52 protein-coding genes (2 of these 52 running past the window's edge) are annotated in these 57,201 nt (G+C 61.3%); 23 read left to right on the top strand and 29 right to left on the bottom strand.

The features are described 5' to 3' along the window. Both AB4Y31_RS21280 and gmd read left to right on the top strand, forming a co-directional pair. Positions 1–401 carry the 3' portion of an acyltransferase family protein gene (locus AB4Y31_RS21280; RefSeq protein ID WP_368675658.1) on the top strand. It extends 673 nt beyond the left edge of the window, so the window shows 401 of its 1,074 coding nt (coding positions 674–1,074); the start codon falls outside the window, past its left edge; its stop codon occupies positions 399–401. 43 nt (positions 402–444) lie between these two features. Continuing rightward, a complete protein-coding gene (gene gmd, locus AB4Y31_RS21275) occupies positions 445–1,485 on the top strand; it encodes a GDP-mannose 4,6-dehydratase (RefSeq protein ID WP_368675657.1) in 1,041 nt (346 codons plus the stop codon). A 102-nt stretch (positions 1,486–1,587) separates the two neighbouring features. Here gmd and AB4Y31_RS21270 read toward each other — a convergent pair whose 3' ends face one another. The 3 genes from AB4Y31_RS21270 to AB4Y31_RS21260 all read right to left on the bottom strand — a co-directional run bounded on the left by AB4Y31_RS21270 (position 1,588) and on the right by AB4Y31_RS21260 (position 3,245). Next, a complete protein-coding gene (locus AB4Y31_RS21270) occupies positions 1,588–2,553 on the bottom strand; it encodes a nucleoside hydrolase (RefSeq protein ID WP_368675656.1) in 966 nt (321 codons plus the stop codon). 57 nt (positions 2,554–2,610) lie between these two features. Beyond that, a complete protein-coding gene (locus AB4Y31_RS21265; RefSeq protein ID WP_368675655.1) occupies positions 2,611–2,901 on the bottom strand; it encodes an H-NS family nucleoid-associated regulatory protein in 291 nt (96 codons plus the stop codon). 68 nt (positions 2,902–2,969) lie between these two features. Then, positions 2,970–3,245 carry a hypothetical protein gene (locus AB4Y31_RS21260; protein ID WP_368675654.1) on the bottom strand — a complete coding sequence of 92 codons (276 nt, stop codon included), beginning with the start codon at positions 3,243–3,245 and terminating at the stop codon, positions 2,970–2,972. A 508-nt stretch (positions 3,246–3,753) separates the two neighbouring features. Here AB4Y31_RS21260 and AB4Y31_RS21255 point away from each other — a divergent pair. After that, positions 3,754–4,323: a TetR/AcrR family transcriptional regulator gene (locus tag AB4Y31_RS21255; protein WP_018444325.1), complete on the top strand. Its 570-nt coding sequence runs from the start codon at positions 3,754–3,756 to the stop codon at positions 4,321–4,323. 314 nt (positions 4,324–4,637) lie between these two features. Further along, positions 4,638–4,883 (top strand): hypothetical protein, encoded by a 246-nt coding sequence (locus tag AB4Y31_RS21250; RefSeq protein WP_026230355.1) that lies wholly within the window; start codon positions 4,638–4,640, stop codon positions 4,881–4,883. Positions 4,884–4,989: 106 nt separating this feature from the next. Here the strand turns inward: AB4Y31_RS21250 and AB4Y31_RS21245 are convergent, their stop codons facing one another. From AB4Y31_RS21245 to AB4Y31_RS21220, 6 genes are all read right to left on the bottom strand, one after another. After that, positions 4,990–6,489: an OprD family outer membrane porin gene (locus AB4Y31_RS21245; RefSeq protein WP_368675653.1), complete on the bottom strand. Its 1,500-nt coding sequence runs from the start codon at positions 6,487–6,489 to the stop codon at positions 4,990–4,992. Positions 6,490–6,667: 178 nt separating this feature from the next. Then, entirely contained in the window at positions 6,668–7,675 is a 1,008-nt protein-coding gene (locus AB4Y31_RS21240; protein WP_368675652.1) for an ABC transporter ATP-binding protein, read from the bottom strand. After that, positions 7,672–8,664 carry an ABC transporter ATP-binding protein gene (locus AB4Y31_RS21235; protein WP_368675651.1) on the bottom strand — a complete coding sequence of 331 codons (993 nt, stop codon included), beginning with the start codon at positions 8,662–8,664 and terminating at the stop codon, positions 7,672–7,674. Before AB4Y31_RS21235 ends, AB4Y31_RS21240 begins: the two co-directional genes overlap by 4 nt. A 1-nt stretch (position 8,665) precedes the next feature. Further along, entirely contained in the window at positions 8,666–9,571 is a 906-nt protein-coding gene (locus tag AB4Y31_RS21230; RefSeq protein WP_368675650.1) for an ABC transporter permease, read from the bottom strand. A gap of 9 nt (positions 9,572–9,580) precedes the next feature. Next, the gene (locus AB4Y31_RS21225) at positions 9,581–10,522 is read right to left on the bottom strand and encodes an ABC transporter permease subunit (protein WP_368675649.1); all 942 of its coding nucleotides are present in this window, start codon (positions 10,520–10,522) and stop codon (positions 9,581–9,583) included. A 13-nt stretch (positions 10,523–10,535) separates the two neighbouring features. Further along, positions 10,536–12,167, bottom strand: a complete 1,632-nt coding sequence (locus AB4Y31_RS21220; protein WP_368675648.1) for a peptide ABC transporter substrate-binding protein — start codon at positions 12,165–12,167, stop codon at positions 10,536–10,538. A 508-nt stretch (positions 12,168–12,675) separates the two neighbouring features. Here AB4Y31_RS21220 and AB4Y31_RS21215 point away from each other — a divergent pair. Beyond that, positions 12,676–13,803: a glycosyltransferase family 4 protein gene (locus AB4Y31_RS21215; protein WP_368675647.1), complete on the top strand. Its 1,128-nt coding sequence runs from the start codon at positions 12,676–12,678 to the stop codon at positions 13,801–13,803. 20 nt (positions 13,804–13,823) lie between these two features. Here the strand turns inward: AB4Y31_RS21215 and AB4Y31_RS21210 are convergent, their stop codons facing one another. Further along, positions 13,824–14,822, bottom strand: coding sequence for a hypothetical protein (locus AB4Y31_RS21210; RefSeq protein WP_368675646.1), 999 nt, complete (start codon positions 14,820–14,822; stop codon positions 13,824–13,826). A gap of 975 nt (positions 14,823–15,797) precedes the next feature. On the opposite strand from AB4Y31_RS21210, the gene AB4Y31_RS21205 reads away from it, so the two are divergent. The 9 genes from AB4Y31_RS21205 to AB4Y31_RS21165 all read left to right on the top strand — a co-directional run bounded on the left by AB4Y31_RS21205 (position 15,798) and on the right by AB4Y31_RS21165 (position 27,510). Beyond that, positions 15,798–16,493: a phosphatase PAP2 family protein gene (locus AB4Y31_RS21205; protein ID WP_368675645.1), complete on the top strand. Its 696-nt coding sequence runs from the start codon at positions 15,798–15,800 to the stop codon at positions 16,491–16,493. An 86-nt stretch (positions 16,494–16,579) separates the two neighbouring features. Next, positions 16,580–17,782, top strand: a complete 1,203-nt coding sequence (locus AB4Y31_RS21200) for a glycosyltransferase (protein ID WP_368675644.1) — start codon at positions 16,580–16,582, stop codon at positions 17,780–17,782. Between the two features lie 184 nt (positions 17,783–17,966). Next, on the top strand, positions 17,967–19,220 hold the full coding sequence (locus tag AB4Y31_RS21195) for a flippase (RefSeq protein ID WP_368675643.1): 1,254 nt from the start codon (positions 17,967–17,969) through the stop codon (positions 19,218–19,220). 30 nt (positions 19,221–19,250) lie between these two features. After that, complete coding sequence (locus tag AB4Y31_RS21190) at positions 19,251–20,384, top strand: hypothetical protein (protein ID WP_368675642.1); 1,134 nt, start codon at positions 19,251–19,253, stop codon at positions 20,382–20,384. A 613-nt stretch (positions 20,385–20,997) separates the two neighbouring features. Further along, on the top strand, positions 20,998–22,224 hold the full coding sequence (locus AB4Y31_RS21185) for a glycosyltransferase family 4 protein (RefSeq protein WP_020566608.1): 1,227 nt from the start codon (positions 20,998–21,000) through the stop codon (positions 22,222–22,224). 78 nt (positions 22,225–22,302) lie between these two features. Continuing rightward, positions 22,303–24,630, top strand: a complete 2,328-nt coding sequence (locus tag AB4Y31_RS21180; RefSeq protein ID WP_368675641.1) for a polysaccharide biosynthesis tyrosine autokinase — start codon at positions 22,303–22,305, stop codon at positions 24,628–24,630. Between the two features lie 59 nt (positions 24,631–24,689). Continuing rightward, positions 24,690–26,129: a hypothetical protein gene (locus tag AB4Y31_RS21175; RefSeq protein WP_368675640.1), complete on the top strand. Its 1,440-nt coding sequence runs from the start codon at positions 24,690–24,692 to the stop codon at positions 26,127–26,129. Between the two features lie 8 nt (positions 26,130–26,137). Then, complete coding sequence (locus AB4Y31_RS21170) at positions 26,138–26,293, top strand: hypothetical protein (RefSeq protein WP_368675639.1); 156 nt, start codon at positions 26,138–26,140, stop codon at positions 26,291–26,293. Beyond that, entirely contained in the window at positions 26,275–27,510 is a 1,236-nt protein-coding gene (locus tag AB4Y31_RS21165) for an O-antigen ligase family protein (RefSeq protein WP_368675638.1), read from the top strand. Before AB4Y31_RS21170 ends, AB4Y31_RS21165 begins: the two co-directional genes overlap by 19 nt. A 151-nt stretch (positions 27,511–27,661) precedes the next feature. On the opposite strand, the gene AB4Y31_RS21160 is transcribed toward AB4Y31_RS21165, so the two are convergent. From AB4Y31_RS21160 to AB4Y31_RS21135, 6 genes are all read right to left on the bottom strand, one after another. Next, on the bottom strand, positions 27,662–29,464 hold the full coding sequence (locus tag AB4Y31_RS21160; protein ID WP_368675637.1) for a PQQ-binding-like beta-propeller repeat protein: 1,803 nt from the start codon (positions 29,462–29,464) through the stop codon (positions 27,662–27,664). A 457-nt stretch (positions 29,465–29,921) separates the two neighbouring features. Next, complete coding sequence (locus AB4Y31_RS21155) at positions 29,922–30,893, bottom strand: glycosyltransferase family 2 protein (RefSeq protein ID WP_018444346.1); 972 nt, start codon at positions 30,891–30,893, stop codon at positions 29,922–29,924. Beyond that, on the bottom strand, positions 30,890–31,981 hold the full coding sequence (gene glf, locus AB4Y31_RS21150) for a UDP-galactopyranose mutase (protein ID WP_368675636.1): 1,092 nt from the start codon (positions 31,979–31,981) through the stop codon (positions 30,890–30,892). Before glf ends, AB4Y31_RS21155 begins: the two co-directional genes overlap by 4 nt. 280 nt (positions 31,982–32,261) lie before the next feature. Continuing rightward, positions 32,262–33,614 carry an ATP-binding protein gene (locus AB4Y31_RS21145; RefSeq protein ID WP_368675635.1) on the bottom strand — a complete coding sequence of 451 codons (1,353 nt, stop codon included), beginning with the start codon at positions 33,612–33,614 and terminating at the stop codon, positions 32,262–32,264. Between the two features lie 53 nt (positions 33,615–33,667). Beyond that, positions 33,668–34,342: a response regulator transcription factor gene (locus tag AB4Y31_RS21140; protein ID WP_368675634.1), complete on the bottom strand. Its 675-nt coding sequence runs from the start codon at positions 34,340–34,342 to the stop codon at positions 33,668–33,670. A gap of 10 nt (positions 34,343–34,352) precedes the next feature. Then, positions 34,353–35,177, bottom strand: coding sequence for a MipA/OmpV family protein (locus AB4Y31_RS21135; RefSeq protein ID WP_368675633.1), 825 nt, complete (start codon positions 35,175–35,177; stop codon positions 34,353–34,355). A gap of 210 nt (positions 35,178–35,387) precedes the next feature. Here AB4Y31_RS21135 and AB4Y31_RS21130 point away from each other — a divergent pair, with 210 nt between their 5' ends. Then, positions 35,388–36,239, top strand: a complete 852-nt coding sequence (locus tag AB4Y31_RS21130) for a DUF72 domain-containing protein (protein WP_368675632.1) — start codon at positions 35,388–35,390, stop codon at positions 36,237–36,239. A 30-nt stretch (positions 36,240–36,269) separates the two neighbouring features. Here the strand turns inward: AB4Y31_RS21130 and AB4Y31_RS21125 are convergent, their stop codons facing one another. Then, positions 36,270–37,169, bottom strand: a complete 900-nt coding sequence (locus tag AB4Y31_RS21125) for a LysR family transcriptional regulator ArgP (protein ID WP_368675631.1) — start codon at positions 37,167–37,169, stop codon at positions 36,270–36,272. Between the two features lie 111 nt (positions 37,170–37,280). Here AB4Y31_RS21125 and AB4Y31_RS21120 point away from each other — a divergent pair, with 111 nt between their 5' ends. Beyond that, a complete protein-coding gene (locus AB4Y31_RS21120; RefSeq protein ID WP_368675630.1) occupies positions 37,281–37,916 on the top strand; it encodes a LysE/ArgO family amino acid transporter in 636 nt (211 codons plus the stop codon). A 180-nt stretch (positions 37,917–38,096) separates the two neighbouring features. Here the strand turns inward: AB4Y31_RS21120 and AB4Y31_RS21115 are convergent, their stop codons facing one another. The 3 genes from AB4Y31_RS21115 to AB4Y31_RS21105 form a co-directional block, all read right to left on the bottom strand. Further along, positions 38,097–38,303: a hypothetical protein gene (locus AB4Y31_RS21115; protein WP_368675963.1), complete on the bottom strand. Its 207-nt coding sequence runs from the start codon at positions 38,301–38,303 to the stop codon at positions 38,097–38,099. Continuing rightward, entirely contained in the window at positions 38,300–38,941 is a 642-nt protein-coding gene (locus AB4Y31_RS21110; RefSeq protein ID WP_368675629.1) for a glycine zipper 2TM domain-containing protein, read from the bottom strand. Before AB4Y31_RS21110 ends, AB4Y31_RS21115 begins: the two co-directional genes overlap by 4 nt. A gap of 295 nt (positions 38,942–39,236) precedes the next feature. Beyond that, the gene (locus tag AB4Y31_RS21105; protein ID WP_368675628.1) at positions 39,237–40,100 is read right to left on the bottom strand and encodes a glycosyltransferase family 2 protein; all 864 of its coding nucleotides are present in this window, start codon (positions 40,098–40,100) and stop codon (positions 39,237–39,239) included. Between the two features lie 270 nt (positions 40,101–40,370). Between AB4Y31_RS21105 and AB4Y31_RS21100 the strand changes: the two genes are divergently transcribed. After that, entirely contained in the window at positions 40,371–40,697 is a 327-nt protein-coding gene (locus AB4Y31_RS21100; RefSeq protein ID WP_107149001.1) for a DNA-binding protein, read from the top strand. Between the two features lie 26 nt (positions 40,698–40,723). Here the strand turns inward: AB4Y31_RS21100 and AB4Y31_RS21095 are convergent, their stop codons facing one another. Further along, positions 40,724–41,665 carry an SMP-30/gluconolactonase/LRE family protein gene (locus AB4Y31_RS21095; RefSeq protein WP_368675627.1) on the bottom strand — a complete coding sequence of 314 codons (942 nt, stop codon included), beginning with the start codon at positions 41,663–41,665 and terminating at the stop codon, positions 40,724–40,726. A gap of 129 nt (positions 41,666–41,794) precedes the next feature. Here AB4Y31_RS21095 and AB4Y31_RS21090 point away from each other — a divergent pair, with 129 nt between their 5' ends. From AB4Y31_RS21090 to gcvA, 3 genes are all read left to right on the top strand, one after another. Then, a complete protein-coding gene (locus AB4Y31_RS21090; protein ID WP_368675626.1) occupies positions 41,795–43,534 on the top strand; it encodes an IlvD/Edd family dehydratase in 1,740 nt (579 codons plus the stop codon). A gap of 89 nt (positions 43,535–43,623) precedes the next feature. Beyond that, the gene (locus AB4Y31_RS21085) at positions 43,624–44,307 is read left to right on the top strand and encodes a GntR family transcriptional regulator (RefSeq protein WP_368675625.1); all 684 of its coding nucleotides are present in this window, start codon (positions 43,624–43,626) and stop codon (positions 44,305–44,307) included. Positions 44,308–44,384: 77 nt separating this feature from the next. After that, positions 44,385–45,329 carry a transcriptional regulator GcvA gene (gene gcvA / locus AB4Y31_RS21080; RefSeq protein WP_368675624.1) on the top strand — a complete coding sequence of 315 codons (945 nt, stop codon included), beginning with the start codon at positions 44,385–44,387 and terminating at the stop codon, positions 45,327–45,329. Here the strand turns inward: gcvA and AB4Y31_RS21075 are convergent. The 3 genes from AB4Y31_RS21075 to AB4Y31_RS21065 form a co-directional block, all read right to left on the bottom strand. After that, positions 45,286–46,173 carry a DMT family transporter gene (locus AB4Y31_RS21075; RefSeq protein WP_368675623.1) on the bottom strand — a complete coding sequence of 296 codons (888 nt, stop codon included), beginning with the start codon at positions 46,171–46,173 and terminating at the stop codon, positions 45,286–45,288. The two genes, gcvA and AB4Y31_RS21075, sit on opposite strands and share 44 nt — an antisense overlap. A 262-nt stretch (positions 46,174–46,435) precedes the next feature. Continuing rightward, positions 46,436–46,879: a VOC family protein gene (locus AB4Y31_RS21070; protein ID WP_368675622.1), complete on the bottom strand. Its 444-nt coding sequence runs from the start codon at positions 46,877–46,879 to the stop codon at positions 46,436–46,438. Beyond that, positions 46,872–48,410 carry a PLP-dependent aminotransferase family protein gene (locus AB4Y31_RS21065; protein ID WP_368675621.1) on the bottom strand — a complete coding sequence of 513 codons (1,539 nt, stop codon included), beginning with the start codon at positions 48,408–48,410 and terminating at the stop codon, positions 46,872–46,874. Before AB4Y31_RS21065 ends, AB4Y31_RS21070 begins: the two co-directional genes overlap by 8 nt. A 120-nt stretch (positions 48,411–48,530) precedes the next feature. On the opposite strand from AB4Y31_RS21065, the gene AB4Y31_RS21060 reads away from it, so the two are divergent. After that, the gene (locus AB4Y31_RS21060) at positions 48,531–49,169 is read left to right on the top strand and encodes an FMN-binding negative transcriptional regulator (protein WP_368675620.1); all 639 of its coding nucleotides are present in this window, start codon (positions 48,531–48,533) and stop codon (positions 49,167–49,169) included. 89 nt (positions 49,170–49,258) lie between these two features. On the opposite strand, the gene AB4Y31_RS21055 is transcribed toward AB4Y31_RS21060, so the two are convergent. The 5 genes from AB4Y31_RS21055 to AB4Y31_RS21035 form a co-directional block, all read right to left on the bottom strand. Next, on the bottom strand, positions 49,259–50,437 hold the full coding sequence (locus AB4Y31_RS21055; RefSeq protein WP_368675619.1) for an ABC transporter permease: 1,179 nt from the start codon (positions 50,435–50,437) through the stop codon (positions 49,259–49,261). Then, positions 50,434–51,579, bottom strand: coding sequence for an ABC transporter permease (locus AB4Y31_RS21050; RefSeq protein WP_368675618.1), 1,146 nt, complete (start codon positions 51,577–51,579; stop codon positions 50,434–50,436). Before AB4Y31_RS21050 ends, AB4Y31_RS21055 begins: the two co-directional genes overlap by 4 nt. A gap of 14 nt (positions 51,580–51,593) precedes the next feature. After that, the gene (locus tag AB4Y31_RS21045) at positions 51,594–52,289 is read right to left on the bottom strand and encodes an ABC transporter ATP-binding protein (RefSeq protein WP_368675617.1); all 696 of its coding nucleotides are present in this window, start codon (positions 52,287–52,289) and stop codon (positions 51,594–51,596) included. Positions 52,290–52,376: 87 nt separating this feature from the next. Next, on the bottom strand, positions 52,377–53,630 hold the full coding sequence (locus AB4Y31_RS21040) for an efflux RND transporter periplasmic adaptor subunit (protein WP_368675616.1): 1,254 nt from the start codon (positions 53,628–53,630) through the stop codon (positions 52,377–52,379). 62 nt (positions 53,631–53,692) lie between these two features. Then, positions 53,693–55,246, bottom strand: a complete 1,554-nt coding sequence (locus tag AB4Y31_RS21035; RefSeq protein WP_368675615.1) for an efflux transporter outer membrane subunit — start codon at positions 55,244–55,246, stop codon at positions 53,693–53,695. A 155-nt stretch (positions 55,247–55,401) separates the two neighbouring features. Here AB4Y31_RS21035 and AB4Y31_RS21030 point away from each other — a divergent pair, with 155 nt between their 5' ends. Further along, entirely contained in the window at positions 55,402–56,391 is a 990-nt protein-coding gene (locus AB4Y31_RS21030; RefSeq protein ID WP_368675614.1) for a chemotaxis protein CheB, read from the top strand. Positions 56,392–56,440: 49 nt separating this feature from the next. Further along, positions 56,441–57,201, top strand: partial view of a CheR family methyltransferase gene (locus tag AB4Y31_RS21025; RefSeq protein ID WP_368675613.1) — the 5' end (the start) only. Its footprint extends 2,947 nt past the window's final position; 761 of the gene's 3,708 nt are visible here — the first part of the coding sequence; it begins with the start codon at positions 56,441–56,443; its stop codon lies off the right edge, out of view.

Raw genomic sequence — 57,201 nt, 5'->3', positions numbered from 1 at the left:
CGCTCGTCGGCACGCTGGCCGTTCTCGCCTGGCTTCACGCACATTTCGCGACGATCCGCGACGCTAACGAGCCGTTCTGGAATGCAACGCTCTATACGCTGACGCTTTTCCTGTCCACGGCGGTCGTTCTGCTCGCGCTGCGCAAGCGAGGAATCGTCGCGCGCGTGCTGTCGAACCCCGTTCTCGTCTACATCGGCACGATCAGCTACACGATTTATCTCGCGCACGTGAGCTTCATCGCGCTTGCCTGGCGCATGGACCTGGGACGCTACGAAAGCGCGCTGGCGGCCGGCGTGGCCACGCTCGCCTATGCGACCGCGAGCTGGTTTTTGATCGAAAAGCGCCTGGTCCGTGGGCAGGCGCACCGATCCCCTATGCCTGTCGCGTTCGCCCGCGACTGAACTGAATGTCCATTTCCTCGAACGACTTGAAAGGGAAAACATCATGAACGCGACCAACCCTGCGCACAAGGCAATCATCACCGGCATCACCGGGCAAGACGGCGCCTATCTCGCCCAATTCCTGCTCGAGCGCGGTTATCAAGTCGTCGGCACGTATCGGCGTACAAGCTCCGTCAATTTCTGGCGCATGGCCGAGCTCGGTATCGATCGCCATCCCAACCTGACGCTCGTCGAGCACGATCTGACCGATTTCGGCTCAACGGTGCGCCTCATCGAATCAGCACGGCCCCAGGAGCTCTACAACCTCGCCGCGCAAAGCTTCGTCGGAGTGTCGTTCGACCAACCGGTGACGACGGCGGAAGTGACCGGCGTCGGCGCACTGAATCTGCTCGAAGCAATCCGGATCGTCGATCGCGGCATTCGCTACTATCAGGCATCCACCTCGGAAATGTTTGGCAAGGTGCAAGCGATCCCGCAAACGGAAAGCACGCCTTTTTATCCACGCAGCCCGTACGGCGCCGCCAAGCTCTTTGCTCATTGGACGACGATCAACTATCGGGAGTCGTACGGCATCTTCGCCGCTTGCGGCATTCTGTTCAATCACGAATCGCCATTGCGCGGCCTCGAATTCGTGACGCGCAAGATCACCGACGCTGTCGCGCGCATCAAGCTCGGCAAGCTCGACAGGCTCGAGCTCGGCAACCTCGACGCCAAGCGCGACTGGGGCTATGCGCGCGAGTATGTCGAAGGCATGTGGCGCATGTTGCAGGCGGATGAGCCCGACACTTACGTGCTCGCGACGCAGCGCACGGAAACCGTGCGTGACTTCGTCAGCATGGCGTTCGAGGCGGCCGGCCATCGAATCGAATGGGCCGGCAAAGGTGAACGCGAGCGTGGAGTCGATATGAAGACGGGCGACCTGCTCGTCGAAGTCAACCCGCGCTTCTATCGCCCGGCCGAAGTCGATTTGCTGATCGGCTGCGCCGACAAAGCTCGCGACAAGCTAGGCTGGCGGCCGCACACCACGCTCGAAGGCCTCTGCCAGATGATGGTCGAGGCGGACCTCGCACGGGTTGCGGCCTAGCGCGGTCCGCTCAATCGCCGTACATGTCGAAACGTCCGTCGAGGTAGCAACGGCCCGCACAGTGAGCAATGACCGCAATGCATACGGGCGTTGCCCCGCAGCTCACTGCGCGCCGCACAGCGCGCGCTCGTAGAGCGCAAGCACCCCGTCGGCATCAACGCCGACGCAGACATTGCAGGAAGGGCGGGCATCCCACGCGGGCGCCGCGCACGGCATCCCTTCGGGTTTCTGGATCGTCTGACCCGCGGCGATGCCCTCGGTCAGCACGCGCACCGGCCCCTTGCGTACCGTGAATAGCTCAGGAGCAAGCAGATACGCGACCGCCGACGCATCGTGGACGTAAATACCCTCGATATTCTCGGTATCCCGATGAAATGCTTCGTAATGCCGGGAAACGTCCCAGACGAAGCGCCCGGCAACGCCGCCGCGATCGCGAATCGACGCGAGGTACGACGTCGACATGACGACTCGATGCGTCACATCCAGACCGACGATGGTGAGCGGCCATGCCGCGCCGAACACGAGATTGGCCGCGTGAGGATCGCCGAACATGTTCGCCTCCGCGGCCGGCGTGACGTTGCCATTCACACCGCCGATGCCGAATGCGCCGCCCATGACGATCACTTGCTTGACGAGCGGGACGATCGACGGATCCTCGGCAAGCGCGAGCGCGAGATTGGTGAGCGGCCCCACCGCGACGATCGTCACCTCGGACGGGTGCGCACGCACGCTGTCGATGATGAACCGCGACGCGGCGCGCGCATCGGGCGATACGGTGCCGTCCTCGCTCGGGCCGATATTGCCGAGCCCGTCGTCACCGTGAATCGCGGCGAGTGGCGTCGGCGCCTCGCCCTCGAGCGGAGCGCCCGCCCCTCTCGCCACCGGCACAGCGGGCGCAAAACGCCCGGCCAAATAGCAGGCATTGCGCGTAGTCGTATCGATGGTCGCGTTACCGAATACGCTCGTGACGCCGATCAGTTCGATCTCGGGATGCAGCGTCTCGAGAACGAACGCCATCGCGTCGTCGACGCCGGGATCCGTGTCGTAGATGACTTTACGCAAGGTCATCGCGCCGGCTCGTCAAACGATATGCTCGGGCGCCCAGTTCGTCGTTACCGCGCATTTTCAATCCTTGATCAGGAATTTCTCCGGGCGCTTGCCGAGCCACATCGGCCTGCGCCCGCGGCCGCTCCAGGTCTGCCCTGTCTGCGGGTTACGGTATTTAGGCTCCGATGTCGCCGATTTTGTCCTGCGCGAGCGCCTGTCCGAGAAGCCGAGCTCCTCGGCCGTAATCCCATATTCCGCGATCTGCTCCTTGATCTGGGCAATGGCCGTGGCCGTCTCCTTTTCGCGTGCAGCCGCCATCTGCGCCTGCACTTTCGCCAGTTGCTCCGTCAGTTGCCTGTATGTCGCCATAAAGCATTGCCTCCTAAGTGATTGCAAAAAGATATGGGTATGACCGGTGGCGCAAGCAAAAGTGCGGCCTAATGCGGCTTGCAGGCAAAAACCAGGCTGCGCGTGCCCTTATCCGTCGATTCCCTGATGATGTCGATGCTGCCTCCGCAGATACCGCGCGCATTGTCGGTGCACGCGATCAGCGGGCCCTGCGCGGGACATTGGACGAGCGTCGTGGGGCGGCCGTCGCTCGTGAAGAGCGGCGCGCTTGCGCCGCAGCCGGCGAGAGCCGAGCAGAGCGCGGCGGCGAAAACGGCGCGCGAGGCCGCGCCATCTCGAACAACGGAGCGAAGCGTGCGTGTCATCGAATGAATCCTTGATTCTTTTTTCGAATGGCCGGAGTATGCCACGCTGCCGTCATCTTGTTACGGGGGAGCCGGCATTTCGAGCCTGAAGCCGCCAAGTCCGCCCATGCCCGTGCCCGTCGCGGCGAGCGGGAGCCGCACGGGCGCAATGCCGATAATTGACGCGTTCTAGCGGATGACGTCGAATCCGCGAAGAATCATCTTGCAACATCCATTTCGCTCGCACCAGGGCTCGATCGCCATGCGGCGCACGCGTTCGGCACGCAATAAATAAACCGACCACTTGCTCGAATAATAAAAGGAAGGGCTTGATTTCGGGACGCTCTTCGATTTGAATAGCAGTGGTTCCGCTCGTCGCCGCACATTGAGAGAGTGCGCGGCGACCGATTGGTATCGCCTGCCGGCGGAAAGCTTTTCCGAAAATTCCGCTTTCCTCGCAGAAAACGCCTCGGCAGACGGACTTCGGCGCGAGAACGCATAACTTTGACATTATCAAGCGGGCCTAAAAATGAGCGAAAAAAAGAAAGCGCTGATCGACACCGCCACTCGATTATTTTCGAGGTTCGGCTTTCATGCGGTCGGAATCGATCGCATCATCGCCGAGTCGCGCGTGGCGAAGATGACGATGTATAAACACTTTCCGTCGAAAAGCAAGCTCGTCGTCGAGGTGCTCAACGAGCAAGGTGCCGCGCTCGCAGCGGGAATCGCCGCGGCGGCCGCGCCGCATTCGGATGCGCTCGACAAGCTCCACGCCGTTTTTCTCTGGCACGACGCCTGGTTCCGCTCGGAATCGTTTACCGGCAGCATCTTCATTCATGCGGCGGCCGAATTCCACGCCGAGGAGAACGAGATCCTCGCCGCTTCGGCTGCGCAACGTCGAGCATTCTCGCATGTGCTCGAGCGCATACTCGGCGAACGCTTCGATCACGAGGCCGCCGTCCGGCTCGCTCGCCGCTGTGCGCTGCTGCTCGATGGCGCCACGCTCGCGCGGCAGTTGAGCGGACGAGTGGACGCGGCCCGCGATGCCTGGGACATGGCGCAAACGCTGATCGAGAACGAGCGTTTGCATTTGGCCTGAGCAGGCCGAACCGCCGGGCTCGAGCCGTTTCTATCCGCCTCACGTCGTGCCTCAGGTGAGTGATCGGGGGGCTTAGTCGCGCACCGTTGTGTCAGGTTCGACACTTGTTCGCGCACTTTAAAAAGCCACTGAAGCGTTGGCGGTTCGCGTTAAACTCATCGACAGGAAACGGGCGAAGGCCGGCCGCACCGCCGCAGCGACGGGACGTGTGTGCTGGCGCGCACTGATAGTGCTCGCGCGCACTGAGAGCCGCCGTGTGCGCTGACATGCTAGGCCCGTAAAATGGCTTCATTGACGACACGAGGAAACGTTCGATGCGCACCACCCGTTCTTCCGGGGCGATGACCCTGCTCACTGAAATCGAGGAAGCGAGCGGACGCGAAGTACGCTCGTTACGGCTCGAAGCGTCAGAAGACGGCAAAAGCATTCTTCTGATCGAAATCGACGAGCGCAAGCCCGGCATCCATCGAGAGGTACGCTACGAAATTACGGCGGCCGAACTGATCGCCGCCATCCGCGCGCATGGCGCGGAGCTCTCGGGCGAGCAGCATGCGCGCTGATGGGCAAAGCCCAGGCGCGATTCGCGCTCGTTAGTCGCGTCAGTTTCCAGCACGCCGGCGGCGCGTGCCACTTTTGCACGCCCGCCGCCGGCTCGATTCCCCTCTTTCAGAACACGTTCACCGGCACGGTCACGACGAGCCGGTAGACCTGACTCGTCGGATCCGAGTAGTAGGCCGACCCGACATGCCACATCGCGAGTACCGTCACCTTGGTGTTTTTTAGCCGGCCGCTTTGCAGGACGTACGAAGGGATGAACCCGAACTCGTGATGTCGTCCATGCACCGGCTGACCGTTCTTGAAGTAAACCGAGCTGAACGCGGGACCGCCGGGCCCGTAGCGGTTCGCGGTGGATGACGCGTCGGCTCCCCATCCTTGCTGCGCCCAAACCATGGCGGAAAAGCCTGGAACGCCTGCATACTTGCCGTCGAACGTGTAGCGCAGTTGCAATGACTGCTCATGCGGCGCGTTGTAATCGACATCCATCGAGTTGGTCAGGTAGTTGCCGGCCGTTTCATTCACATAGTCGAAAAACTGATCGCCGACAATCTTCTGATAGCCGACGAGCAATGCATGCGGCCCGTGTTGCGCCGACAGCGCGAGGCTGTAAGCGTTGTTGTCGATCGTTCCTTGGCGCGCCGCGCCGGTGTCATGCGTCGAATAGAGATTGGCCGATCCGGTGACCTTGATCGTATCGACGCGGCCGATACTGTGCTGAATCGAAGCATAGTATTGCCGCCAGACGTCGTCGGCCTGATCCGCGAAGAGCGACGCGGACCCGCTCGAGGAATAGTCCCACGTGCCGCCCGCGTAGCTGATCCGCTTGAATCCGATGCCTCCGTACGACGTGCTGAGTCTCATGAGGTTCGTGTGCCCGCGCGCATCGACCTTTGTGAAGCTGCCTGCCTGCAACGTCAGTGGAACGATCTCGCGGCTCAGCATCGACGCGCCGAGAAACGCCGGCGGCAGTGCGCGATTGTCGTGCGGATCGAGGAACGGATTCGATACGTTGTGCAGGCCGTACTTGAACACCGTGTCGGAGATGCGCGCCTTGACGTCGTAGGTGCCCGGATACGCCCACGCAAGGCGATTCGACCCGCCGCCGTGCTTGCCGACGAAAACCATGTTGCCCGCGCCGTTGCCGCCGTCCAGCTTGAGCGCGCCGAAAAGCGATGCGTCGAACCCGAAACCGATGAGCCCTTTCGTGAATCCCGACTGGAGCTGCGCCTGGACGCTATCGACCCACGCATGTCGGTGGGTACCGTCGCTGTCATGAAAGTAGTCGGTGTAGTTGCGAAACTCGAGATCGAAATGGCTGTCGGCGATCAATCCTTTGCTGTTGCGCTGACTTGTCGGAGATGGCGACGCCGCGACGGGCGGCACCTGAATGACGTCAATGTTAGCCACATCGGCGGGCGCCGGCGCGGGTGGGGGCGACGAGGCGGCGGCCGCGCTCATCGGAGGCGCCGTTGCGGGGAGCGGAGCGATTCCGCTGGGGGCGGGACGTTCGTCCGCGTGAACGTAACCGGTACCCGCCACGACCGGGAGGGTCAGCGTCAATGCAAAAAGCCGCTTGCTCGCGGCAAGCGATGATGTGTCTCTCTTCATCCAAGTCTCTTGTTTTAGGCGTTCAACATGGCTTGCCGGCTCACGGCCGCAAGCGTCTTCACGCGCCCATCGAAAACGAAATGGACGAGCGCTTTCCTCGGCGCGACACACTTCGCGCCGAAAGAACCGGTCTTCAAATGGAGTGCTGACGCCCTGCTATCGGCACGCCCGGCGCGAACTAGCCGCCGGCCACGCGAACGCAGGCCACGCGTCTACATCGATCGTCGAGCGTCTGAAGCGGCGGCACGCGCTGCGCGCAGGCCTCGATTGCCTCCGGGCATCGCGTGCGGAAAACACAGCCCGTGGGCGGTGCGAGCGGCGACGGCAAATCGCCCTGCAGCAAGAGACGGCCGCGATTGCGTTCGATCGCGGGATCGGGGATGGGAACCGCCGAGAGCAGCGCGCGCGTATAGGGATGTCTCGGCGCCCGATAGAGCGCCTCGCTTTCGGCGACTTCCATCACGCGCCCCAGGTACATGACGAGCACGCGATGACTGATCGACTTGACGATCGCGAGATCGTGCGCCACGAAAAGCATCGATAGCGAAAACTCGCGTTGCAGATCGCGGAGCAGATTGACGACTTGCGCCTGGATCGACACGTCGAGCGCCGACACAGGTTCGTCGCAGACGACGAGTTCCGGCTCGCCAACGAGCGCCCGTGCAATCCCGATTCGTTGACATTGACCGCCCGAGAATTCGTGCGGATAGCGGCCGAGATAGTGGGCACTCAGACCTACGCGCTCGAGCATCGTCGTGACGCGCATGCGCACTTCGCCGCGGCCCATATGAGGACGATGAACGAGGAGCGGCTCTGCAACGATACGTTCGATCGTCATGCGCGGATCGAGCGACGCGAGCGGATCTTGAAAGATCGCCTGCACGCCCCGGCGCAACTCAGCGAGTGCCGGCCCGGGGCGGCGCCCACCGCGGACGGTTTCCATGCCCTGCCAGCGGATGCTTCCGCTGGTCACGGGCGTAAGGCCGACGATCGCGCGCGCAAGCGTCGACTTGCCGCAGCCCGACTCGCCGACGAGCCCGAGCGTCTCGCAGCGAGCGATATCGAACGAAACGCCGTTGACCGCGCGCAGCATCGCCGTGGGACGCCATGCCGCCCAGGCCTCGGAATAGCGCTTGACACGAAAGTGCACGTGCAAATCGCGGACCGACAATAGCGAATCGTTCACGCCAGTCCCTCCACGACGACCGCCGCCGGCCGATGACAAGCGCGCCACGCTCGGCCGTCATCCGCCCGGCGCTCCAACGGTGGGCGCCTCGTCAAGCAGCGCTCGGCGACATGCGGACAGCGCTTGGCGAATGCGCAACCGGCGAGCGTTTCTCCCGGCAAGGGCGGCTGCCCCGCTATCGTGGTGAGCGGGCGCCCACCTTCGTCGTCGAGTCGCGGCAAGGCGTTCATGAGTCCGATCGTGTACGGATGAGTCGGAGCGGCGAAGAGCTCAGCCGCGCTCGCGTGCTCCACGGTGCGGCCCGCGTACATGACCATGACATCGTCGCTGAGCCCGGCCGCGACGCCCATGTCGTGCGTGATCAGAATCATCGCCGTGCCGTGCTCACGATTGAGCTCGCGCAGCAGCTCGACGATCTGCGCCTGTACCGTGACGTCGAGCGCTGTCGTCGGCTCGTCCGCGATCAAGAGACGAGGCTCGGTGATGACCGCCATCGCGATCATGACACGCTGCCGCATCCCGCCCGAGAACTCGTGCGGGTACATGTCGAGACGCCGCGCCGCATCGGGCACATGCACGCGCTCGAGCGCTTCGGCGGCGCGTCTGCGCGCATCGCGGCGCGACATTCTCCGGTGCAGTATCAACGGCTCGATCAGTTGCTGTCCGATAGTCAAAAATGGGTTCAACGACGTCATCGGATCCTGAAAGACGACAGCTATGCGATTGCCGCGCAAGCGGTTCAGTCGGCGCTCGTCGAGCGTCAGCAGATCGCGCCCCTCGAAACGCGCGACGCCGCTCACGCGGGCGTTGCGCGCCGACAGGCCGATCAGCGACAACACGGTCTGGCTCTTTCCCGAGCCCGATTCCCCGACGATGCCGAGTACTCGGCCCGCATCGAGCGCGAACGAGACGTCATCGACGGCATCGATCGCCGGACCGTCGGCCCGCGAAAACCGTACGCTCAGATGTTCGATTTCCAACATAGGCATATCAGGAGTCCTTAGTATCGAAGGCGTCGCGAAGACCGTCCCCGACAAAGTTGATGCAATAGAGCGAAAGACACAGCATGGAGGCCGGCGCGAGCAGCAGCCAGGGCATGGCCTCGAGCTTCTGGGCGCCGTCTTCGATCAGCACGCCCCAGCTCGTCATGGGCTCCTGCACGCCGAGCCCGAGGAACGAAAGCACGGACTCGGTCAGAACGACGCCGGGCACCATGACAGTCAGGTAGACGGCCACCACGCCCACGAGGTTGGGCACGATATGCCGCACGACGATCGACCACGGCGCTACGCCGATCGCGCGGGCCGCGTCGACGAACTCGCGCGTGCGCAAAGACAGCGTCTGGCCGCGCACCACGCGCGCCATGTCGAGCCAGGAGAAAGCGCTGATCGTCAGGACTACCAAATAAAACGCGCGGCCGAAAAGCGTCATCATCAGGATCGCGATCAGCATGTACGGGATCGCGTACATCATGTCGACGAGGCGCATCATGACCGCATCGACCCGGCCGCCGAAGTAGCCCGCGCAAGCGCCGTAGCCAACGCCGATTACTCCGGCCACGAGCGTTCCGAGCAAGCCGATCTCGAGCGAAACGCGCCCGCCGACGAGCGTACGCACGAGCAAGTCGCGACCGAGCTCGTCCGTGCCGAACCAGTGGCCGGAAGCGAGCGTTGGAGCGACGGCGATTGCCGCCCAGTCGCTCGCCGCGGGATCGCGTCCGATGAGCGGCGGCCCCGCATAGCAGGCGAGGACGATTAGCGTGAGGATCGCCAGACTGGCGAGCGCGGCCCGATTGCGGACGAACCGGCCCAGTGCTTGCCCAAGCGGACTACGCGCGGTGGGGGCATGGAGCGAACCGTTAACGGTGTCTCGCGCGGGTGAGGTCGTGATAGCCATGATCCGTGATCAATACCGAATACGAGGGTCGAGCACCGCGTAAGCGAGATCGACGAGGAGGTTGAAGAGGACGGCCGCGACAGTGGTCAAGATGACGAGGCCGAGCATCAACGTGTAATCGCGGTTGATCGCCGCGTTGACGACAAGCTGACCCAGCCCCGGCAGCGAAAAGACCGACTCGGTCACGACGGCCGCCGTGATCGACGAGATGGCGACGGCGCCGAGCAGCGAAACCACGGGCAGCAATGCCGGCTTCAACGCATGACGCACGACGATTCGGCGAGTCGGCAGCCCCTTTGCGCGCGCCGTCAAAATGAAATTGCTCGAGAGGACTTCGATCATGCTCGCGCGCATGACGCGCGCGATCGTCGACAGGTTGATGACCGTCAGAAGTGCGATCGGCAGCACTCGGTAGCGCCAGTCGCCGTCGCCCCATCCGCCGGCGGGCAGCCAGCCGCGCGCGCCGCCGCTCGTCTTCAACAGGATGGCGAAGACCCAGACGAAAAGCGGCCCGAGCACGAAAGGCGGCAGCACATTGCCGACGTTGCCGAGCAGCATAACCATTCGGTCGATCATCCCGTTGCGCCGCACCGCCGCGATGACGCCGAGCGCCACACCTAACGCGAGCGCGAGGGGAATCGAGGCGCCGCCGACGCGCAGGCTGACGGGCAGTGCCTTGGCCACGAGGTCATTGACGCTCCAGTCGACATAGCGAAACGACGGCCCGAGATCGCCGTGGGCGAGCGAGGACAGATAAAGCAGGTACTGCCGCCAAAGCGGCTCACGCAGGTGATATTTCGCCTCGAGATTGGCCTGCGCGGCCGCCGACAGGCCCTTCTCCGAATCGAACGGGCCGCCCGGCGTCAGGTGCAACAGCAGGTAGCAGATCGTAATCACCGCGAGTACTGTCGGGATCGCCCAAAGCACTCGCCGCAACGCATAAGCAAGCATCGCTGCCTCCGGCTCAGTGCCTGACGATGTAAAGGTCCTGCGAGGCCCGCATGTCCACGTAGTTCGTGGGCAGGTAGCCCCCCACATACGATTTCACGAGACGGTCGGCCGAATATTGGAAGAGCGGAATCAACGGGTAGTCGCGCATCGCGAGCGCGTGAGCGTCCGTGAGCAGCTCGGTTCGGCGGCCATCGTCGAGTTGACGATTCGCCTCGTCGACAAGCGCATCGACGCGTCGATTGCAGTAGCGCTGATCGTTTTGCACGCCGCCGCAGCGAAGCAGATCGAAAAACGACATCGCATCGTTGTAATCGACGAACCAGCCGTCGCGCGATGCCTGCAGCGCGCCATCGTGACGTTCTTTCAGCAGTACCTTGAACTCTACGTTCTCGAGTCTGGCATTCACGCCGAGCTTCGTATGCCACTGTGACGTCACGAACAGCGCCACCTTCTTGTTCAGATCGTTGGTGTTATAGGTGAGCGTGAACGAAAACGGCTTCGCAGCCGAATATCCGGCTTCGCGCATCAACGCTTGGGCGCGCTCGACGCGCTTTTGCATCGGCCAATCCGCCCAGTCCGGACGGAATTGCAGCGCACCTTTCGTGCCCTTTGCAATGAGCCCGTATAGCGGCAGCTCGCCCGCTTGCAGCAGCTTCGACGTCAGAAGATCGCGGTCGACCACCATCGACAACGCTTCGCGCACGCGCTCATCCTTGAACGCCGGATCGTCGTTGTTCATGCTGTAGAAGTAGGTTGCGATTTGCAGGCCTCTGCGCAGTTCGGCGCCGAATTGACGAGCAATCAGCTCATGGATGCCGGAAGGAATGCGATACGTGTAGTCGACCTGACCCGCCTGATACATGCGCATCGCGGTCTGGTCATCGTCTACGGGCAGGTATGTCACCTTGGAAATGGCGACGTGGCGTGCATTCCAGTACTTGTCGTTCTTCACGGCAACGAGCCGGTCGTTCGGCCGCCAGTCGGCAAGCACATAAGCACCGTTGCCGACGAGCGAGCCTGGGCGCGTCCAAACGTCTCCGCCTTTCTCGACTGCCGCGCGCAAGACGGGCGCCATCGTCGCCATGGCCGTCAACTCCGGGAAGAACGCCGCCGGTATTTCGGTTTTCACTTCGAGCATGTAACGATCGACGGCGCGCACGCCGAGACTCGAGGGCGGCGCCTTCCCGGCGATGATTGCCTTGGCGTTCTTGACGAATTCGACGAGGATCGTGTACTTCGAGCCCGTCTTCGGATCGACGACGCGCCGCCACGCGTAGACGAAATCGTCGGCGGTCACGGGCTGGCCGTTGCTCCATCGCGCGTCGGTGCGCAACTTGAAAAGCCAGGTATCGGGCGCCGTGCGCGTCCAACTCTGCGCGACGCCTGGGGCGACGTGGCCGGCCGCGTCGATGCGCGTCAACCCTTCGAAAAGATCGAGGCCGATGGTATTGGCGCTCCACGACTCGATATGCGCGGGGTCGAGCGATTCGACTTCGGAAGGCACCTGCCGGGTCAGCTCTTGAACCGGCGCGAGTTCGACGCCGGCGGGAATCTCGGCGGCGCACGCGGCGCCGGGCGCTCGTATCGACACCGATATGAGCACGGCCAACGCGGCCGCGAAAAAGGTAAAACGCGAAGCTTTCATAAGCGATGAGCGGCGCAATGTGAAGGGAGCTTGTGTTTGCCGCGAAACCGTGACGGATCGGTCGCAACAGGCCGCATGAAAGCACGCGGGCTTTGCGGTGTGCAGCTATCAACAATGAGAGGGGCGCCGTTCGTGAGTGTCGGAGTGCCTCGCAGCGCCCCGACCGAGGGCCATCGTGCGTTAAAAGTTTGCTGGCCGCGCCGACGAGCCATCGGCCAGCCGCCAAACAATGTCCACGGTCCCGCGTTTCAATTGCGTGATTTGCTATTGTTCTGAATTAGCGCCACGCCTATTCGACTTATCATATTTAACTAAGACTTTATCAGTCCGAATCAGACGTTATCGAGCAGCATTTGCTCAATGTGTGTTTCACAACATACGCGCGTTTTTGCGTAATCGATTCTGCCCCGTCGAGGCCGCGCCAATCCCGCGGCGAAAGCCAGGTTCCTCGAGATCGGACGAAGCAACCTGCAGCGGACCGTAGCGAACGCTACTTCCGGGGCGAGCCATGGATTTTGCGATCAACGGAAAATTCACCGCGCAGCGCATCACCGGCGTGCAGCGCGTCGCGTACGAACTGACGAGAGCGATGCAATTGCTCGATTTGCATTCGAACGATATCGAGATCGTCGTCCCAAGGAACGCCACGGAGCCGGGTGCATCGCTTCTATCCAAGCGCTGCTGTCCGTGGTTCATGGGCAACGTGTGGGAGCAGATCGCGCTCCCGTTGACGACAAGCGGTGAAACGCTGATCAGCCTTTGCAATACGAGCCCTCTGATCAAGCGTCGTCAGATCGTCATGGTGCATGACATGGCGATCTTCGATGTGCCGTACGCCTTTTCGAAAAAGTTCAGACTTTGGTACAAGCTTGTTTTTGCGACGATTCACCGAAATGCGAAGGTCATCCTGACCGTCTCTGAGTTTTCTAAAGAGCGCATTTGCCGGCATCTGAACGTCGATCCGTCACGCGTCTTCGTGATCAACCCCGGCATCGACCACATGGAGCGCGTGCATAGCGACCGAAGCGTTTTGGCGCGCCTCGAGTTGGCGACGGTCCCCTACTGTCTGCTCGTAGGAAGTCTGGACCCGCGCAAGAACCTGCGGCGCACGCTCGCCGCGGTCGAGCGTCTCGGCCATTTGAGCGAGGTCAAGTTCGTCGTGGTCGGCGGCAAGAATTCGCGCGTCTTCGGTGCGCAGACGCCAACGAGCACACCGGAAAATCGTCAAGTGATATGGGCGGGCTTCGTGACCGATGGCGAACTGAAAGCGCTTTACGAAAACGCGCGCTTGCTCGCGTTTCCTTCTCTATACGAAGGGTTTGGACTACCCCCTCTCGAAGCGATGTATTGCGGCTGCCCCGCGGTTGTCTCGCGCGAAGCGTCGTTGCCCGAGGCTTGCGGAGACGCCGCGCTCTATTGCGATGCGACCTCTGTCGACGATATCGCCGCCAAAATGGCGCAAATGTTGGGCGACGACAATCTGCGCGCCCGCTATCGGCAGCTGGGTCTGATGCAGGCGCGCAAGTATCGCTGGGAACGCGCTGCCCGCCAACTGATGAAAGTGCTTGGCAGCAATCAAATCGGCGATTCTGCGCACGTATGCGCAGAACCCGCTCGGCCTCGATGGAGAGGCTGACGAACGACCGCCGTTAGCCCTTATGCCGGATGACTGCGCGAGAACCCGGCGTAGGCCGCCGTTTCCTGCGGGTTCGCGAGCAGGCCGAACTGTGCGGAACCGAGAAGCTGATACTTCATGACGCTTTCGATGTTGTACTGCAGGCGATTGTTGTAGTACTCCGTCAGGAATTTCGTACAGTAGGCGGCCTTCTGCGCATCCGTGTCCTCCGGCTTGGCCGCCCATTCTGTAATCATAATCGGCTTGCCGTACGCCTTACTGATGTAGTCGATGACGTTCATCCTCGTCTGGTAGCCATCGAGGGTCATGTTGAACAGGTCACCGTAGACGGAATAGTTGTGCCACGTGGTGATGTCCCAGCGCACGGTAGGATGACCAGTGCTACCGTCCGGGGCCGTACCGTGCCACAGCATGTCCGACGCTGCGATCTGCGCAATCGTGAAGTTGATGCCGCACCGATAAGCTGAATTGACGGACTTGATCCCATCGATGAGCCCGCGCATCGTCCCGCGCATACGGTTCCAGTTGTTACCGGCGATGTAGTCGCTCACCTTGTTTCCTGGGGCGCCCGGCGTCCGGAACACCAGTGTGCTGGCGGTCATCTCGTTGCCGCATTCGAAGTCCGTCACCCCCGCCGGTCCGAGCGTCTGCGCGATAGTCTGCGCGTTCGTGAACGCGATGTTGTAAGCCGAGTTCTCGTCCGTCCCCAGGAAACTCGTGGTGATACAGCACAAAATCTTGATGCTCGGATCGATGGCCGCAATTTCGGTGGCGAATCGCCGCACGCTCGCGATATGCGTAGGGTTGAAGCCACCGGTATCGAGGCGCAGCGTCTTGGCGCCAATCGAATGAAGCTGATTGACGAGTGTCGCACTGTCCGGTGGGTAATCGTAGTGTCCGCATATCCCGTAAAAGTGGGGCGTACTGGTCACGGCTGCTTTGGCCACGTCAAGACCCGCTACGCTAGCGATGCCAGCCGCAGCCAGCGTATTGAGAAATTGCCTTCGATTAATCGTCAATTTGACCTCATTCTTGATGAGATGAGTCTTCCACGCTCAGCACCTGGCCGATCGGACAGAGTGCGGAGTTGGACGGAGTCACCAGGATTGATGCTGGGCGTTGCACACAATTGGCGCGCGAAATCGCGAAGCGCCCACCGAAGTGCCAATATCGCTGCTATGGCATTCAGTTAGATGCCGCCGGTGCGGATGCGGCTTCAGCTGATATCTGTCACGTCGAATCTGAGCTGGCTACAGACACGAGAGCTTTGTCACCGCGGCAAGCGGTTAACGTACAGATATGAAATGCTGCTATCGGATCATTAAGGAATCCGCAATGAATCATGACGAGTTTATCCATCGCCGAAAAAACGCGGCGATTTTTCGATGAATTAATAGGTATTCGAACGGACGGCTGCGCGGTCGAAATCGATCAACACTTCATGGATACACATCGATCGCGGCGGCCTTGAACTGCGGTCATGCCACAACTCGCGGAGAGCCAACGCCGTACTGCTTTCGGGGCAGCCGCGCGAGTCAGGGCAAGTATAACTTATGTCATTTGATAATGCATCACCGAATTTTGCGTCAGGATTTTCCTACGCGGTTGTCCGGCGCAAGCCGATTCGGCAAATACGGCGCATATTGGCCGAATCGTCTTATTAAACCGGCATCGATTTCTCCGATTATTATATGATTAAAGATAATGCCATTGCGACCCCAAAAGCGTCCGTTATTCTTGTATTGCAGTGCGCCACGACCATCTTGCGTCGCCGACACTGGCCGCAGGTTTAAATTAATGCCAGACTGGGAGTTCGCATGGGGCGCGATCGAAGCCGGTGCGGGAGATCAGACGGCCTCCGTTGTCAATGGCCCGCATGGTCATGACTCAGGAAACGGCCAAGATCGCGGCCGACGCGAGGAAACGCCCGCCCTCGCAACAGCGAACGACGCCCGCGGACGGCGGCCGCCAGTTCTTTCCACGCCTCCTCGACGATGAACACATTCGATACCGCCGTAGAGAACTTCATTACGCACGCCGCCGTGAGTTGGCCGTTTTTTAATCACGCAATGCGCGCCATCGCCAGCTTCAACTTGTTCAAGGGCGTAGTACCGACAGGCTTATTGTGGGCGATTTGGTTCGGGGCACGTCGTGATGCCGGATGGGCGCGCGAGATGGTGATCGTCACGCTTGCGAGCAGCTTGTTGACAATGATCGTAGGAAGGACACTCGGGCTCTTCTTGCCATTTCGCGTGCGTCCGATCTACAACCCGGATCTGCACCTCGTATTCCCCCTCTCCGAAGCGCCGGAACTCGTTCGAAGAACATGGAGTTCGTTCCCGAGCGACCACGCCATGCTGTGGGCCTCTGTTGCGACGGGAATATTCCTTATCTGGCGCTGGGTGGGTGTCTTTGCCTTCCTTCAGCTGGTCATTTTCATCTGTCTTCCGCGCGTCTATCTCGGATTACATTATGCGACTGACATTATCGGCGGTGCCGCGATCGGCATTGTTGTCACGTTGATTCTTTCTCGCGAGCCAGTAAAAAAACGCTTTGCACCGATGGTCCTGCGGCTATTCGATGCCCATCCCGCTATTTGTTACCTGCTTGCATTCGTGTTTTGCTTCGAGCTCGCGACAATGTTCGAGGAGCCTGTGCTGATCGTGCAGTCGGTCATCAAGGCGTTATGAAACTCCGTGCGCTGTCCAACGTAGCTGCTCGCGCGCCCCCGGCTATCGTTGCCCCGAACGACCGCATCACAGGACAAGAGGCAGATATGCAGCGCTACAGGGTCTTAGTGATCAACGATTTCGTGCAAAAAGGCGGTGCGGAAGTCGTCTATCGACAGTCCGCCGAGCTTCTAAGCGCAATGCCTGGCGTCGAAGTGCAATGCTTCGACGAAAGCCGGTTCCACGGAAGTTCATCGCTGCTCTCCAGATCGTGGAATCTCGCGGCAGCGCGCGCGCTCGAGCAAGCGTTGATCACGTACCGCCCGCATCGGATCCTAGTCCACAACTACCACAATGCCTTGTCAGCATCGATCCTCGGCGTGCTCGCTCGTTACAAACGCGAGCTGGGCTACGCAGCGTATATAACATGTCACGACTACCACCTGATTTATTACAATCCTACGCTGCACTACCACGTAAGCGGCCATATAGAGCATGTGACGCTCGATGAGCTAACAACGTGGCGTCTGCTGAGACTGCGCGCCAGCGCGAAGGGAGTAGTTCATGACATCTTCACAAAGGCGTACTGGCACGCGATACGGATCGTGTATAAACCCGAGCGCATCTTCGATCGGATACTTTGTCCGTCCGATTTCATGCAACAGGCTCTGCATCGCAGAGGCATCGACAACACTATCGTTCTCTACAACCCATCGGCGCTCCCCGTGGCGAGTAAGCCGGTGAGCGTGCGCAATCGAGAGCGCTTCAATCTTGCATTCGTTGGACGCATCGCGTATGAGAAGGGCCTCGAGCAGTTCATCGCGCTCGCCGACTCGATCGATTTCGCGCGAATCGAATGTGTTGGTGTCTTTGGCGACGGGCCCGACCGCGTGGCGATCGAGCAACGCTATGCATCGCTCGTCGAAAAGAGAAAGCTGATTTTCTTTGGCAGGCTGCCGCACGACCGACTATTCTCCGCACTACGTGGCTTCGCCGACGCACTCGTGCTTCCATCGGTCGGGACCGAAATCGCGCCGCTCGTCATCGTCGAGGCCGCGATGCTGGGATTGCCCACGTTGATCCGAGAGGGAAACTATCGATTCACATTCGGCGATACCGTCGGCAATAAAATTGTGTATCACGATGATGCTGAGAGCCTTCGCGCAGCGCTCGACGAGCTTGCTGCGCACCTCGCGATGGCTGACAGGACGTACCACGTGAGTGACTTTCTGCCTCATCGGTATGCGGAGCGTCTAGCACGAATCATGCAAATCGAGGTTCCGCCGATACGAGTTGACGGTCGGCCATAGCCGGCCGTTTCAATACCACGCAGGGTCTCTAGTCTCATGCGCATTCCACTTTCCGTCTGATCGAATGACCAATTGGAAATCACCGCTTCAATGCGCTCGTTTTTATTGATCGATTGACTTCTCGCCGATCGGACGGCCATAAAGAAGGTTAAGAACCGAGGACCGACTCACTATGGCGCACCGAATGTTGCGGAACATGGTTGCACTCTCGGTCTTGCAAGCCGCGAACATGGCGCTGCCGCTCGCCACGTTACCGTATCTGTTCCGCGTTCTGGGCCCGAGTCACTTCGGCGCCTATGTCTTCGCTCAAGCAGTCATTGCTTATCTGGTCCTATTGGCCGACTACGGCTTCAATTGGTCCGCCACGGGCGAGATCGCAAAGGTACAGAGCGATCATGAGGCTGTCACAAGAATCTTTTGGCGGACGCAAGCGGCGAAGGCGCTCGTTGCGTGCGCCGGTCTGGTGCTTCTTGTGATTGGCGTGCTGCTGGTGCCGAAGCTGATCGAGCTGCGGGCAATCATGTTTGCAACGTTCCCCTTCGTCATCGGCACCGTTTTATTTCCGCAATGGCTGTTTCAGGGCTTGGAGCGGATGTTCTTCATCACGGTATCGACACTCAGTGCACGCGTGCTCGTGATACCCCTTACCTACCTTCTGGTGCACTCACCCGGTGACACGTGGCTCGCGGCGCTCATCAATTCGATGAGCACCGTCGTCGCCGGCATCGTCGCCCATACACTGATTGTGCGCGCAAGGATGATTTCGCTCTGGACGCCGACCGCCAACGATGTCATGGAAGCGTTCAGGGAAGGCTGGCACGTATTCATTTCCACCGCGGCGGTGAGCCTCTACACAACGACCAATAGCGTATTGCTAGGGTTTCTCGCCGGCAACGTCACGCTAGGCTACTTCGGTGCCGCCGACAAGATTCGAAACGCGGCGCAGGCGCTGATCGGACCGCTCAGCAACGCCCTTTATCCACGCGTCAATGCGCTGTTCGCCGAGGACGCTGCTAAGGCCTATGCGCTCGTGCGCAAAGCGCTTTACGCGATGAGCGCGATCATGCTGGCAATTTCGGCGATGCTCTGGGCGGGTGCGCCATGGATCGTTCGCATAGCGATGGGACCTCAATATGCACCCGCCGTCGACGTGTTGCGTTGGATGGCTTTCGTGCCCTTGCTCGTGAGCCTGAACAATGTGCTCGGGCTCCAAATGATGCTGCCGCTCGGCATGAAGAAGAAATTCAGCGAGATACTGGTCGGATCCGGTGTGTTCAACGTCGCGCTGCTGGTGCCTCTTGCGATTCACCTGGGAGCGCGGGGCGCGGCGATGTCCGTGCTCGCAACCGAAGTCCTCGTCACGGGCTGGATGGCGCTTTACCTCATTCGGAAAAGAGTCCCGGTCTTTTTGACAAGCGCATCGCCACCTGAATGGTAAGTGCAGCAGATCGCCAAAAGGAGTTGACGCATGAGCACATCGCATCCCGCCACCATGGCACGGCGTACGGCTATCGTGATACTCGCCTGTCGCGACTACGCGGCACTGGAGCTGGCGCTTGCGAGCCAAATGGCTTACCGGCCACCCGGTGTGCCGTTCTTCGTGCTGCAGAATTGCCGTGGGGGGTACGATGCGGAACGGACGCTCGGCGTAGCTCGGCGATATGAGAGGCTTTTTCCCGGCGTCGTCAAAGTCGTCGACGACATCGTGCCCGGCGACCCCTACCGCTCGATCAAGAAGTTGCTTTCCAAGCCGGAGTTCGCGGAAATCGACCTGGTGTGCAAGGTCGACGACGATGCGTTCCCGATTACGCACCAATGGCTCGACCATATGCTCGAGGCCTATGGGGACGCCGAGCAAGAAAGCGGCGGCAAGCTCGCGTATGTCACGCCGCTCATCAACAACAACGGCTGGGGTTTCCCTCAGGTGATGAAGGTGATGAACCTGGAGCAGGAGTACTTTGCTACGCAGGCGCATCCGCATTTCGTCGGGACGGGGAAGAGCGGGCGCTTTCCGCTCCGTATCATTCCCGCGGAGCAGATCGAGACGGGCACGAACGGGACGATATGGGGCTACCCCCACATCGCACGCTGGCTGCACGAGCGCACCACCCTTCAGCCCGATGCATTCATCGCTGCCACGCAAGCACTTGCGCCATGCGACGTGCCGGCACAATCGCGCTATTCGATCGGCTGCATCCTGTTTCGGAAGCCACTGTGGGATGCGATCGGTGACGGGGGACACGATGACGAGCATATGATGCACATGTATTGCGAACGCAACGATCTCCGGATCGTCTGTGTGCGTCGCGTACCGTTCGTCCACCTCGCGTTCTTTACTCAGCGGGAGGAGAACCGCGACATCGTGGATGCCGCTCACGCGCTTTATGGCCAGCGGCTTGGGCATCCGTTCCCGCTGGCGCTCTATGCGGACCGCGAGCGGGAAAACGAAGCGCGATTGCGTTGGCTCGAAGAGCGATTGACCGAGCCGTCCGTGACCAAGCGGAAGTGGCTGCAAAGAATCGCGCCGAAACGGGTCGAACGCGCCGTGCGGCGGCGCCTCGTCTGGCTTTGGCAGATGGGCAACGGGCGAAGCGCTTCATGATATGAAGACAATCGGTCGTCGCTTTGTTCTTGGAATTGGCCGGAAAATGCTGGCATAGCGATGACTCGCCACTTCTTTCCAGGAAATGGCGGAATCGTTCTGGCATCGCTGGCGTTAATGCGGAGTCACGTTGAATTATTAGCTCCGCATTCCGCGCTCGGCTTCCCCCGGTGTGTGGACACCGCAATCGATCAATGCCAATTCAAGCTGCGGCGAGCCATCGCTTTTTCGTCATCGTAATCGCCCTGCTTGCGCGCAGCGGCTCGCAATATCGCGCCACGCGCGTGCCGTCGCGCACGTCGCTGGTGCGATACGCGTCTGCGCAGGAAGCGACTCGTGCTTCGGAGGAACACCGGATTTTTTTGTGGTTGATAATCGCGCACATACAGTCTAATGTCAGATGGCGCGCACAATCGCACGAATGTTAGACGAATCGGAGCGAAAAAATAATCATTGACTCATAGAGTCGGATGCGCGCAACTCCAGGGAGGATTACGTCAGTTTTAATTGGATTGTCCGATGGAGATCTAATGTCTGTGAAAATTCCCTGAAAGCTCAGCGCTTTCTCGAGCATCTGTATGCACCTTAAATCCAACGGCAGGGGGATCTGGAGATGAGAGTTGCGATTGTGCATGACTGGCTCGTTGTGTACGGCGGAGCGGAAAGAGTGCTTGAACAGATCATCGAATGCTTCCCTGAGGCGGACATCTATACGCTCGTCGACTTTCTGGAGGACCGGACGTGCCTCAAGGGCAGACCGGTGTATACGTCGTTCATCCAGCGGCTGCCGTCCGCGCGCAAGCACTACCGGGACTATCTGCCGCTCATGCCGCTTGCGATAGAGCAGTTCGACGTGTCGGGCTACGAGCTCGTGATTTCGAGTTCCTATGCGGTCGCAAAAGGGACGTTGACGGGACCGGACCAATTGCATATCAGTTATGTCCACTCGCCGATCCGCTACGCGTGGGACCTGCAACACCAATATCTGCGTGAAGCGGGGCTGAGCTCGGGACTCAAGTCGGCATTGGCGCGCGTGCTGCTGCACTACATCCGGGGCTGGGACTCGCGCTCGGCAACCGGGGTGGACTACTTGATCTCGAACTCGCGCTTTGTGGCCAGGCGGATCAAGAAAGTATATGGACGTGATGCGACGGTCATCTATCCGCCCGTCGACGTCAGTGCGCTGTCTTTGGAGACGCACAAGGGCGACTTTTACCTGACCGCATCGCGCATGGTGCCGTACAAGCGGATCGATCTGATCGTGAAGGCGTTCTCGCAAACACCGGAGCGCCGGCTGGTCGTGATCGGCGACGGCCCCGACATGGCGAAGGTCAAAGCGGCGGCGGGGCCCAACGTGGAAGTAATGGGCTACCAGCCATTCGAGGTCTTGCGAGACCATCTTCAGCGCGCCCGCGCCTTTGTGTTTGCGGCTGAAGAGGATTTCGGCATCTCAGTGGTCGAAGCGCAAGCGTGCGGCACGCCGGTCATCGCGTATGGAAAAGGGGGCGCGCTGGAGTCGGTCTTGGGATACCCGAGGGAGCATGCGACCGGCGTGTTCTTCCACGAGCAAACAACAGAATCGCTGTTGGACGCCCTCGATTGCTTCGAACACCATGCGTGGGCTTTCGATCCCCAAGACTGCCGCCGAAACGCCGAGCGTTTCAGGACCGAGCAGTTCAATGCCGCGTTTCGCGCGTTCATCGAGGTGCGTCTCGCGAGCTTTCGCAGCGAGTTGCGGCGGACGGAGGAATGGTCGTCGCGAGTCAGCGCTCCGCTTCCCATTCTCAAGTTGCGCCAGGTACCGCGTACGGCGTTTCGCAACAGCAGCAACAGTATCTAGCACCGGGATGACGAGGGACATGGTTCCGTGACCAACCTTCAACGGTAGGCACACGTTGAAACTTCGAGGACGACGCTCGTGAGCAACTCCCGCTTCGACAGAGGACTCCCCCGCGCAGCCGATGACCGCGATCAGCTCTCCGCGCGAGAGGTGCTCAACCTGTTGCGCGATCACCTGTCCGAATTTGCCGCGATCGCCGCAGTCACGATCGGACTGGCCGTCGCCTACGCCTTTCTCGCCGAGCCGCTCTATTCCGGTGACGTATTGCTGCGCCTGGATGCGCCCGAACCGAATGCGCTCGGCATCGCATCCGAGAACCAGGTATACCAACCTCCCGCGGCGCCGTCTCCGAGCGGGGAGATTGCGGTGATGCAGAGCCGCTCGGTGATCGAGCCTGTCATCGAGCGTTATCAATTCGACCTCACGATCACGCCGCGGTCATTTCCGATTCTGGGAGCGATTGCGAGCGCGTTCGCCACCCCTGGAAAGCCTGCACGCCCCTGGCTCTGGCTCGACTCGTTCGCATGGGGCGGCGAACAAATCAAGATCGCCTCGCTCCACGTGCCCCCGGCGCTCGAAGACGAGTCGCTTGAACTCGTTTCGCTCGCCGATCACGAATACGAGCTGCGCGGGCCTTCGGGCGAGCACCTGCTGAGCGGGTTCGTGGGCGAACCGGCTTCGTCTTCGGGCGTCACCATCACAGTGACTCAGCTTGTTGCTCGCCCGGGAACGATATTCAAGGTGATTCGCTGGAATCCGATTGACGCGTTCAATCAGTTCCTACACCGCATGAAGGTGATTGACAAGGCCAAGGATACGGGCGTCATACAAATCGCGTACATGAACCCTTCGCCCGCGATGGCAGCCGAAGTCGCCAACGCGCTTGCCCAGCAGTACGTCGCATTGGCTATCGCGAATCGGCAGCGCGACGATACAGCGACACTTGCGTTCATCAACAAAGAACTGCCGCGCTTGAATGCACAGTTGAAGCGCGCGGAGCGGGCGCTCAACGACTACCGAAATTCAGCGAACTCGCTTCAGCCGACAGCCGAAGCGCAAGCGTATCTACAAGGCGGAATCGACTTCCAGCGACAGATCGCGACGCTCCAATTGCAGCGCACGCAATTGCTCGAGCGTTACCAGCCGGACAGTCGCTGGGTACGCAATGTCGACACGCAATTGGCCGACTTGATGCGCGCCAATCAGGCATTCGAGGCGCGCTTTGCCGACATGCCCACCTCTGAACGCAGAAGCGCGGACCTGGCCCGAGATGCACGGGTGGCGGAAGCGGTTTACCTGGGGATGCAAAACAAGGCCGAGCAACTATCCGTGCGCCGCGCGAGCACTTCGGGCGGCGTGCACATCGTCGACGATGCTCTTCGTCCGCACCGGCCAGTCAAGCCGAACCGATTGCTGGTCATATCCGCCGGAACTGTGCTTGGCCTCATCGCCGGCACTGTGTTCGTTTTCGTCCGTCATCATGTGATGACGGGTGTGACGGACCCGCTATTCGTCGAGCAGGGCATGAGCGTTCCCGTCCTCGGAAAGGTGCTGTTCAGCGCAAATCAGGCACGACTGGACGAAGAAATTCGCGCGGTAATGACGACTCGGATGCCGGGCGAAGCGCATGGAGCGTTGACGAATCAGGAGGACGCAGCGGTGGCCCGCTTATCGGGCGATGCCTCCGAGGCTGTCTTCCTCGGTAATGGCCCCATCCGCGTGCTGGCCGCCAGATTTCCGGATGATCAATCGGTCGAGGCGCTCCGCGGCGTGCGTACGACATTGAATCGAGGAATCGCGCAAGCGGCCAATAACGTGGTGATGTTTGCGGGGGCGGCGCCATCCGCTGGCAAAAGCTTTGCTGCCGCGAACCTGGCGGTGCTTCAGGCCGAGGTCGGGTCGCGCGTCTTGCTGATCGATGCCGATATGCGGCGCGGCCGGCTTGCCTACTTTTTCGGTCAATACAATCGACGCGGCTTATCGGAAGTCCTGGCCGGCGAGAAGGAACCGCGCGACGTCATCCGCAGCGTCGGTATCGACGGGCTGTCGTTCATGTCTTGCGGGTGCTATCCACGCAACCCCGCTGAGTTGCTGATGGGAGCGCGATTCAAGGAGGTGCTGCGGCGGTTAGGTCTCGCATTCGATCTCGTCATCGTGGATACCCCGCCGCTCCTTGCGGTAGCAGACGCAGCCATCGTCGCGAACGAAGCAGGTGTCACGGTGCTGGTGGTCCGCTCAGGCATGCAGACAGAGCAGGAAATCGCGGAGACGGTGAAGAAACTGCAGGACGCGAATGCCCGCCTGATGGGTGCCGTTTTCAACGCAATACCACTGCGCCGGAGCAATCGCGGGTATGCCTACGCCATGGGTTACAAAACGCTCGATCTGATCGAGCATAGGAGCTGACGACCGGCAAGTATTAGGCCAACGAGCATTGGCGACGCCCCCTTTATCGAGACGACGGCATGCAGAAAAGAGCGTGCATTGCAACAGGTCGGCGCAGCGCGGTGATGACGCTTGCCGCATTGGCAGGCGTCGCCGTCGGCGGCGTTCCCGGGTTCGCCGCCACGCGCGCCAAGGAAGCCAAGGTCGCGAAGCAGGGCCGCCGCAAAATCACGCAACTGATCGGCTCGAACGGCTGGCCGCTGTCGCCGAAGGACGTGAGCGTGTGGCAAGCCATGGGTCTGACTTGGGGCCGCGACTCGGTGGGACCGGGTATCCTGCCTCCGCTGAGCGACGACAAAGTCGAAGTCGACAAAACAGGCGCCGGCTTTGCGTTCGACCTGCCGGCCATCATCGCGCGGAACAACCGCAACGGCATCAACTCGCTGCTTCTCCTTGCCTATACGCCGGTATGGAACGCCTCTCGTCCAGGTGATGACAAATCGGCCCCGAAAGATGTTCGGTCCTGGGAGCGCTACGTGGAGGCAGTGGTGCGCAAGTACTCGGCACCGCCCTATCACCTCAAATACTTCCAGATATGGAATGAAGCCGCTGGCCCCCTGACGGGGGGCGCGCCTCAAGCGACGTTTTGGCATGGGCCGAATTTCGACGGTGACCGCCATTCCGGACCCTATGCGCGTGCGATGCAGGACTACGTGGACCGCATCCACATTCCCGCCGCGCAAATCATTCGCAAGTATGACGCTTACGTGGTTTATGGCGGGTGGCCAGACCAGGGCGGCTTGAGCCACTATTTCGAGTGGCTCGAATACCGAAGCTCGGTGCATGGCGCTCGCATGCTCGACTGGGTCGACTATCTCGACATTCACTACCTAGGCATCCCGCAGATGGATGCGCTCTACCAACGCTACGTCGCCAACGGCGATGCCCGCGGGATATGGCAGACCGAGATCGGGGACCGGTACATGGAGGACCCCCACTTTCTCCCGACGTACCTCTTCGAGCTCGCCGTCTGGGCGCTCGGACGGGATTGGAACGAGGACAACAAGTACGTGACGATGGTCTATCACTGGGACGGCTTCGAGCCTTTCCGGCTGACGCACCGCGGACCACCGCGAACGTACAACGCGTCGGGCAGTTCGCTGATCGTGTTGCATAGAACCGTTTCGGGCGCGCTCTCTCCGTGTCGAATTTCGTTTCGATCCGATTCCGATTCGCACGTCCGCGCGTTGTGTTCGGACGACGCAATCGTGCTGCAAGTTACCGCTGCACCGGGCTGGCGCACCGTGTACCTCGACGACCTGCCCGCGGTCGCGTCGAGCCGATTTCGAATCGCATTGATCGACGCCATAACGGGAACGCGCAGCCCAAAGGAGAGCTTGGTGTCCGGCTGGGAGCGGAACGCTTTATCGATTCGCTTCATGGTGCCGAAATCGACCAATGGTCCGCCCGACGAGGCGCCGCGTCATCTCGCGTATCTCGTGCTGACTCCCGTTGCGTAGCGGCGACCATGGCCCTGGAAAATATGATCGTCACTAGCGGTGAGCGTCGGTTCATCGACGATGTGCACCCGCGCTACCGCATGGACATTGCCGTTGCGGCGCGCGATGTCGTCGCGATGGCAGCGCTTGTGAAGGAGTCAGTGCGATGGCGTACGTTTCGTTGATTGCGTTGTTTCTCACGGTGACGAACTTCGTGCCCATCAGCGCGATCGGTTTCGCTCCGATGGTCTTATGTGCGTGGCGATTCTATGGGCGAACCTATCCGGCCTTTGTCACGTCGCTATCGCTCTTTGCGGGCTATGCGCTGCTTTCCACGCTCATCTACGATCCCGCATCGCTCGTCAATTTCGACTTCTATCGGCGCGACGGAAATTTCTTCGTCTCGTACGCGCCGATATTGGCTGGGTGTGTGTACAACCATCGTTGGAACGTCAACAAGTTGCTGACCTGCTTTTTCGTGTTTGCGGTCCTGGCGAACGTTCCGCCGTATGCGTCGTACCTCGTGCATCACGGCTTGCTTTCTCCGCTCGAAAACGCCGGTGAGACGTTTGGCAGCTACTTCATCGCACGCAACGCCGCGGGCGGCTTTCTGGCGATGCTCTTTTGTCTCGGGCTGGCGTGCTACCTGAACAAAAGCAGCTGGTCGCTTCTTGCCGTGCTGGCGCTCAATGCCGCCATGTTGGTGTCGACATACAGCCGAGGGTCCATGCTCGGCGTTCTGGTGGTGCTCCCGTACGTCGTCTTCGGTAGAAAGCGCTGGATGCTGGTTTCGTTGATCGTTGGCGTGATCGCGATATCGCTTGCCGTCGCGGCCTATCACACCAGGCCATCGGTTGACTACTTCGGATTTCCCTTTGACATCGCAAATCCCGATGAAAAGGTCGCCAACCTCGATATCCGCTACGAATGGCTGTGGCCGCGAGCGCTGGCCTATTTCAGTCAGAGTCCCGTGTTCGGCTTGGGCTTCGGCTCGTTCGACGACCATATCGCGCGTGTCATCGACTATTTCGGATTGTTCGGCCAGCCACTCGAGGTAGAGATCGTTCACTCCGATTCGCACGCGCATAACTCCTATTTGAACATTCTCGCGGAGCTGGGCGTGGTCGGCCTCATACTCATGATGCGTTTCATGTGGCAACTCATCGCCTGGGCTTCCGACGGTGCAACGAGGGCCTGGAGAGAGGGGGCAACGGACTACGTGGGATATCTGTTCGTCGAGCTTTCTGCCGTATGCCTGATTGCAATGTCCTGCTCGGAACACCGACTGACATCGCCGTCGAACGTACTGATCATGTCGCTCGCCGTGTCGTTGTTGTTGGCATCGCGCGCACCACGAGTCGCGCAGTCGTGGCGACGTACGGCCACGAGCATCCGCGCATGAGTACGGGCCGGTAGTTGTCGACTCTCGTTTGCAACGGTGTGGAATCTTGGTGAAGCCGCGAGCATCACGCCCGCGGCCAAGCATGATTGCAGGCTGGCCGGGGCGTGCGTGAGACCCGTGGTCCCATGCACGCCCCGGCCGGCGTCACCCCTTATAAGCCATAAGCGTGAACCACGTGGTCGCTTCCGGCGACGAAGAGCTGCCCGTTCACGACCATCGGCGACGCGAAGTTGCCCTCGCCGCTCTGCGCCGGCGTGTAGTGGTCTTGGAAGAGAATCGTTCCGTCCGTCGCGTTGACCGCGAACACGTCGTTGCCCATTCCGTCGGCGTAATACACGACACCGTTGGCCGCGACAGGCGGAATAGCCGGATTGAACGTGGGGCTGTTCACGCCGACCAGATCTTGCCATACGGGTGTGGGGTTGATCGTACAGCTGCTGGTGATGGACAGGGCCATGAGGCCGTGTTTGTACAAGTTGTTGCTGCCCGAGCCCGATGGGGATACAACATAAAGCTGATTGAGCACCGGGTCGAACACAGGCAGGCCGATGTTGCTGCCGTCGGCCGATGGCAGTGCAATCGTCAACTTTTGAATCGGACCTTGCTGCTGGATCGTTGCCCGGTTATAGATGTACAGGTTCCCGGACTTGTTATAGGCAGCAAGCATCGTCGGGCAGTTGGGGCGCTGGAACAGCAATGCCGTTGCACCGAAATCGGCGTCCTCGTTCGGCGTGGGAGTGAGCGGCGAGTTCGCCGCGGCCACGGCCAGCTGCGGCGTGAGCTTCACGAGGTGTTCCGCGAACCCGGCGTTCTCGGGAGTGGCGAATGCGTTGCCTGTGAGCGCATAGACGACTGTCCCGTCGGGGGGAATCGATACGCCTCCCGCACCCCAAATGCCGCCCCCGTTAGGCCCGCTTGAACCGGTCGGATACCAGCGTTGCAAGATGGTGGCGGGGTTGCTCGTCGTCGCGTGAACGACCTGTCCGTGGTACGGCTGCGTATCGCAGGGGTCGCCAGCCGTCGCAACGTATATCGACGAACTGTCCGGACTCAGCGTCAAGCCGCCGTAGACCATCGTCCGTGGAGAGACATTCGCCGCGTCGAGAAGAGGCAGGTTGAAGCCCGGTAGGTCCGCCCCCGTCGAGAGATCGTACGCATGTAGGTAGCCTCTCCCGCTCACGACGAAGACCCGGTTGTTGGGATGATCGATGACGGGTGTTCCCTGCACGCCGATCTTGCCTTGGAACAGGCCGCTGCAGGTCGACGGCAAGATCGCTTGAGGAATGGCTGCGCTTTGCCAAACGACCTGCCCATTCGCGGCATTCAGCGCCCATGTGGTGTTTCCCTCCGTGGCAACGATGACGAGGTCGGTCAGCACGCCCTTGACCGACACGCCGGTAGCCAGTACCGGCTGAGTCAGAATGGCGCCATCGAGCGGAATCGACGTCCAGTGCACCTTCATCGTCGTTTGACTCACGCTGGTCGGGCTCAGCACCGTCTCGACGGAGTTATACCCGGTCCGCTGCCGGTTCATGCCAAACGTCGGCCAGTCCGTCGAGGTAAACGTTGAGGCCGCGGCGGCTCCAGGTGTTTGCGCTGCCGTGGCGGCGGTCACGGGATCGGGAGCATGGTACGGTGTATCCACAGACGGCCCGGAATCGTCGCGGAATCGGTTGGGATCGATCGTGTCCCCCCCGTTCTGTTTGTCGACAGCCGATCCATCGAGCGCGCTGGCAGGCGGGAGTTTCGGTCCGACGCCAAACGGGTGTACGCCATGAGGGAACGGGAACGGTACGTTTGCCTGCGCTTGACCCGCTACCGCGAGACCGGGCGCGGACGCGGCAGCCGGTGCCGCGTTCGAGCTTTGCGCTTGTGCGCCGGAGCCGGCCATGCCGGCGAGGACCGACGCGACAATTAGTCGAGCAGCACTGTTGCTGTTGCGTGCGTTAGTCATGAAGCCACCTCTTGAACGTCAAGATATCGCATTAACATTGGGAAGACGGCAAAATCGGCGACTTTTAGCCGCGATGTGCTGACGGAGACGCACGTTTGCAAACGTGGGTTTAATCCTAGGCGATAAAAAACTAAGTTCAAGAAAAGTCGCTTGCGCGCTAACACTTGGCGAACCGAGAATTGTCCCTATTGAGTAACGCAATGCTCGTACTGCGCTGGCGCTCCCTGTCAGCGTTGTTGTCAGCATTGTGCAAGGCTTTGTTTTTATCAGTCGATTGAATATGATCGCGGGCTTTCTCACTTGGCGAATGATTGCATTCGGGCATCTCGCCAAAAGCGACTTCCGCGCTATTTCGATCGTACCTTTGGTTTTGGTCGGGTTATTACGGAGATAAACGAGCCGTCAGGCGCGGCATCGCAGACGCATAGATAACCGCGGATGTCCGCATATGCTCGAGTCACGACTCCCCGAGCGTCTTTTTCCAATCGGTCGGCCTGACTGTATCGAACTGCCTGCGCCCGACCGCTTGCTCGAAGTATCGAACGTACAGCAAGATGACGCTAAGACGGCGATCGCCGAAGACCAGCACACGAGCGAGCCTTCTGGCGAAGAGCGACGCCGCCCAAATCGGCGCGGGACCGCGATGCCGAAACACCATATGCACATAGTTGCGCAGTCCACATGCATACTTCCACTGCGTCGCCGCTGGCATGCGCCTGCTCGTGAACCACGCGCGCAAAGACCGGCGGCTCTCCGTCAAATCGCGGTTTTCACCGTCCTTGTGGGTCATGTGCGAGGCAGTCACGCAACGCAGCTCGCCGATGCGGCTCAGACGTGCCGTATATTCGACGTCGTCGTTCCAGAGAAAATATTCCTGGGACGGAAAGCCGACCCGTCGAACCGCATCGTCTCGGATGCAGGCACCGACGAACGACATGTAGTCGGTCTTGAAGGAAGCGGCGGCATGGTGCTCAGCCGTCGGCGCGATCAGTCGCATTCGCTCGTCGAAGGTGCCCTGGTGCCAGAGCTGCGTGCGTCGATCGATGCCCCGCACTGAGCCGCACAGTGCGACAACGCCTGCCCGGGCGGCGTCGTCCGACACCATCAGTTTTTCGAGCGCATCGGGCATCGGCTCAGCGTCGTCGTCCATGAGCCAATACCAATCGAAGCCCTTCGCCGCCGCCGCGCGCAGACCCGTCGCAAACCCGCCGGCGCCGCCGATGTTGCTCTCCGTCAAAAAGACGACAACCCTGTCGTGCTTCGCCTCGACGGCAGCCAGATATTCGCGCGAGCCGTCATTGCTGCCGTTGTCGACGACGAAAATGGCATCCAGTGGCCATGTTTGGGCGAGGAGCGCCTCGATGCATTCTTGCAGCAAGGCTCGTCGATTGAACGAAACGACGATCGCAGCAACGCTGGCCGGTTTCATAAGATCAGATCCTCCGCGGCTTTCAGCGCGGCACCAACGACCTGGTCCATATTGTAATAACGGTATTGCGCGAGCCTGCCCACGAATGTGACATCGCGCGTGGCCTCCGCGAGCTCGCTATAGCGCTTGAAAAGCGCCTCGTTCTCGGGCCGGGGAATGGGATAGTACGGCTCGCCCTCCGCCCGCGGATACTCCCTCACGATCGACGTGCCGCTATGGTGCTGGCCGGTCAGATGCTTGAATTCCGTGATCCGCGTGTATTCGTGATCGTTGGGGTAGTTGACCGTCCCGGTCTGCTGGAAGCGTCCTACGTTGCTCAGATGTTCGTGCTGAAACGCCAGGCTGCGGTAAGGGAGTTTGCCGAAGCGGAAATCGAAGTATGCATCGATGGGCCCCGTATAGACCGTATGCTGACGCTCGACAACCGACCTGATGGCGTGGAAATCCTCCGATAGTCGCAACTCGATGTTCGGGCTCGCGAGCATTCTCTCGAACATCGATGAGTAACCTTGGGCGGGCATGAACTGGAATGCATCGGTGAAGTAACGGTCGTCGTCGTTGGCGCGGGTCGGTATCCGCGCCGCCACTCCGGCCGATAGTTCGGACAAGTCGAGTCCCCACTGCTTGCGTGTGTAGCCGCGGAAGAATTTCTCGCACAGGTCTCGGCCGACGCTGCTCAGCACGACGTCTTCGCTCGTCGTCACGCGATCTCGGGGCTCTCTCACCGATTCCAGATACGCCGTCACGGCCTGCTCATCGAGATCGAGGTCGTATAGCTTGTTGATCGTTGTCCGGTTAATGGGGATCGGATAAAGCGTTCCGTCCACGCAAGCGAGCACACGATGCTCGTAGAAACGCCAGTCGGTGAAATTCGAAAGATACTCGAAGATGCGCTTGCTGGACGTATGGAAGATATGGGGCCCGTAAGGATGAATCATCACGCCGTTTTTGTCGTGACAATCGAATGCATTTCCGCCGATATGGCTCCTTTTATCGATGATGAGCACTCGCTTGCCCGCAGCGGCGAGACGCTCCGCGCAGACCGCGCCCGCAAAACCAGCGCCCACGATCAAGACGTCGTATTTCATCTGCTTGCGTCCTATAAATGGAAAGCGCGATCAGCGCGGCGCGCCAGTTTCGGCGCCACTGCTAGCGTAGTTCACCAGCGGCCATGATCAAAATTCGGCAAACGTGAGTCGCATCGTCTTGTTGCGTAACTAACGCAGCCGGCGGATGCGGGCAGGGTATTGGCGCTCCGCCGCGGAATTGCCGATGTAATCGCGGGGCGTATTCTTATGCCTGAGGCGTTTCGTTTTCGTTATAAGTAAGGCGAATTCGAAGCTCACCGGATTTTTCGTTCAGCGACGGCTACAGCCAGACACTAAACCGTGTGCCCGTCTTTAGCACGTTGACCGTCAATCGCCATTGGTGTGCAACCGCGATCTCCCGGCATATCGCGAGGCCGAGGCCTGCCCCGTCGTATTGGGACTCCGGCGCTCGCCAGAATCGATCAAAGAGGAACGGCAGATGTTCGAACCGGATACCGGGCCCTTCGTCCTCGACCCGGATCGACGCCTGCTCGATCGTCACGACGACCACGCCGCTCACCGGCGAAACGTTGATCGCGTTTTCGACGAGATTCTTTAGGAGAACGAAGAGCGCGCTGCGATCCGCCCATACGTGCGGCTGCGTGTCGCTCGCTTCCACATGGAGTGTCACCTGCTTCGAATTGGCCTTGCCGTCCAAATAGTCGACGACTTCCCGCGCGACTTCGACGCTGCTTACCTGATCGAAGCTGTAGTTCTGTGCTTCGCTGACTTCGGCCAAATGCAGCAGTTGCCTGACATGGCGAGCCATCAAGTCGATCTCGCGAAGCAAGAACTCCTTTTGCTTGATTTCCGGCTGCAACTCGATCTGCCCTCTTACCAGCGTCAGTGGCGTCTGCAATTCATGCGCAGCCGCGGCAAGAAACTGTTGTTGAACGATGAAGCCGTTTTCGAGTCTGGTCAGCGCTTCGTTGAAGGCGTCGATGAGCGGCTTGATTTCGCTGGGAATGCCGCTCGTCGAAAGCCTCGTTTTCAAGTTTCGCGGCTCGATTTGCGTCGCCGCGCTCGATGCCTCTCGCAACGGCCTCAGGACGTGGCGGATCGTGAGCGGCAGCGTCAGCCCGAAAATGATCGTCGCAATAAGGAGCACGAACCGCGCCGTACCCGGAATCGGTTCGAGCTTCGAAATGACGAGCACGTCGACGAATTGCTTGCTCGTCGCAAGCTGCACGTAAAAAGGCGCCTCTCCGCTCGACACAAGTTGCGTGGCGACCGCGTATTCTTTGCCCTCGATCGTCGCCTGCACAATCGTGCCCGCCGCTCGAGCCAATCCTTCGTTCAACCATGGAGCGTCGTCTTTATGAGCGGCGGACGACAGCAGTGGGTGCCCCGCCGCATCCAGCACGCGGTACTTCACCTCGTTAGGGAGCAGCCGAAATACCAAAGCGATGCGATCGTTGAGCTGTACCGAAACGGGCCGGCCGGCGTCGTCGAATTTCAATCCGGCCGCGATATGACGGACGATCTCCGTCTGCGTCCGCCGCCCGAAGACCTCGGGGTAATGATCCAGGACGTAAATTGCCAGGGCGGACAGCAAGGCCAAGCTGATCGCGAACGCCGCTACGTTCGTCACCCATAGGCGCGTCGACAGGCTCCGGACCCACTGACTGAGCATGATGGCTTTTTTGCGCCTCTTGGCGGCAGCATGCATGCGGTGACGAGCTGGCTTCACGCTTCCCTCAGCATGAAGCCGGCCCCGCGTATATTCGTGAGCCGCGTCGTTGCACCGATCGACGTCAGCTTTTTGCGAAGGCGGTGCACCGTCACTTCGAGTGCGTTCGGCGTCACCGCTTCGCCCAGGCCCCAGGCTGCGTGCTCGAGTATCGAGTGCCGCACGGTCCGGCCCGCCGCCGCTATGAGGCATAGCATAACTTGGAGTTCGGCGGGCGCGAGCAGGATTGTTCGGCCGTCACAGGTCATCGTGCGTTGCAGCGGGTCCACCGCGATGTCGGCGAACGATGCGATGAGCGTAGCAAGTACAGCGGGCCGGCGCATCAGCGTGCGCACGCGTGCAACGAGCTCGCTCATTTCGAACGGTTTGGTCACATAGTCGTCCGCGCCGCTTTCAAGCCCGTCGATGCGGTCATGCAACGCATCGCGCGCAGTCAGCATCAGGCAGGGTGTCATTCGTCCCGCCGCGCGCAACGTTCGCAAAAACGCGAGACCGTCTCCATCCGGCAGGCCGCGGTCGATGATGAGCGCCGCGTAGTCGGCGTGGCTCAGGCCGTAAGTCGCTTCCCCAACGTTGCAGAACAGATCGGCCTCGATCCCTGCTCCGGCCAAAGCCTGGCGCAACATGCCGGCGAGGCGCTCGTGATCTTCGATGATGGCAACTCGCGGCATGACGGCACGCTCATTTGAATTGATACATATAACCGATCCTGGCCTCCGGAATGAATCGCTTCCCGACCAGCGGGCTATCGGTAATGCCGCTGCCGAAATGCGACACGCCGACGTCCAGGATGACCTTCTGATGTGGAGTCAGTGCATAGTCGACTCGGCTTCCGACCGATACGTTCCAGGTCGACGTCCCGTTGTAGGCAGGGCGGCCCGACCGCGCTTCCGATTGCCTGACGCCGTAATAGTAATCGACGTATTTGCTGCCCAGCCATTCCAGACCTACGTGCGGCTCGATCGAAATGCTCCCGAACGCGAACGACTTTCCATAGTCGATTTTCGCGCGCTCACCCTTGTTTCCTCCGAGCAGAAAGTCGCCCGACAGCGTGCCGAAGGTCGTCTGCCAAGCGAGCGCCGGGCCGTACCAAAATGCACCGTTACGGTTTTGCATGCCGTTCAGGATCGGCGCATCCGAGCCCTTGTATCCGTCGAAAAGCGCGAACTGCCCGCGCAGTGCGACGCTGACGCCGCTCCAACTCCCAATTTTCAAATCGATCGTCGTGCCGAGAATGTGCACCCATTTATCGTCGAAGTAGAGTAACGGAATGGGCGATACCTTGCTGCCATACCCCTTATACGGCGACTGCTCGATGCCGACTCCCGCGCCAAGGCCCCAATGCGTCACGTTCGTGGCGTTGTTCAAGATCGCCAAACCCGTACCGTCGGCTTCGGGTTGGCCGGCGCCTTCACCATCAGCCCATGCCGGGGCCGACAATGACAGCAAACAAACGAAGAGCAACAACGACTGGCGTTCGCGGCCGGGCGATTTTTTCACGATCATTTTCCTGGGAGGTGATGGATAAAACGACGCAGAATGTAAAGCCGATTGACTTACCGCAGACTTACTGGCCAAAAAGCGTCGCGGCCGTGAGAAGGCGATCGGTGACGACAGGCGGGGTGGCGCGCATTCGGCAAGCGGCGCACGCACTATTCAGGAACCAAGTCCATCGACTACAGTGACGTCTTGTATTTCGAAACGGGAGAAACGGAGATGAATCGAGCAGCTCAAAAAGCCCGTGCCGAAATCCGCATCGGAGTCGGCGGTTGGACGTACGAACCGTGGCGCGGGCCGTTTTACCCGGAGGGACTTGCGCAAAAGCGCGAGCTCGAATTCGCGAGCCGCAAGCTGACATCCATAGAAATCAACGGCACCTTCTACGGCACGCAAAAGCCCGAAACGTTTGCGAAGTGGCACGACGAAACGCCCGACGACTTTGTGTTCGCGGTCAAAGCGCCGCGCTTCGCCACTCATCGGCGCGTGCTCGGCGAAGCCGGCGATTCGATCGAGCGCTTCCTCTCGAGCGGCGTAATGGAGCTCAAGAAGAAGCTCGGCCCGATCAATTGGCAGTTTGCGCCCACGAAGCAATTCGATGCGGAGGATTTTGAAGCATTCCTGCGACTGCTGCCCGATCGTGTCGACGGCCAGCCGGTTCGTCATGCGGTCGAAGTGCGGCATCCGAGCTTCCGCAGCGCCGAGTTCGTCGCGCTGGCCCGCGAGCATGGCGTGGCTGTGGTGGTGGCGGGCGACAGCAAGTATCCGCAGATCGCCGACCTGACGGCGCCCTTCGTCTACGCGCGAATCATGGGCACGCGAGAATCCGAGCGCTGCGGGTATTCAGAGAGCGAGCTCGACCTTTGGGCCGACCATATACGGCACTGGGCGTCCGGCAGCACCCCGACGGGGCTCGAAACCGTCGCCGAACCGAACGCAGCGCATCGATCGAAGAAGTCGGCAAGGGATGTCTACCTTTACGTGATCAGCGGCTTCAAAGCACACAATCCGTTGGCGAGCATGGCGCTCATCGAGCGCGTCGGCCGAACGGGTGCGAGCGGCAGTGAGTGAGCAGCACGAATTGACACGGCGCTCGCCTGCTCAACTCAGGTATTGTCCGGCGCGCTTCTTCAATACGGCGGTGAACTCGTCGAGCAAGCCGATCGAGAGGCGCCAGCTCTGCCAATAAAGGTCGATATCGAGGTGCCGGCCCGGCAGCAATTCGACGAGATCGCCGGCCGCGAGCGACGCGGCAATCGTCTGCGCCGGACACATCCCCCAGCCAAGGCCCGTCATGCAGGCGCGCAAAAAGCCGCTGACGTGCGGTACCCAGTGCACGGGCGGATCGACCTGCGCGCGCGTGATGCGGCGCATGAAGCGCGTCTGCAAAGCGTCCTTCGCGTTGAAGACGACACAAGGCGCGCGACGCAACGCTTCGCGATTCACGCCGTCGGCGAAATACCGCTCGAAAAACGCCGGCGCACAGACGGCCAGATAGCGCATCGTGCCGAGCCGCGTCGAGCGGCAACCCTGTACCGGCTCTGCCTGCGTCGTCACGGCGCCTTGCACGCTGCCATCGCGAATGCGCTGCGCCGTGTAATCCTGATCGTCGATCACGATATCGAGCAAGACCTGTCGCTCGACGCAGAACGCCGATGCCGCCTCGACGAACCAGCTGCCGACGCTGTCGTCGTTCACTGCCACACGCAGCGTCGGCCAGACGTCGGCGAGCGCGGCGCCGCCCGGCATCAGCGGCATGCGTCCCGTCAGCTCCGCCTCGAGCAAGCGGACGCGCTCGGTATGGCGACACAGTAGCGCACCCGAAGCGGTGGCCACGCACGGCTGGCCGCGTTTCACGAGCACGCTGCCGATGCGCTCCTCGAGCAGCTTGACACGCTGCGAGATCGCGGAAGGCGTGACATTGAGTTCGCTCGCGGCGCGATCGAACGAGCCATGTCGGACGACGGCGGCAAGCGCATCGAGCAGAGCGTAGTCGAACATTAGCGCTTCTTAATCTCGTTTAAGAAAATTAGCTTCTCTTACTATCATACGAGACGGCAGACTACGCGCATTCGCATCGCTCGTCCATCGCTTACCGCATCGCTCGATCTCATGAACTGGACTGCTTTCTCGCACGGCGCCGCCCTTTCGGCGTCATTGATCGTCACCATCGGCGCGCAGAACGCTTTCGTGCTGCGCCAGGGCATCATGCGCTCGCATATCGGCAAAATCGTGGCGATTTGCGGCCTCTCCGACTTCGTTCTGATCGCTGCCGGCGTCGGCGGCGCATCGGCGCTTGCCGCGCGCTATCCGAGGTTCGTCGAGTTCATCCTTTATGCAGGCCTCGCCTATCTCGCCTGGTTCGGGCTCTCGGCGTTGCGGCGCGCGTTGCGATCGGGGCATGCGGTCATGGACGTCGACGGATCGCAAACGCGCGGCAACGCGGCTGGAGGGGGCCGCCAAACCGCGTGGTCCGTCGTGCTGATGACACTTGCGTTCACGTGGCTCAATCCGCACGTCTATGTCGACGTCGTCCTGCTGATCGGCACGGCGGGCGCGCGTGAGCCCGAGGGAGCGCGAGAATCGTTCGCGCTCGGGGCAATGGTGGTGAGTCCGATCTGGTTTGCCGGCCTCGGATACGGTGCGCAATTGCTCGCGCCATTGTTTCGCAAGGGGACGGCGTGGCGCCTGCTCGACGGCGCGATCGGCAGCATGGTGTTGCTCGTGGCGGCTGCACAATTGCGTTGACGATCGGCGGCCCGCTTCGATCGAGCGATCACCAGGCATCCGCCCCGAAAGCTTTCAACCAGCCTTCACTTGAATTCACTTGAAAACCGCATCCCGCGTGGTATATATGTGGCCGCGCAGCGACATGCATTGCGCAGACAGTCGTCTTTAATTCGGGGGCGCGGTCATGAAAATCGTGGGCTATTGTGCGCTTTGGGCGGTCGCCCTTGCGCTACTCATCGCGATGTGCGCGATCTTGCGCGACAGCATCATCAGGCATGACATCAGTGTGCGGGGCCAGGCGCCCGACAGCGGCATTCGATCGACCATGACCGCCGCCGCGCCGAGCATTTCCACGAAGCAGTAAGCAACTTCTTCTAGAATTGCGCCCCAGGCGCCGTCGCTCAAACCGCACCGACGATCGTATCGCCATCAACACGAACGCGTTGGCCAACGGCGAGATTGGGCTGCTGGTGATAGGTCATCGTGCGGACGGAGCCGTCTCCCATTCGCACGCTGACTTCGTAGTCCGTCTCGCTGCGCAAGTGTTGCTCGACCACGTTACCGGCAACGCCGCCGCCCAATGCACCGATGATCGTCGCGGCGGTACGTCCGTTGCCGCGCCCGACCTGGTTGCCGAGCAGCCCGCCGGCTACGGCGCCTCCGACCGCGCCTAAACCCGTACCATGACCCTGCTGCGTGACGGGCGTGATCGCCTCCACCGTTCCGACGTTGCGGTCGACCGCGGCCTGCTGCTGCCCCTCACCCGTATACCGCGGTTCGACGCGCGCAGGGCGAGTCGCGACGCGCGGACGAGTCGGCGCATGCGGCTCGACCTGCACGGCGCCTTGTTGGACCGGCAGAGCCGCGGGTGCCGAAGCGGCCTGGGCAATAACCGCTTGAGCCGAAGGATTGTCGTTGCCGTGCGCTTTCGGCAGGATGCCGGTCATTGCAGCCACTGCAACGGCACTGGCGACGATGACGGCGCCGGCCGCCGTCGCCACGAGAGGATGAATACGGTTGGATTGCTGCGTTGTCGTTTCCATTGCGATCTCCAAGCGGTGGTACATCTTTATCGTTGGATCGCAGTGTGCTTCAGCAAAGGATCGGAATCTTTATCGAGTTGTAACGCCGTGTGTTTTCCGCGTGGTGACGTCGACGATGTAATTCGCTCGATCTCTGTCGAAGGTCGGTCGTCAGTGCGGCCGGCGCGTGATCGTCAACCGCGGCCAGCTCACTATATCCGGCGTTTGGCATCGCATCTTTTACCAGCAGTTACAAACGACGGCTTTGACGTTCCCGACAGTTTTTATCGCAACGCTCGCGCGTCGTGTCATTCGATTACGGTGGCGGAAGGCGATCTGCCACGAGACGGCTCAAATAGCGATAGTCGCGCAGCAAGGCTCGGTGCCCCTTGCCCCATGCCGACAGAAAGCGGAAAAGATGCGGCCCCGACGACACCGCTTTTTTAGCCCCCCAGACGAAGCCGAGGAGCTCATACGAGAGCGCGCGAAGCGGCCTCGGATTCGCGATCATCGCATCGAACAGGTTGACGTAGATGTGCGAGCTTTGATGCTCGACGCCGTAGCTCACGTGCTCATGATCGTGTACCGCGCGTGCACCGGGCTCGAACAACAGCTTGACGCCGCTGCTGCGCCATAGCGCTCCCATGAAACGGTCATCGGATGTGCGGATACCCTCGTTCCAGGGTTTCGCGAGTGCAAGCTTGCGTGCGTAGATGAAAAACGCGCCGATCAGGAAATCGGGAGACTCGCCGGGACGCGCGGCCCGTCCATATCCGATCGAACGCATGACGACCGGGCTGCTCCATGAGTCGCCCCACTGGACGCTTCCAGCAACGACGCGATGGCCCGAGGCAGCCTCGTAAGCCTCAAAAAGCCGTTGAATCGCATCGGGCTCGACACGGATATCGTCGTCGACATTGACAATGAGATCGGTATCGGCGGAGCGCGCGCAGAAATTCCGCGCAGCGGCGACGTTCTTGCCATCGTGAAAGCGAAGTTTGACGAAGTCGTGCTGGCTGCAGACTTCGACAACTTTCGCTTGCAAATCTCGATCGGGAGTTGAATCGCAGACGACGACGTCAAATGGCATCCGCGATCGTGCGACCGATAGCGCTGCCAGACAGCGCTGCAACTTCTCAGGGCGATTGCGTGTGGGAATCACCACGCTGACGGTCGTCATACCTTCCTCCACGGTCGTTGAATCGATTGCCCCAACACCCGCGTCACATTAACCGTTCAAAAAGCCACAAAAAATCCCGATCGGCGAACTTGCCCATCGCTAACCGAGCATGCGGCCAGCACGGGCAATGGCCACGGGTCCGATTTCGTGGGCGTGTTGTCCGCCTGTCTAACAATGAAGGCCAGCATCAGCGTCTATCGGTAATAGGAAAGGGGGTGTAGCTTTTAAGCTACACTGTCGTATGTTATCTGACAGAGAAGGAAGGCATCGATGAGCAAGCGTAAGGGCGCGGTGTCTCACCATGATAGAGAAGTCGCCGAGCTTCGAGCGGATCGTGAATTGGCCGTCGAATATTTGAAGGCGGCGATGGAAGGACTTGACGACCCCGACGAACGCGGCGGCGCGCTGCTAGCGCTGCGTGCGATTGCCGAAGCCTATGGCGGCCTCGGGGCCGTTGCGGCACACGCGGGGATAAGTCGGGAAACGCTTTACCGAACGCTTTCGCCCAAAGGTAACCCGACCTTGAAGACCCTGATTGCCGTATTGAAGACGGTCGGAATGAGGCTTTCCGTGGAGCCGGACCACGCCACAACATAGCCTGTGCGTCCGAGATGACCGCGGGTTCACCCCCCCGCCACCCCCTGCGTATTGACATAAAGCGCATAGACCGACTGACACGAAGCCATGAACAATCGGTTGCGCTTGAGGCCGCCGAAGCAGAGATTCGCGCAGCGCTCGGGCAGCGCGATACGCCCGATCAGCTTGCCGCGCGGCGATACGATCATCACGCCGTCGAGCTCGTCGCTGCCCATCCCCCATCCGCACCAGAGATTGCCGTGGATGTCACAGCGCAATCCGTCGATCGTACCGGCGCCCGCATCGAGAAATACTTGGCCGTTCGAGATCGTCTTGCCATCGGGCGCCACGTCGTAAACCAGTATCTTGCGATTGGGCTTGCCACGCGATTCGATGATGTATAGCTGACTCTCGTCCGGCGAAAAGCACAGCCCGTTGGGCCCCAAAACGTCGCCCGCTACGACACTGGCCTCCCCCGTCGCCGCATCGACGCGGTAGACGTTTTGCGGCAATTGCGGCTCCGCCTTGTGCCCTTCGTAGTGCCCAAGAATACCGAACGGTGGATCGGTGAACCAGATCGACCCGTCCGACTTCACCACGACGTCGTTCGGCGAATTCAACGGCTTGCCGTCGATGCTGTCGAGAACAACGGTGATCGACCCGTCATACTCCGTCCGCGTCACGCGCCGGCCACCATGCTCGCATGTTACGAGGCGCCCCTGGCGATCGCGCGTATTGCCGTTCGCAAAATTGGAAGGACTCCTGAATAAGCTCACCGCACCGGTTTCTTCTTCCCACTTCATGATGCGGTTGTTCGGAATGTCGCTCCAGAGCAGGTAACGACCGTCGCCGAACCATACGGGGCCTTCGCACCACCGGAAACCCGTTGCGATGCGCTCGACCGCCGCGGCGGGCAGCCTGAACTGCTCGAATTCAGGATCGAGCACCTGAACCCGCGGATCGGGATAACGCTCGCTCTGTTGCCACATCGGATCACGCCCTCGCTCATAGAAAAACCAACCACCGGCAACACAGGTTATCGCCCGTCCCGCTTGCGGCTCACTATAAAAGTGGATACGATCGACGTCAATATTATCGATAATCTTATTGACAATGCCATGAGCAAATCGGTGAAAGAAGCTGGGCTCAAGAAAGGGTTGACGAGCTATGGCGACGAGGGCTTCTCGCTCTTCTTGCGCAAAGCGTTCATCAAGGGCGCCGGCTACACGGACGATGCGCTCTCGCGCCCGATCGTCGCGATCGCCAACACGGGTAGCGCATACAACCCGTGCCACGGGAATGCGCCGCAGCTCATTGAAGCCATCAAGCGCGGCGTGATGCTGGCGGGTGGCTTGCCCGTCGAATTCCCGACGATTTCGATTGCGGAGAGCTTCTCGCATCCGACGAGCATGTATCTGCGCAATTTGATGTCGATCGATACCGAGGAAATGATTCGCGCGCAGCCGATGGATGCGGTCGTGCTGATCGGCGGTTGCGACAAGACGGTGCCCGCGCAGCTGATGGGCGCGGCGGCGGCGGGCGTGCCGGCCATTCAGCTCGTCACCGGAGCGATGCTGACGGGTTCGCATCGCGGCGAACGGGTTGGCGCGTGTACCGATTGCCGCCGCTTCTGGGCGCGTTTTCGCGGCGAGGAAATCGACGCGCGCGAAATCGACGACGTCAACGACCAACTCGTACCGACAGTCGGAACCTGTTCAGTGATGGGCACGGCCAGCACGATGGCCTGCATCGCGGAGGCGCTGGGCATCATGTTGCCGGGCGGCGGAAGCGCACCCGCCGTCACAGCAGACCGCATCCGCATCGCCGAGCGCACCGGCGCGACAGCCGTCGCTATGATCGAAAAGAAGCTGACGCCCGAGCGGATTCTCACGCCCGATGCGTTCGAGAATGCGTTGCGCGTGCTCCTGGCCGTCGGCGGTTCGACGAATGGCATCATCCACCTGACGGCGATCGCGGGGCGTCTCGGCATCGAGATCGACCTCGACGAAGTGGACAGGATGGCGCGGGAGACGCCCGTGCTCGTCGATCTGAAGCCGTCCGGCGAGCACTACATGGAGGACCTGCATAAAGCGGGCGGTCTGACGACCGTGCTGCGCGAGCTGAAACCGCTCCTCAAGCTCGATGCATTGACCGTAACGGGGCGTACGCTCGCCGAAGAGCTCGAGGCCGCGCCGGCAAGCTTTGCGCAACGCGTCGTGCGCCCCTTCGATCGGCCGATCTATCCGCAAGGCGGCATCGCGGTGCTGCGCGGCAATCTCGCGCCGGGCGGCGCGATCATCAAGCAATCGGCCGCGAACCCGGGACTGATGGAGCACGAGGGACGCGCCGTCGTCTTCGAGAACGCGGAAGATCTGGCGCGCCGCATCGACGATCCGGCGCTCGATGTGGAAGCCGACGATGTGTTGGTCCTCAAGAACATCGGCCCCGTCGGAGCGCCTGGCATGCCCGAAGCCGGGTACATCCCAATCCCGAAGAAGCTCGCGAAGCTCGGTGTGAAGGACATGGTGCGAATCTCGGACGGCCGCATGAGCGGGACTGCCGCCGGGACGATCGTGCTGCACGTCACCCCGGAATCGGCGATCGGCGGCCCGCTCGCGCTCGTGCGATCGGGCGACAGGATCCGGCTCAGCGTTTCGCGCCGCTCGATCGAGATGCTCGTCGACGATGCCGAGTTGCGGCGCCGCGCCGAAGCGGCATCGCCGTATGTCGTCGCACCTGACGAGCGCGGCTATCGCAAGCTGTTTCTGACGTCGATTTTGCAAGCCGACAAAGGTTGCGACTTCGACTTCCTGCGGGCGCCCGAAACGACCGCAAAAGTCCCGAGGCCACGCGGCTGAGATCAGCGAACCGCCCGAGAACCATGGACAGCCCTCCCCTCTCTGCACGATCGAATCGTTCGACGAGCGCGGCCTCGGACCCGGCCGCAATGCGCGATCGCGATGTCGAATCGAACATCGAACGTGTCTCCGACCTTCTCGAAGAAGAGATCGTGCTCGGCATGCTGCACCCACGCGAACGGCTCGTCGAAGACGACCTGTGCGACCGCTTCACGCTGAAGCGGCACGTCGTGCGCCAGGTGCTCGTCGAACTCGAGCGACGCGGCCTGGTCGAGCGGCGCAGGAATGTCGGTGCTCTCGTCAAGTCGTACTCGCCGCGCGAAGTGCACGAGCTGTACGCCGTGCGCGAGATCCTCGAGACGAACGCGGCCGCACGCATTGCGCTGCCCGTTGCGCACGAGCGACTCCAGGAGCTGACTGATATCCAGCGTGCACACGACGCGGCAGCGATGGCTGGCGACTCACGCGCTCTGTTCCGCGCAAACATGGCATTTCATCGCGCATTGTTTGCGCTATGTGACAACGCAGCGCTGACGGAGGCGATCGGCGAATACGCACGCCGCACGCATGCAATTCGTTCGGCGTCTTTACTATTTGCTCACTACGTTGAGAAGGCGGTCTCCGAACACCATCAAATGCTCGAAGCGCTGGTGTCGCTGGATCGGCAAGCGCTTGTCGAGTTATGCCGAAACCATCTCGCGCCGTCCCGCGACGCCTACATCGAGGCCCACGTGCGCCGCTTCGGCGCATCCGAAACCATTACCCCCACGTAACGTCCGGCATGCGTTGCGGATCGGTTCATACTATTGCGATCCCGTGACTAAACACCGCAGTCGCATAAGCAACGATCATGAGCAAGTCTCTGCCTCTGGCCGCGCTGCATACCTTCGTCGAAGTCGGAAAGCTCGGCAGCATGAAGCGCGCGGCCGAGGCGCTTTACGTTTCCCCTGGCGCGATCAGCCAGCAGATCAAGAATCTCGAAGATCGGCTGGCGGTTCGGCTCTTTACGCGCACGAACCGCGAAGTCGAGCTGACGGACGCCGGCCGCGCGCTCTTCGATCGACTCTCGCCCGTATTTGAGGAAGTCGAGGAGATCTGGTCGAACGCACCGGGGACGAGCCGTCGCCTTACGCGCTTGACGGTCAGCACCACGGCGTCTTTCGCGAGCGCCTGGCTCGTTCCGCGACTGGGGCAATTCAAGGCGCTGCACGCCGATATCGAGGTGGCGATCGATACTAGCCAACGCGTGCTCGACCTTCGTCGCGAGTACGTCGATGTCGCCATCCGGCATGGCCTGGGTGACTACCCCGGGCATGACGCCGTCAAAATATGGGCGCCCGAAATGATCCCGGTGTGCAGCCCTGCCCTTCTTTCATCGGATAAACCAATCACGCGGCCCGAACATTGCCTCGCTTACCCGCTGTTGCAGGACCTCGATCGCGCGGATTGGGCGCTTTGGCTCAGAGCGCACGGCATCGACGATAAGCGAGCGCAGCGCGGCACGAGTTTCAGCGACGAGTCGCTGCTCGTCAAAGCCGCGATTGCAGGGCAAGGGATCGCGCTCGTGCGCGACATTTACGCCCGAGACGAAATCGCGGCGGGCCAGCTCGTTCGCGCGCTGAATCTCCCGTGGCCCACTCAATTCGCCTACTACGTCGTTTGCAGCGCGCAACGAAAGGACGAGTGGAGAATCGCGGCGTTTCGCGACTGGGTCCGCAATGAAATGGAGAACCACTCGCTCGAGATACCGATCAATTCTGCTTCCCCAGGCCGAGCACTCGCGGCAAACCGCTGAGCTTGCCCGAGGCGAGCGCTGTCCCCAGCAGAATGACGAGGCAGCCAAGCGCCTCTTGCGGCGTGATCGATTCATGGAGGAAGACCGCACCCCACACTACGCCGAAGACCGGAATCAAAAACGTCACCGACGCAGCGTACTGCGCGCCAGCGTTTCGAATGAGGGCGAAATAGAGAAGATACGCGATCGCGGTACAGAGCACACCCAGCAGGACCACCGCTATCCAATTGATGGTATGGATCGGCGTATGCGGCCAGAGCACGAGCGCGGCGGGTGCAAGCACGACCGCCGCCAACGCCTGGCTTCCGAATGCCGAAACGAACGGGCGAACGCCGCCGAGCTTTCGCCTTGAGTAATTGGCGGCGAAACCGTACGAGAGCGCGCCGAGCACGGCCGACGCCACTGCGATCAGCGCGTCCTCGCCGCCTGCTCCGACGGCGTCCCAAGCGAGAACCACAACGCCGGCAAAACCGGTTAGCAATCCCACAACCTGCATGCGCTTGAGCGGCGCGCCGAACCAGAGGAAACCGATGACAGCGGTCCACAGAGGCGTCGTGGCGTTGAGAATGGAATCAACTCCGGCGGACACGTAGAGCGCGGCGTAGGTCAAAAGACAAAACGGCAGGGCCGAGTTCGTTATTCCGACGACGAAGAGCGGGCCGACATTGTTCTTGAACTCGGCACGCGCGGCGGCAGTGCGCATGACAGGCAGCAGTAGGATCGCCGCGATGCCGACACGTAGCGCGATCAACGGCACCACGCCGAAATCGGGCGCGCCCATTCGCAGGAACAGAAAAGAGGCTCCCCATATGGCAGCCAGGACGATTAGTTGGACGGCGTTCATAATGGATTTGCTCGGTGATTTGAATTCAGCGGACGACGCACGAGCGTCTCGGTCCGCTGCGTAACCCTCAGTTTGTCGACGGACCGCCACGCTCGACAAACGAAGTTTTGCTATGTCATCTTTAGATAAACTGCATTGACGCTGATCGCCGGTCACGTTTCGCCGGCGAGTCACCCCTTCGAGGTACCGATGGCATCGCGGCGGGTGAGGCACCCGCCTTCGCACACGCGTCTAGTTGAGACAGACGATCGGCGGTGTTCGCCTACTGCTGAAACAACGCCGTATAACGGCGCTGCATTTCCTCCGGCGTAAGCGCTTCTATCTGGCCCCCGAGCAGCCACTCGTGTCCGAACGGATCCTGAACGGTACCGGAACGCTCGCCGTAGAAATGATTCTCCAGCGGACGGATGACGGACGCACCCTCGCGGACGGCGCGCTCGAATACTTTGTCTACGTCCGCGACATGGAGATGAACGGCGAAGCTGCTTCGCCCCGCCGGGGCGGGTCCAACCAGTCCATGTTCGGGAAACTCATCGGACAGCATGATCGTCGCGGGCCCGAACGTGATCTCGGCGTGCCCGATGCGTCCACTGGGCTCGGTCAGACGAAAGCGCTCGACGCCGCCAAACGCGCGGCAATAAAAATCGATCGCCTGCGCTGCACCGCGAACGCGCAAGTACGGAAAAGCCTCGTAAATCTCACTCATCGTCATCTCCTTCTGATCGCCGTTTTTTCGAAATTGGCCTTCGTTTGCGTACCTTCACCGCACCTGCGATGACCGCGGCGAGACGTTGCGCGGCCGCCTTCATTTGCGTGCTACTGAATCCCCCAAACCCCAGCACCAGACCGGACCGCTCCGTTCCAGGCGCGAACATCGGCGATACAGCGCGCACGGAGACCCCGGCCCGCGCGGCCAGCTCGGCCACTGCGCGATCGTCCATGCCGTCCGCCAGCCATAAGACCAGGTGCATGCCCTGATCGCCGGGCTCCAACCACGCCAGCTCCCTCGGCAGGAGCTCGGTGAGCGTCTCTATCAAGCGGAGGCGCTGATCGGCGTAGACGTTGCGGACCTTGCGGATGTGGCGCTCAAGATGACCCTCGGCCATGAACGCCGCCAGCACGTATTGATCGGCGTTCGGCGGGTGGCGGTCCATCAGCACGCGCGCACCGCAGAAAGCATCGACGAGATCATCGGGCACGATTACATAGCCCAGCCGCAACGACGGAAACAGAATCTTGCTGAACGTGCCGAGATAAACCACACGATCCGGGTCCAATCCCTGGAGCGACGGAAAGGGATAGCCCTGGTACCGCAGTTCGCTATCGTAGTCGTCTTCGACGACCCATGCTTGTCTTGCCCGTGCCCACGCGAGCAATGCATTGCGCCGGGCCATGCTCATCGGCATCCCCAAGGGATACTGATGCGACGGCGTAACGAACGCGGCCCGCGCCTCGCGCGCCATCCGGATGCCCGCTTCGACATCGATGCCGTCGGCGTCGACTGGTACGCGAATCATCGCGTCTCGGCGGCCGGTGCTCTCGAGTATCGCTGTAATGCCGCGGTAGGCTGGGTTTTCGACCCAGGCTCGATCGCGCGGTCCCAGCAACACCTGGCACGCGAGAAAGAGTCCTTGCTGGGTTCCGCTCGTAACGATGACTTGACCGGCCCCACAGCGAACCGAGCGCGACTTGCGCACATACCCGGCGATCGCTTCACGCAGCGGCAACGCGCCGAGCGGATCCGCGTATCCGGCGGGCGCGCCGGGACCCTTGGCACGCAGACGATTGCCGAGCCGACGCCAGATGTCGGCGGGCGCCGTCGAGCCCATAGGCACCGAAACCGCAAACGGCACCTGCCGGAGCAGCTTGAATTCCTGGGCGATCCGCGCAAACGCCGCCGCTGGCTCGGGTAAACCGGCACGGGCCACACGCCGGCGGGCCGGTTCGCTCATCGGTCGGGGCTCGGCGAGCGCCTGCGCGACGCGCGTGCCGGCGCGACCCTTCGATTCCAGAAAGCCCTCGGCGGTCAACTGTTCGTAGGCCTCGATGACCGTGCCACGCGCGACATCCAGGGAAGCCGCCAGTGATCGCGTGGACGGCAGCGCATCGCCAGGTTGGATGTCGCCCTTGCGCACGGCGTCCCGCAACGCTTGAGCCACCTGACGGCTCAGGCTGCCCGCCGAGCGATCCAACGCGCCGATCGACGGAATGTCAGCGACGCGAGCCGTTCTCGCCATGATTCTGGTCCTACCAAAATGATCCAAACTGGATCTGTAGGATAAACCAGTTTTCCTCGACAATAGATTCGAGCAAATTGAATCCGATAACGTTCACTTCAGCCTGCGAGCGAAACCGATATGTACGTCCCAGCCGATTTCAACGAACCTAGCACCGACATTCCGCACGCACGGATCGCGCAGCATCCGTTCGGCACGCTGATCACGCAGGGCAAGAGCGGGCTCGATGCAAATCACATTCCGTTCGAGCTTGCAGCCGATGAAGGCGAGCTGGGCGTGCTGCGCGCGCATGTCGCGCGGGCCAACCCCGTATGGCAGGATGTCGCGAACGGCGACGAGGTGCTCGTTATCTTTCAGGCGGGAGATGCCTATATCTCGCCCAACTGGTATCCGAGCAAGCACGAGTTCCACAAGCAGGTGCCGACCTGGAATTACATGGTCGTCCACGCGCATGGGCGCATTACCATTCGCGACGACGAGAAGTACGTGCGCGGCGTCGTCGCGCGGCTGACGCGCACGCACGAAGCGCCGCAACGTGTGCCCTGGAAGATGACCGACGCCCCGAGCGACTATATCGATACGCTGCTCAAAGCGATCGTCGGCCTGCAAATCGATATCACACGACTGGTCGGCAAGAGCAAGCTCGGGCAGAACAAGGAAGCGCGCGATATTCGAGGTGCCGGGGAGGCGCTCAAGGCGAGCGGCAACTCGCGGATCGGCGAAGCGATGCTCGCCGAAGCGGCCAAGAAGTCGGAATAGCTCGATCCGCGGCCGGTCGGTCGATCGGCTCGGCGAAACGCCGAGCCTCTATACTTCGCGAAACTGCCGGCCATATAGGCAGAACGCCATCAACTCGCCCGCAATGCCGTCGCGATCGGCAGCCGGGCCGCCCGAATCGCGGGCAGCATCCCGCCCAGCATGCCGACCGTGCAAGCGACGAACACGCCCGATACGAATAGCGAGGCGGTCACGGTCAGATGAAACACGACCTGCGTGAACCCCGCACCCAACGTATTGACGGTGTTGCCGTCGAAGAAAACCCACGCCGCCGCCGAACCGATCGCGCTGCCGATCAACGCGAGCAGCAGCGATTCAACGAGCACTGAAACGACGATCGGCAACCCGCCGAAGCCGATCGCGCGCAACGTGGCGATCTCGCGCGTACGAGTCGAGACCGCCGTGTACATGGTATTGACGGCGCCGAAACACGCGCCGAGCGCCATGATGCCGCCGACGAAGTAGGCAAGCAGGTTCAAGAGCTTCGCCAGATTGCGCGACTGCGCCGCGTAGTATTCGGTTTCGCGCTCGACACTGACTTTCAGCGTCGGATCCGTGGTCAAAGCCGCCTTGAAACGATCGAACGCTTGCGGCGACTCGAGCAGCAGCGACACCGACTGAAAGAGGTTGCGCCGGTATGCCGACAAAACGGTCTCGACGTCGCCCTGCAATTCCGACTCGTGCGCATCGCCGCCGCTTTCGAAGATGCCGACGACGGTCCATTCGGAATCGCGAAACGCGATACGGCTGCCGAGCTCCAACCCCTTGAATTGAGCCAAGGCCGATTTGCCGACGATGATCTCGCGCACGGCCGGCCGGAACATCCGGCCTGCTATGAGATGCACCTCGGGCCGCAGCTTCATCGCATTCGCGCCGATTCCGCGCAAAGTCACGTTCGCGTCGACGCCATCCTTCTTCTGCGGCAACGCGACGATGACGACCGCTTCAGCCGATGCGATCGGCCGGCCCGCTTCGTCCTTGTGTACTCCGGGCGCGTCCATGATCGTTTGCGTGTTCTCGCGCGAGATGGTGCTCGCCAGCTCCGCCTCGGAGCCGGCGCGCAACACGATCGCGCGATCGAGGCGGGCGGTGCCCTTCACAGTCTTCGTAAAGCCTTGTGCCATCGCGAGCACCGACACCATGACCGCGACGGTCACGGCAATCCCGATCACGATGACCCAGGCCGTGCCAATGCGCTGCGGCAGGCTGCGCAGATTCATGGCGGTCACGGCGACAATCTGCTTGATCATGAGCGCAGCGCCTCCACGGTGACGAGCCGCTTCGCGCGCCAGGCTGGAATAACACCAGTGGCAGCGGCGAGCACGGCGGCGATAACCACGCCCTCTATGATGACGGCGACCGGCATCTTAACGACGCCGAGCGTATCCCTGAGCAGCGGGAACAGCAGGTTGGCGACCGCGAGCCCGAGTAACGCCGCGACGATGCAAAGCACGAGCGCCTGCAGCAGTACGAGAACGAGCACGCGCGTATCGCTGAATCCAAGCGTTTTCAGCACGGCGAGCTCGGGCACCTGCTCGCGAACCGCCTGCATCGCCGTACTGCCGACCGCGAACAGCAGCGCGAAGAAGACGGCAAAGAGGATGTACGTGACGATCAAGCTGATATCGGCGATCTGCTTAAGGAAGGACTGCTGGAACTCCTTCTCCGTCTGCGTTTTCGTTTCGTTCGGCGAATTGGCGAAGAGCTTGTCGATGGTTGCTGCGATCTGCGCCGATTGGCGAGGATCCTTCAACTGCACGACGTACCATCCGACGGTGCCCTTCCCGAAGCTGCGCGCCTCGTCGAAATATTTGTAATTGAAGAACAAACCGTCTTCGCGCGTGCGGTTCGACGGCTCTTCGTAAATGCCGACGATGTCGAAGTCCCAATCAGAGTTGCCGTCGGACGCCTTGACCCAGATCGTCGAATGCAGCGGAATGCGATCGCCGACCTTCCAGCCATATTTTCTGGCGAGCCCCGCCCCCACGATGGCACCCGCGCGCATATGCTCGAGCGCGGCGATCTGCTCTTTGCGAATGACGACCTCGGGGTGCGCCGCAAATTCGCGTTCGGGCTCGACCGGAAACGCGGCAATCAGATTCTTCGGATCCTGGTAGTACGGCCCGAACCAAGACTCATGCGAGACGATCGCCACGCCGGGAAGCGATTCGATCTGCGACATGTACGAGTAAGGGAGGCTCTCGGTCAGCGAGATCCTGTTCGTGACGATGAGACGGTTGACGTTCGATCGCTCGATCGTTTCCTGAAACGCCGCGTTGATCCCTTGCAGCATCCCGAAAAGCAGAAATGCAATGACGATCGAAAACAGCGTGAGCCACGTGCGCAGCTTCTTGCGCCACAGCATCGCCCACATCAGGGGAACGAATTTCATCGCCGCTCCTCGTATCACGCCTCGGTCTTTAGGGGCTCCTCGACAAGCCTGCCCTTGTCGAGATGCAGCGTATGCGTCGCAAAATCGGCTGCTTTCCGGTCGTGCGTGACCATCACGATCGATTTGCCGTAATCCCGGTTCAACACCTGCAGTAAATGGAGGATCTCATCGGCCGTGGCCCGATCGAGATCGCCGGTCGGCTCGTCGCAAACGAGCAGCTTGGGGTCGGAAACGAGCGCACGCGCAATCGCGACGCGTTGCGCCTGCCCGCCGGAAAGCTCGGCCGGCTTGTGCTTCATGCGGTCCTCGAGCCCGACCACCGACAGCGCGACTTGCACGTTGCGCTTGCGTTCCTGGCGATTCAACGACGTGAGCAGCAGCGGCAGCTCGACGTTACGCTCGGCGCTCAGCATCGGCATCAAGTTGTAGAACTGGAAGACGAATCCGACGTTGTTCGCGCGCCAGCGCGCAAGCCGGCTGCCCCTCAGCCGATCGATCCGCTCGCCCGCCACGACGACTTCGCCCGAGCTCGGATGATCGATGCCGCCTATCAGGTTGAGCACGGTTGTCTTGCCTGACCCGGACGGCCCCATCAATGCAACGAAGTCCCCTTCGTCGATCTCGAGATTCAGGTTGTGCAGGACCTCGACGGTCTGCTTGCCCCGCGTATAGGTTTTGACGACGTTCTGCAGAGAAACGATTGCGCTCATGAGTGCTCCTCGTCGAGGTGTTCGAGCGGTCCCGCATCCTGATCGCAGCGAGTGCCGTGTCCCGCAAGTTGCGAACGAACTTAGTGCTTAGCGCTCCACGACCTTCACGTGCGCGCCGTCGACAAGCTTCGAGAAATCGCCGATAGCAACGCGCTCGCCGGGCGCCAGTCCGGACAACACCGCCTGGCCGTCGTCGTTGCGCGCGCCCAGCTTGACTACGCGCCGCTCTACCGTGTCGTCGTGCAGCACAAAAACGACACCGGCGTTCTGCCCCGCATCGGCGCTTTGCCGTACAGCTTCGGGCGGCAACACGACGCCTGCCTCAGAGGCGCCGCCGGCCGACTTGCCGGCTTCGCCGAGAAACGATACGCGCGCGCCCATCTCGGGAAGAATACGCGAATCGCGTGACTTGAAACCGACGCGCACTTTGACCGTCGCCTTGCTGCGATCGGCCGTGGGTATCACGGCGATCACGTATGCCGGAATCTGCCAATCAGGATAGGCGTTCAGCTTCAATACGGCGGCCTCGTTCGCATGAACGCGACCGATGAAGTTTTCGCTTACGTCGACTTCGACTTCGAGCGAATCCATGTCGACGAGCGTGCAAATGCCCGTGCGCGTAAAGCCGCCGCCGGCCGACAACGGCGACACGATTTCGCCCGGCTGCGCGTTCTTCGTCGTGACGACTCCAGTAAAAGGCGCACGAACGATGGTGTCGTCTTCTTCGCGCTGCGCGACCGCGAGCGCTGCCCGGCGCACGGCCAGGTTGCCCTGCGCCACGGCGAGGTCCGTTTGCTTCGCATCGTAGTCGGCTTTGCTCGAATCGAGCGCCTCCTTGCTGATCACGCCCGCCGCGGCGAGCTGTTGATTCCGTCGATAAATCGGCGCAATGTCGTCGGCGGCCGCCTTCGCCTGTGCAAGCGTCGCTTCCGCTTGCGTGACGCCGGCCTTCGCCTGCAAAAGTGCCGCCGCCGCGTTCGTGTCGTCGAGCTTCGCCACGATCTCGTTTTCCTTGACGTGCTGGCCCTCTTCGATGAAGACCTGATCGAGCTTGCCGGTGATTTTGGCCGAGACAGTCGCCTGCCGGCGCGCCACGACATAGCCCGATGCGTCGAGGATCGACGCGCCCGCCGCGCCAGTGCCCGACGAGACGGGCCGCGCGATCGCGACTTTCACTTGCGGTACGCCAGAGCGAAGCCAGATGAGCGAGCCGGCGCCGGCCGCGATCAGCAAAGCGATGATTCCAGCCATCCACCACCGGCGGCGAAGCCCCGTTTCTTCGGGCGCACGTTTGTCGCGATCGATGCGCAATTGCCGCAGCAAGTCCGACTTGTCGGTCATGTTGGCTTCCGGTTTCGAATAGTCGTTTGTATCTTCCGCATCTGCCGTGTCTTCAATGTCTTCTATTGCCGCGACGGGGGTGGCAGCGACCGTTGCGCGCCGCCGTCCGCCCCCCTCTCCCAATCGCCGCCGAGCGCGAGAAAGAGCGCGGCGGTGTCTTGATAGCGCGCCGCCAACGCCTGCACGTAGGCGATGCGCGATCGATCGTACTGCTGCTGCGCAACGAGCAGATCGAGATTGTTGGCCCCGCCGAGGCCGAACCGCTGCTCGATCAGTTGCAGACTGTCAGCGGCGGCCCGCTGCGCCCGGTATTGCGCGTTCAGCGTTTGCGCGTCGTTGTCGAGCGCGCGCAGCGTGTCGGCAACGTTCTTGAAGGCGAGCAGCACGGTCTGCCGGTATTGGGCGAGCGACTGGTCGTAGAGCGCAATGGCCGCGCGCCGCTTCGCATTCAATGCGCCGCCTTGAAACAGCGGTTGCGCGAGGTTGCCTGCCAGAGAAAACACCGAATTCGACAGCAGCGATCCGAGCGATTGCGCCGAGTCCCCATAGCTCGCGGAGAGGCCGAACTGCGGCAACATGTTGGCCGTCGCGACGCCGATCTGCGCGCTTGCCTGATGCAGTTGCGCTTGCGCGCGGCGAATGTCGGGCCGTTGTCGCACGATGTCGGAGGGCAGCATCACCGGTATGTCGCGCGGCAGGCGCAGCGAGGCGAGGTCGAACCCTGTTTCGCCGTAGTCGACCGGCGGCTTGCCGAGATAGACGGCCAATTGGCTGCGCGCCATCGCCAGTTGCTGCCGCAAGGGCGGCAATGTGGCCTCGAGCGTCGCGAGATTCGATTCGGCCGAGAGGACGTCCGAGCGCGCCGCGCCGCCGAGCTCGAACTGCTTGCGGCTCAAATCGACTTGATGCTGCGCTGATGCGATGAGTCCATCGGTCGCATCGATCTGCGCGCGCAGCGACGCTTCGAGGAGCGCTGTGGTCACGACGTTGGCCGCGAGCGTCTGATAGGTCGCCTGCAGTTCTTCGCGCTGAGCCTCGCGCGCGGCCTCTTGCGCTTCGATGCCGCGCCGCACGCCGCCAAATACATCGAAGTTGTACGACAGATTGACCGATGCGTTGTAGAGGGTAAAGACGAAACTGCCCGCTTGCGGAAAACCTTCGGTTGCGCCGTTGATCTTCTGCCGGGTCGCGTTGAAGCTGCCGCTCAATGAGGGAAAGAGCGCGCCGCGTTGCGCGACGACTTGTTGCTCGGCGGCGCGCAACGCAGCTTGCGCCGATGCCACGTTCGGATTGTTGCGCAATGCCTCCTCGACGAGACGGTCGAGCTCGGGCGAGCCATAGGCCGTCCACCAACGCGAATCGAGCCCCACGTCGGGCCGGAAAGCCTGCGCTTCGCCGCCGGGCACGGGAGTGGCTCGCGTTTCATCAGGAAGCGGCTCTTCGGTGACGGCACGCGCGAGCGGCGGCGCCGGTGGCTTGAAGTCGGGCCCAACCGCGCACGCCGTGAGAAGCGCCGCAATGGCAAACGCCGATCCCGTTCGGTACGGCCATGCCCGGCTGCGGCCCTCGGCCGGCGGCAGGCATGATTCGCAACACTCGCTTTCGTTGTTATCCATATCCGAGGTCGAAGAGCTATTCGACGTCTGCCCCTTGTGAAGGTGACGACTGAAATGCGGCACCGAGTATAACGCGCCTTTCGGTGACGCAAACTGACGGAGCCGCCGCGGGAACAGGCCTTGCTGGACATGAACACGGGGGTAAGGGGCACGTGTTGGAAACGCGCAAAAGCAGGGATACGATCGTTCTGGGTACATCGTCTGGCGGTGTCGACGCGCTATGTGCGATCGCCAAGCGGCTGCCGGCTAATTTGCCGGCCGCGGTGCTGGTTGTTCTGCATATCGGCAGCAACGACAGCATTTTGCCCTCGATGCTCCAGAAAGTCGGCCCGTTGCGTGCCGATCACGCACGCGACGGCGAGCCGCTCGAGACCGGAAGAATCTATGTGGCACCCCCGGATCGGCACCTCGTCGTCACCGACGGTGTGGCCAAAACAGTTCGGGGCCCGAAGGAAAACTTCGCCCGGCCGGCTATCGATCCGCTATTCAGAAGTGCCGCCGTGGCAAGAGGCGCGCGTGTCATCGCGGCAATCTTGACTGGCCAGCTCGACGACGGCACCGCAGGCCTCGCTGCTGTGCGGGCGTGCGGTGGGCTGACGATCGCACAAGACCCGGAAGATGCATTCGCGCCCGAGATGCCGCGCAACGCGATGCGCTATACGCCGCCGGATTACATACTTGCGGCGAACGAAATCGGAGCGATGCTCGGCGCGCTGGCCGGCAGCCCGGTACCGGAATCCGTGCCTCCCTGTCCGGCTGGCCTCATTGCGGAGAATCATGCGGTCCTCGCACCCGAATCGATCGACAAAATGCCGGATAAAGTCGCTCAGCCTTCATCGCTGACCTGTCCCGAATGCGGCGGAACGTTATGGCGAATGCACGAAGCGGGGCCGCCGCGCTATCGCTGCCATACCGGGCATGCGTTCAGCCTCGAAAGCCTCGGTGCCGCGACGGATCAAGTCGTCGAAGGCGCGATCTCGGAGGCGCTGCGCGTGCTGCATGAAAAGAGTGCACAAAGCAAGCTTCGCGCCGCGTATCATAGTCGTTTAGGTGAGACCGTTGACGCCGAACGCCGCCTCAGTGAGGCGCGCCGTGCCGAAGCATCGGCACGAACGCTGGAGAAGCTTCTGCGCGGCGAGGAGTGAGTTGCCGGACCCGGTCGAGCCGCCGATATCCTCGATCGATCAACAGACAATGCGCAAACAGAGTGGTGGCAAGCCGCCTAGCAGGTTGCCTTTTCCCGTCGTAGGTCTCGGTGCTTCCGCAGGCGGCATCGAAGCGCTAAAGGTGTTTCTCGAGGCGCTACCCGCACGCACCGGGGCTGCGTTCGTGGTGGTCCTGCATCTTTCGCCTGAACATTCGAGCAACCTGAGCGCCGTGCTGCAGCCGCTCACTGAAATGCCCGTCAGTCAGGTGACGGAAACCGTCACGATCGAGCCGAACCATGTCTACGTCATCGCGCCGGCATTGGGGATGACGATGTCGGACGACGAACTGCATGTCGAGAAAAAGGAATCGACGGACGTCTACGCCGCCTCCATCGATCTCTTTTTTCGCTCGCTCGCCGCGGCGCATCGCGAACGGGCGGTCGGCATCGTGCTTTCGGGCGCCGGCTCCGACGGATCCGTCGGCATCACGCGCATCAAGGAGCTCGGGGGAATCACGCTCGCGCAAGCGCCGGCCGAGGCGGAACATAGCAGCATGCCGCACGCGGCGATCGCGACGGGCATGATCGACTTCACGCTGCCGGCCAGCGAAATGCCGCAGCGTCTGCTCGACTTCTGGAAGAACGCAAAGCAGATCCGGCTTCCGGCCGAGCCCGAAGGAGCCGACGAGGACACCGAGACGAATCGCGCGTTCTCCGAAAGTAATGAACGAGCGTTGCGCGAGATCATGATCATCTTGCGTACGCGCACCGCTCACGACTTCCGGCATTACAAGCGCGCCACCGTCCT

The sequence above is a fragment of the Trinickia sp. EG282A genome (assembly GCF_040965455.1).
GTDB lineage: Bacteria > Pseudomonadota > Gammaproteobacteria > Burkholderiales > Burkholderiaceae > Trinickia > Trinickia symbiotica.
Note: the sequence above shows the minus strand (reverse complement) of the source record. Positions and strands in the feature narration are given on the sequence as shown.

What these genes read in the sequence shown, in the direction of transcription:
- gmd (WP_368675657.1), top strand. Translation starts at nt 445, where the DNA reads ATGAACGCGACCAACCCTGCGCACAAGGCAATCATCACCGGCATCACC.
- AB4Y31_RS21270 (WP_368675656.1), bottom strand. Translation starts at nt 2,553, where the DNA reads ATGACCTTGCGTAAAGTCATCTACGACACGGATCCCGGCGTCGACGAC.
- AB4Y31_RS21265 (WP_368675655.1), bottom strand. Translation starts at nt 2,901, where the DNA reads ATGGCGACATACAGGCAACTGACGGAGCAACTGGCGAAAGTGCAGGCG.
- AB4Y31_RS21260 (WP_368675654.1), bottom strand. Translation starts at nt 3,245, where the DNA reads ATGACACGCACGCTTCGCTCCGTTGTTCGAGATGGCGCGGCCTCGCGC.
- AB4Y31_RS21255 (WP_018444325.1), top strand. Translation starts at nt 3,754, where the DNA reads ATGAGCGAAAAAAAGAAAGCGCTGATCGACACCGCCACTCGATTATTT.
- AB4Y31_RS21250 (WP_026230355.1), top strand. Translation starts at nt 4,638, where the DNA reads ATGCGCACCACCCGTTCTTCCGGGGCGATGACCCTGCTCACTGAAATC.
- AB4Y31_RS21245 (WP_368675653.1), bottom strand. Translation starts at nt 6,489, where the DNA reads ATGAAGAGAGACACATCATCGCTTGCCGCGAGCAAGCGGCTTTTTGCA.
- AB4Y31_RS21235 (WP_368675651.1), bottom strand. Translation starts at nt 8,664, where the DNA reads ATGCCTATGTTGGAAATCGAACATCTGAGCGTACGGTTTTCGCGGGCC.
- AB4Y31_RS21230 (WP_368675650.1), bottom strand. Translation starts at nt 9,571, where the DNA reads ATGGCTATCACGACCTCACCCGCGCGAGACACCGTTAACGGTTCGCTC.
- AB4Y31_RS21225 (WP_368675649.1), bottom strand. Translation starts at nt 10,522, where the DNA reads ATGCTTGCTTATGCGTTGCGGCGAGTGCTTTGGGCGATCCCGACAGTA.
- AB4Y31_RS21220 (WP_368675648.1), bottom strand. Translation starts at nt 12,167, where the DNA reads ATGAAAGCTTCGCGTTTTACCTTTTTCGCGGCCGCGTTGGCCGTGCTC.
- AB4Y31_RS21215 (WP_368675647.1), top strand. Translation starts at nt 12,676, where the DNA reads ATGGATTTTGCGATCAACGGAAAATTCACCGCGCAGCGCATCACCGGC.
- AB4Y31_RS21205 (WP_368675645.1), top strand. Translation starts at nt 15,798, where the DNA reads ATGAACACATTCGATACCGCCGTAGAGAACTTCATTACGCACGCCGCC.
- AB4Y31_RS21200 (WP_368675644.1), top strand. Translation starts at nt 16,580, where the DNA reads ATGCAGCGCTACAGGGTCTTAGTGATCAACGATTTCGTGCAAAAAGGC.
- AB4Y31_RS21195 (WP_368675643.1), top strand. Translation starts at nt 17,967, where the DNA reads ATGTTGCGGAACATGGTTGCACTCTCGGTCTTGCAAGCCGCGAACATG.
- AB4Y31_RS21190 (WP_368675642.1), top strand. Translation starts at nt 19,251, where the DNA reads ATGAGCACATCGCATCCCGCCACCATGGCACGGCGTACGGCTATCGTG.
- AB4Y31_RS21185 (WP_020566608.1), top strand. Translation starts at nt 20,998, where the DNA reads ATGAGAGTTGCGATTGTGCATGACTGGCTCGTTGTGTACGGCGGAGCG.
- AB4Y31_RS21175 (WP_368675640.1), top strand. Translation starts at nt 24,690, where the DNA reads ATGCAGAAAAGAGCGTGCATTGCAACAGGTCGGCGCAGCGCGGTGATG.
- AB4Y31_RS21170 (WP_368675639.1), top strand. Translation starts at nt 26,138, where the DNA reads ATGGCCCTGGAAAATATGATCGTCACTAGCGGTGAGCGTCGGTTCATC.
- AB4Y31_RS21165 (WP_368675638.1), top strand. Translation starts at nt 26,275, where the DNA reads ATGGCGTACGTTTCGTTGATTGCGTTGTTTCTCACGGTGACGAACTTC.
- AB4Y31_RS21160 (WP_368675637.1), bottom strand. Translation starts at nt 29,464, where the DNA reads ATGACTAACGCACGCAACAGCAACAGTGCTGCTCGACTAATTGTCGCG.
- AB4Y31_RS21155 (WP_018444346.1), bottom strand. Translation starts at nt 30,893, where the DNA reads ATGAAACCGGCCAGCGTTGCTGCGATCGTCGTTTCGTTCAATCGACGA.
- glf (WP_368675636.1), bottom strand. Translation starts at nt 31,981, where the DNA reads ATGAAATACGACGTCTTGATCGTGGGCGCTGGTTTTGCGGGCGCGGTC.
- AB4Y31_RS21145 (WP_368675635.1), bottom strand. Translation starts at nt 33,614, where the DNA reads ATGCTCAGTCAGTGGGTCCGGAGCCTGTCGACGCGCCTATGGGTGACG.
- AB4Y31_RS21140 (WP_368675634.1), bottom strand. Translation starts at nt 34,342, where the DNA reads ATGCCGCGAGTTGCCATCATCGAAGATCACGAGCGCCTCGCCGGCATG.
- AB4Y31_RS21135 (WP_368675633.1), bottom strand. Translation starts at nt 35,177, where the DNA reads ATGATCGTGAAAAAATCGCCCGGCCGCGAACGCCAGTCGTTGTTGCTC.
- AB4Y31_RS21130 (WP_368675632.1), top strand. Translation starts at nt 35,388, where the DNA reads ATGAATCGAGCAGCTCAAAAAGCCCGTGCCGAAATCCGCATCGGAGTC.
- AB4Y31_RS21125 (WP_368675631.1), bottom strand. Translation starts at nt 37,169, where the DNA reads ATGTTCGACTACGCTCTGCTCGATGCGCTTGCCGCCGTCGTCCGACAT.
- AB4Y31_RS21120 (WP_368675630.1), top strand. Translation starts at nt 37,281, where the DNA reads ATGAACTGGACTGCTTTCTCGCACGGCGCCGCCCTTTCGGCGTCATTG.
- AB4Y31_RS21110 (WP_368675629.1), bottom strand. Translation starts at nt 38,941, where the DNA reads ATGGAAACGACAACGCAGCAATCCAACCGTATTCATCCTCTCGTGGCG.
- AB4Y31_RS21105 (WP_368675628.1), bottom strand. Translation starts at nt 40,100, where the DNA reads ATGACGACCGTCAGCGTGGTGATTCCCACACGCAATCGCCCTGAGAAG.
- AB4Y31_RS21100 (WP_107149001.1), top strand. Translation starts at nt 40,371, where the DNA reads ATGAGCAAGCGTAAGGGCGCGGTGTCTCACCATGATAGAGAAGTCGCC.
- AB4Y31_RS21095 (WP_368675627.1), bottom strand. Translation starts at nt 41,665, where the DNA reads ATGTGGCAACAGAGCGAGCGTTATCCCGATCCGCGGGTTCAGGTGCTC.
- AB4Y31_RS21090 (WP_368675626.1), top strand. Translation starts at nt 41,795, where the DNA reads ATGAGCAAATCGGTGAAAGAAGCTGGGCTCAAGAAAGGGTTGACGAGC.
- AB4Y31_RS21085 (WP_368675625.1), top strand. Translation starts at nt 43,624, where the DNA reads ATGCGCGATCGCGATGTCGAATCGAACATCGAACGTGTCTCCGACCTT.
- gcvA (WP_368675624.1), top strand. Translation starts at nt 44,385, where the DNA reads ATGAGCAAGTCTCTGCCTCTGGCCGCGCTGCATACCTTCGTCGAAGTC.
- AB4Y31_RS21075 (WP_368675623.1), bottom strand. Translation starts at nt 46,173, where the DNA reads ATGAACGCCGTCCAACTAATCGTCCTGGCTGCCATATGGGGAGCCTCT.
- AB4Y31_RS21070 (WP_368675622.1), bottom strand. Translation starts at nt 46,879, where the DNA reads ATGAGTGAGATTTACGAGGCTTTTCCGTACTTGCGCGTTCGCGGTGCA.
- AB4Y31_RS21065 (WP_368675621.1), bottom strand. Translation starts at nt 48,410, where the DNA reads ATGGCGAGAACGGCTCGCGTCGCTGACATTCCGTCGATCGGCGCGTTG.
- AB4Y31_RS21060 (WP_368675620.1), top strand. Translation starts at nt 48,531, where the DNA reads ATGTACGTCCCAGCCGATTTCAACGAACCTAGCACCGACATTCCGCAC.
- AB4Y31_RS21055 (WP_368675619.1), bottom strand. Translation starts at nt 50,437, where the DNA reads ATGATCAAGCAGATTGTCGCCGTGACCGCCATGAATCTGCGCAGCCTG.
- AB4Y31_RS21050 (WP_368675618.1), bottom strand. Translation starts at nt 51,579, where the DNA reads ATGAAATTCGTTCCCCTGATGTGGGCGATGCTGTGGCGCAAGAAGCTG.
- AB4Y31_RS21045 (WP_368675617.1), bottom strand. Translation starts at nt 52,289, where the DNA reads ATGAGCGCAATCGTTTCTCTGCAGAACGTCGTCAAAACCTATACGCGG.
- AB4Y31_RS21040 (WP_368675616.1), bottom strand. Translation starts at nt 53,630, where the DNA reads ATGACCGACAAGTCGGACTTGCTGCGGCAATTGCGCATCGATCGCGAC.
- AB4Y31_RS21035 (WP_368675615.1), bottom strand. Translation starts at nt 55,246, where the DNA reads ATGGATAACAACGAAAGCGAGTGTTGCGAATCATGCCTGCCGCCGGCC.